At 65.2% G+C, this 56756-nt stretch carries 58 protein-coding genes (2 of these 58 cut by a window edge); 34 read left to right on the top strand and 24 right to left on the bottom strand.

What is annotated here, in order from left to right:
• From B2K11_RS11835 to B2K11_RS11825, 3 genes are all read left to right on the top strand, one after another.
• Positions 1-145, top strand: the 3' portion of a protein-coding gene (locus B2K11_RS11835; RefSeq protein WP_163618485.1) for a hypothetical protein. It extends 107 nt beyond the left edge of the window; only the last 145 of its 252 coding nucleotides appear in the window; the start codon falls outside the window, past its left edge; its stop codon occupies positions 143-145.
• 229 nt (positions 146-374) lie between these two features.
• Positions 375-665, top strand: a complete 291-nt coding sequence (locus B2K11_RS11830) for a hypothetical protein (protein ID WP_163618484.1) — start codon at positions 375-377, stop codon at positions 663-665.
• Positions 666-729: 64 nt separating this feature from the next.
• A complete protein-coding gene (locus B2K11_RS11825; protein ID WP_163618483.1) occupies positions 730-948 on the top strand; it encodes a hypothetical protein in 219 nt (72 codons plus the stop codon).
• Here the strand turns inward: B2K11_RS11825 and B2K11_RS11820 are convergent.
• The 6 genes from B2K11_RS11820 to B2K11_RS11795 all read right to left on the bottom strand — a co-directional run bounded on the left by B2K11_RS11820 (position 930) and on the right by B2K11_RS11795 (position 6563).
• Positions 930-1508: a recombinase family protein gene (locus tag B2K11_RS11820; protein ID WP_275575835.1), complete on the bottom strand. Its 579-nt coding sequence runs from the start codon at positions 1506-1508 to the stop codon at positions 930-932. The two genes, B2K11_RS11825 and B2K11_RS11820, sit on opposite strands and share 19 nt — an antisense overlap.
• Positions 1505-2515: a zeta toxin family protein gene (locus B2K11_RS11815; protein WP_163618481.1), complete on the bottom strand. Its 1011-nt coding sequence runs from the start codon at positions 2513-2515 to the stop codon at positions 1505-1507. Before B2K11_RS11815 ends, B2K11_RS11820 begins: the two co-directional genes overlap by 4 nt.
• Entirely contained in the window at positions 2512-2769 is a 258-nt protein-coding gene (locus tag B2K11_RS11810; protein ID WP_163618480.1) for a hypothetical protein, read from the bottom strand. The genes B2K11_RS11815 and B2K11_RS11810 overlap by 4 nt, the downstream gene beginning before the upstream one ends.
• A gap of 340 nt (positions 2770-3109) precedes the next feature.
• On the bottom strand, positions 3110-4558 hold the full coding sequence (locus tag B2K11_RS11805) for an APC family permease (RefSeq protein WP_204260097.1): 1449 nt from the start codon (positions 4556-4558) through the stop codon (positions 3110-3112).
• 175 nt (positions 4559-4733) lie between these two features.
• Positions 4734-5159, bottom strand: coding sequence for a Rid family hydrolase (locus tag B2K11_RS11800; protein ID WP_163618478.1), 426 nt, complete (start codon positions 5157-5159; stop codon positions 4734-4736).
• Positions 5160-5171: 12 nt separating this feature from the next.
• A complete protein-coding gene (locus B2K11_RS11795; protein ID WP_163618477.1) occupies positions 5172-6563 on the bottom strand; it encodes an FAD-dependent oxidoreductase in 1392 nt (463 codons plus the stop codon).
• A 247-nt stretch (positions 6564-6810) separates the two neighbouring features.
• On the opposite strand from B2K11_RS11795, the gene B2K11_RS11790 reads away from it, so the two are divergent.
• The 4 genes from B2K11_RS11790 to B2K11_RS11775 all read left to right on the top strand — a co-directional run bounded on the left by B2K11_RS11790 (position 6811) and on the right by B2K11_RS11775 (position 9339).
• Positions 6811-7599 carry an SDR family NAD(P)-dependent oxidoreductase gene (locus B2K11_RS11790; protein WP_163618476.1) on the top strand — a complete coding sequence of 263 codons (789 nt, stop codon included), beginning with the start codon at positions 6811-6813 and terminating at the stop codon, positions 7597-7599.
• A 49-nt stretch (positions 7600-7648) separates the two neighbouring features.
• A complete protein-coding gene (locus tag B2K11_RS11785; protein ID WP_163618475.1) occupies positions 7649-8533 on the top strand; it encodes a fumarylacetoacetate hydrolase family protein in 885 nt (294 codons plus the stop codon).
• Complete coding sequence (locus tag B2K11_RS11780) at positions 8530-8973, top strand: cupin domain-containing protein (RefSeq protein WP_163618474.1); 444 nt, start codon at positions 8530-8532, stop codon at positions 8971-8973. Before B2K11_RS11785 ends, B2K11_RS11780 begins: the two co-directional genes overlap by 4 nt.
• Positions 8974-9039: 66 nt before the next feature.
• A complete protein-coding gene (locus B2K11_RS11775) occupies positions 9040-9339 on the top strand; it encodes a Dabb family protein (RefSeq protein WP_163618473.1) in 300 nt (99 codons plus the stop codon).
• A 36-nt stretch (positions 9340-9375) separates the two neighbouring features.
• On the opposite strand, the gene B2K11_RS11770 is transcribed toward B2K11_RS11775, so the two are convergent.
• Positions 9376-10050 carry a TetR/AcrR family transcriptional regulator gene (locus B2K11_RS11770; protein ID WP_163618472.1) on the bottom strand — a complete coding sequence of 225 codons (675 nt, stop codon included), beginning with the start codon at positions 10048-10050 and terminating at the stop codon, positions 9376-9378.
• Between the two features lie 335 nt (positions 10051-10385).
• Positions 10386-10583: a hypothetical protein gene (locus B2K11_RS11765; RefSeq protein ID WP_163618471.1), complete on the bottom strand. Its 198-nt coding sequence runs from the start codon at positions 10581-10583 to the stop codon at positions 10386-10388.
• Positions 10584-10744: 161 nt separating this feature from the next.
• Here B2K11_RS11765 and panD point away from each other — a divergent pair, with 161 nt between their 5' ends.
• Positions 10745-11278 carry an aspartate 1-decarboxylase gene (panD, locus tag B2K11_RS11760; protein ID WP_239525975.1) on the top strand — a complete coding sequence of 178 codons (534 nt, stop codon included), beginning with the start codon at positions 10745-10747 and terminating at the stop codon, positions 11276-11278.
• 420 nt (positions 11279-11698) lie between these two features.
• On the opposite strand, the gene B2K11_RS11755 is transcribed toward panD, so the two are convergent.
• Positions 11699-12211 carry a hypothetical protein gene (locus B2K11_RS11755; RefSeq protein WP_163618470.1) on the bottom strand — a complete coding sequence of 171 codons (513 nt, stop codon included), beginning with the start codon at positions 12209-12211 and terminating at the stop codon, positions 11699-11701.
• A gap of 1062 nt (positions 12212-13273) precedes the next feature.
• Positions 13274-13876, bottom strand: coding sequence for a hypothetical protein (locus tag B2K11_RS11750; RefSeq protein ID WP_163618469.1), 603 nt, complete (start codon positions 13874-13876; stop codon positions 13274-13276).
• A 745-nt stretch (positions 13877-14621) separates the two neighbouring features.
• Between B2K11_RS11750 and B2K11_RS11745 the strand changes: the two genes are divergently transcribed.
• The 5 genes from B2K11_RS11745 to B2K11_RS11725 all read left to right on the top strand — a co-directional run bounded on the left by B2K11_RS11745 (position 14622) and on the right by B2K11_RS11725 (position 19338).
• Positions 14622-14819, top strand: coding sequence for a YegP family protein (locus tag B2K11_RS11745; protein ID WP_163618468.1), 198 nt, complete (start codon positions 14622-14624; stop codon positions 14817-14819).
• A 503-nt stretch (positions 14820-15322) separates the two neighbouring features.
• Positions 15323-16381 carry a CHAT domain-containing protein gene (locus B2K11_RS11740; RefSeq protein ID WP_163618467.1) on the top strand — a complete coding sequence of 353 codons (1059 nt, stop codon included), beginning with the start codon at positions 15323-15325 and terminating at the stop codon, positions 16379-16381.
• Positions 16382-16567: 186 nt separating this feature from the next.
• On the top strand, positions 16568-17593 hold the full coding sequence (locus tag B2K11_RS11735; protein ID WP_163618466.1) for a hypothetical protein: 1026 nt from the start codon (positions 16568-16570) through the stop codon (positions 17591-17593).
• Positions 17594-18313: 720 nt separating this feature from the next.
• Positions 18314-18619: a hypothetical protein gene (locus tag B2K11_RS11730; protein ID WP_163618465.1), complete on the top strand. Its 306-nt coding sequence runs from the start codon at positions 18314-18316 to the stop codon at positions 18617-18619.
• 155 nt (positions 18620-18774) lie between these two features.
• A complete protein-coding gene (locus B2K11_RS11725) occupies positions 18775-19338 on the top strand; it encodes a hypothetical protein (protein ID WP_163618464.1) in 564 nt (187 codons plus the stop codon).
• A gap of 141 nt (positions 19339-19479) precedes the next feature.
• Here B2K11_RS11725 and B2K11_RS11720 read toward each other — a convergent pair whose 3' ends face one another.
• Complete coding sequence (locus B2K11_RS11720; protein ID WP_163618463.1) at positions 19480-20088, bottom strand: DUF3887 domain-containing protein; 609 nt, start codon at positions 20086-20088, stop codon at positions 19480-19482.
• A 128-nt stretch (positions 20089-20216) separates the two neighbouring features.
• Between B2K11_RS11720 and B2K11_RS11715 the strand changes: the two genes are divergently transcribed.
• From B2K11_RS11715 to B2K11_RS11695, 5 genes are all read left to right on the top strand, one after another.
• Entirely contained in the window at positions 20217-20711 is a 495-nt protein-coding gene (locus B2K11_RS11715) for a hypothetical protein (protein ID WP_163618462.1), read from the top strand.
• A gap of 92 nt (positions 20712-20803) precedes the next feature.
• The gene (locus tag B2K11_RS11710) at positions 20804-21304 is read left to right on the top strand and encodes a DUF805 domain-containing protein (RefSeq protein WP_163618461.1); all 501 of its coding nucleotides are present in this window, start codon (positions 20804-20806) and stop codon (positions 21302-21304) included.
• Between the two features lie 59 nt (positions 21305-21363).
• Entirely contained in the window at positions 21364-21897 is a 534-nt protein-coding gene (locus tag B2K11_RS11705) for a hypothetical protein (protein WP_163618460.1), read from the top strand.
• 36 nt (positions 21898-21933) lie between these two features.
• Entirely contained in the window at positions 21934-22905 is a 972-nt protein-coding gene (locus B2K11_RS11700) for a hypothetical protein (RefSeq protein ID WP_163618459.1), read from the top strand.
• 439 nt (positions 22906-23344) lie between these two features.
• Positions 23345-26362: an AAA family ATPase gene (locus B2K11_RS11695; RefSeq protein ID WP_239525972.1), complete on the top strand. Its 3018-nt coding sequence runs from the start codon at positions 23345-23347 to the stop codon at positions 26360-26362.
• A gap of 107 nt (positions 26363-26469) precedes the next feature.
• On the opposite strand, the gene B2K11_RS11690 is transcribed toward B2K11_RS11695, so the two are convergent.
• The 13 genes from B2K11_RS11690 to B2K11_RS11635 form a co-directional block, all read right to left on the bottom strand.
• Positions 26470-26802: a hypothetical protein gene (locus tag B2K11_RS11690; protein ID WP_163618458.1), complete on the bottom strand. Its 333-nt coding sequence runs from the start codon at positions 26800-26802 to the stop codon at positions 26470-26472.
• Positions 26803-27159: 357 nt separating this feature from the next.
• Entirely contained in the window at positions 27160-27291 is a 132-nt protein-coding gene (locus B2K11_RS20765; RefSeq protein ID WP_275576765.1) for a hypothetical protein, read from the bottom strand.
• A 108-nt stretch (positions 27292-27399) separates the two neighbouring features.
• Entirely contained in the window at positions 27400-27852 is a 453-nt protein-coding gene (locus tag B2K11_RS11685; RefSeq protein WP_163618457.1) for a single-stranded DNA-binding protein, read from the bottom strand.
• Positions 27849-28361 carry a hypothetical protein gene (locus B2K11_RS11680; RefSeq protein ID WP_163618456.1) on the bottom strand — a complete coding sequence of 171 codons (513 nt, stop codon included), beginning with the start codon at positions 28359-28361 and terminating at the stop codon, positions 27849-27851. Before B2K11_RS11680 ends, B2K11_RS11685 begins: the two co-directional genes overlap by 4 nt.
• Positions 28358-28750 carry a hypothetical protein gene (locus B2K11_RS11675; RefSeq protein ID WP_163618455.1) on the bottom strand — a complete coding sequence of 131 codons (393 nt, stop codon included), beginning with the start codon at positions 28748-28750 and terminating at the stop codon, positions 28358-28360. The genes B2K11_RS11680 and B2K11_RS11675 overlap by 4 nt, the downstream gene beginning before the upstream one ends.
• A complete protein-coding gene (locus tag B2K11_RS11670; protein WP_239525970.1) occupies positions 28747-30546 on the bottom strand; it encodes a type IV secretory system conjugative DNA transfer family protein in 1800 nt (599 codons plus the stop codon). Before B2K11_RS11670 ends, B2K11_RS11675 begins: the two co-directional genes overlap by 4 nt.
• A 43-nt stretch (positions 30547-30589) precedes the next feature.
• Positions 30590-31861 carry an AAA family ATPase gene (locus tag B2K11_RS11665; protein ID WP_163618453.1) on the bottom strand — a complete coding sequence of 424 codons (1272 nt, stop codon included), beginning with the start codon at positions 31859-31861 and terminating at the stop codon, positions 30590-30592.
• Positions 31861-33462: a hypothetical protein gene (locus B2K11_RS11660; RefSeq protein ID WP_163618452.1), complete on the bottom strand. Its 1602-nt coding sequence runs from the start codon at positions 33460-33462 to the stop codon at positions 31861-31863. The genes B2K11_RS11665 and B2K11_RS11660 overlap by 1 nt, the downstream gene beginning before the upstream one ends.
• A complete protein-coding gene (locus B2K11_RS11655) occupies positions 33462-34952 on the bottom strand; it encodes an SCO6880 family protein (RefSeq protein ID WP_163618451.1) in 1491 nt (496 codons plus the stop codon). Before B2K11_RS11655 ends, B2K11_RS11660 begins: the two co-directional genes overlap by 1 nt.
• Complete coding sequence (locus B2K11_RS11650) at positions 34952-36415, bottom strand: hypothetical protein (RefSeq protein WP_163618450.1); 1464 nt, start codon at positions 36413-36415, stop codon at positions 34952-34954. Before B2K11_RS11650 ends, B2K11_RS11655 begins: the two co-directional genes overlap by 1 nt.
• Positions 36415-36714 carry a hypothetical protein gene (locus B2K11_RS11645; RefSeq protein ID WP_163618449.1) on the bottom strand — a complete coding sequence of 100 codons (300 nt, stop codon included), beginning with the start codon at positions 36712-36714 and terminating at the stop codon, positions 36415-36417. Before B2K11_RS11645 ends, B2K11_RS11650 begins: the two co-directional genes overlap by 1 nt.
• A gap of 27 nt (positions 36715-36741) precedes the next feature.
• Positions 36742-37353, bottom strand: coding sequence for a M23 family metallopeptidase (locus B2K11_RS11640; protein ID WP_163618448.1), 612 nt, complete (start codon positions 37351-37353; stop codon positions 36742-36744).
• 1 nt (position 37354) lies between these two features.
• The gene (locus B2K11_RS11635; RefSeq protein WP_163618447.1) at positions 37355-38092 is read right to left on the bottom strand and encodes a hypothetical protein; all 738 of its coding nucleotides are present in this window, start codon (positions 38090-38092) and stop codon (positions 37355-37357) included.
• A gap of 428 nt (positions 38093-38520) precedes the next feature.
• On the opposite strand from B2K11_RS11635, the gene B2K11_RS11630 reads away from it, so the two are divergent.
• From B2K11_RS11630 to B2K11_RS11555, 16 genes are all read left to right on the top strand, one after another.
• Positions 38521-38769 carry a MarR family transcriptional regulator gene (locus B2K11_RS11630; RefSeq protein ID WP_163618446.1) on the top strand — a complete coding sequence of 83 codons (249 nt, stop codon included), beginning with the start codon at positions 38521-38523 and terminating at the stop codon, positions 38767-38769.
• A gap of 266 nt (positions 38770-39035) precedes the next feature.
• A complete protein-coding gene (locus tag B2K11_RS11625) occupies positions 39036-39458 on the top strand; it encodes a hypothetical protein (RefSeq protein ID WP_163618445.1) in 423 nt (140 codons plus the stop codon).
• A gap of 94 nt (positions 39459-39552) precedes the next feature.
• The gene (locus tag B2K11_RS11620) at positions 39553-39987 is read left to right on the top strand and encodes a hypothetical protein (protein WP_239525968.1); all 435 of its coding nucleotides are present in this window, start codon (positions 39553-39555) and stop codon (positions 39985-39987) included.
• Positions 39988-40100: 113 nt separating this feature from the next.
• On the top strand, positions 40101-40997 hold the full coding sequence (locus B2K11_RS11615; RefSeq protein WP_239525967.1) for a hypothetical protein: 897 nt from the start codon (positions 40101-40103) through the stop codon (positions 40995-40997).
• A gap of 8 nt (positions 40998-41005) precedes the next feature.
• Positions 41006-42142 carry an alpha/beta fold hydrolase gene (locus tag B2K11_RS11610; protein ID WP_239525966.1) on the top strand — a complete coding sequence of 379 codons (1137 nt, stop codon included), beginning with the start codon at positions 41006-41008 and terminating at the stop codon, positions 42140-42142.
• A gap of 254 nt (positions 42143-42396) precedes the next feature.
• Positions 42397-43185: an SDR family oxidoreductase gene (locus B2K11_RS11605; protein ID WP_163618442.1), complete on the top strand. Its 789-nt coding sequence runs from the start codon at positions 42397-42399 to the stop codon at positions 43183-43185.
• Positions 43185-44345 carry an acetyl-CoA acetyltransferase gene (locus B2K11_RS11600; RefSeq protein ID WP_163618441.1) on the top strand — a complete coding sequence of 387 codons (1161 nt, stop codon included), beginning with the start codon at positions 43185-43187 and terminating at the stop codon, positions 44343-44345. Before B2K11_RS11605 ends, B2K11_RS11600 begins: the two co-directional genes overlap by 1 nt.
• 415 nt (positions 44346-44760) lie before the next feature.
• Entirely contained in the window at positions 44761-44952 is a 192-nt protein-coding gene (locus B2K11_RS20820; RefSeq protein ID WP_345770776.1) for a hypothetical protein, read from the top strand.
• Between the two features lie 96 nt (positions 44953-45048).
• Positions 45049-46698, top strand: coding sequence for a carboxylesterase family protein (locus B2K11_RS11590; RefSeq protein WP_345770774.1), 1650 nt, complete (start codon positions 45049-45051; stop codon positions 46696-46698).
• Positions 46699-46908: 210 nt separating this feature from the next.
• The gene (locus B2K11_RS11585) at positions 46909-48024 is read left to right on the top strand and encodes a PHB depolymerase family esterase (RefSeq protein ID WP_163618438.1); all 1116 of its coding nucleotides are present in this window, start codon (positions 46909-46911) and stop codon (positions 48022-48024) included.
• A 51-nt stretch (positions 48025-48075) separates the two neighbouring features.
• Complete coding sequence (locus B2K11_RS11580) at positions 48076-49059, top strand: alpha/beta hydrolase (protein ID WP_163618437.1); 984 nt, start codon at positions 48076-48078, stop codon at positions 49057-49059.
• Between the two features lie 200 nt (positions 49060-49259).
• Entirely contained in the window at positions 49260-51608 is a 2349-nt protein-coding gene (locus B2K11_RS11575; protein WP_239525987.1) for an alpha-L-rhamnosidase, read from the top strand.
• 28 nt (positions 51609-51636) lie between these two features.
• On the top strand, positions 51637-52887 hold the full coding sequence (locus B2K11_RS11570; protein WP_163618435.1) for a family 1 glycosylhydrolase: 1251 nt from the start codon (positions 51637-51639) through the stop codon (positions 52885-52887).
• Positions 52884-54125: a serine hydrolase domain-containing protein gene (locus tag B2K11_RS11565; RefSeq protein ID WP_163618434.1), complete on the top strand. Its 1242-nt coding sequence runs from the start codon at positions 52884-52886 to the stop codon at positions 54123-54125. The genes B2K11_RS11570 and B2K11_RS11565 overlap by 4 nt, the downstream gene beginning before the upstream one ends.
• Positions 54122-56389 carry a glycoside hydrolase family 3 C-terminal domain-containing protein gene (locus B2K11_RS11560; RefSeq protein ID WP_239525964.1) on the top strand — a complete coding sequence of 756 codons (2268 nt, stop codon included), beginning with the start codon at positions 54122-54124 and terminating at the stop codon, positions 56387-56389. Before B2K11_RS11565 ends, B2K11_RS11560 begins: the two co-directional genes overlap by 4 nt.
• Positions 56376-56756 carry the beginning of a pectin acetylesterase-family hydrolase gene (locus B2K11_RS11555; RefSeq protein WP_163618433.1) on the top strand. 756 nt of this gene lie beyond the right edge of the window, so 381 of the gene's 1137 nt are visible here — the first part of the coding sequence; the start codon lies at positions 56376-56378; its stop codon lies beyond the right edge, outside the window. The genes B2K11_RS11560 and B2K11_RS11555 overlap by 14 nt, the downstream gene beginning before the upstream one ends.

Below are 56756 nucleotides of genomic sequence, written 5' to 3'. Positions count from 1 at the left end.
AGACCTCGACTGGTGTCTGGAACCGCTTCGCAGTCTTCCATCAGACGAGGTCGCGGTGCTTCGTGAACGCATCCGGGATCTGATTACCGGCGCTGCCGATGATCGGCAGGCATTCATCCGGGACCTGCTGAGCCGCGCTTTCTAGCAGGCAAGGCTGAACTGATGTGCGGTGAGCCTTTCCTGGCCGGTCATCGTAGCTCCCTCCTGGGTGCTTCGTTCCGGGCTTTCGCGGCATATCCTCACCCCTCCGCTGTCGCTCCGGGGTTCCGGTATTCCACGACCCGGCACTGCGCCACCCTCCGGTCGCAAACGACGCCACTTGCCAGGAAGGCGTCAGAACAGTCAGACAGAACAGATGAACAGGAGGTCGAATCATGAACACCATCGCCGGATGGGATCAACTGGAAGAAGCGGTGGACCGGCTGGCGCATGTCTTCGCAGAGCTGCTCGACGGCCGTGAGGAGGAGGTAATCTGCAGCCTGCAGTTCGACGAGGCTGAGGCGCTCGCCGAGGTGCTTGACGCGGGACTGCATCCCGGAGTTGCCGCACGCCTCATGCACCGATGGGCGCTGACCGAGCCGGATTGGGACGACGAGCACGGCGAGGTCGTCCGCCGCTGGCTGATGAGTGACCTCGAGGCGAGGAGCCCTCTCCGCTCGGATTGAGAGCTGATGTCGGATGCCACGAGGACAGTCGATGCCAAGGGACACATCCGTCCAGGAGCCGATCATGAACGAGCCGAGCATCACGGCACTGACCTTTGCCGCCGCGGCGATCTGCAGCGCCTGCATCGTGCTGACGCTGCCTGTGATCGCCGGAGCAACGCTTCGCGGAGACCTCAGACGGATGCTGCGGACCTTGGGCGTCGCCATGATGTTCGCTGTTCTCGCACTAGCGGCGTTCGCCGTAGTCGGAGCGGACGCCGCCGGCTACTTGGGCAGGGCGTGACCAGCGGAACTGCCCAAGGCTCGCCGAACCGCCGCCTCGCTGACGCCGAGCGCTCGACCGATCTGCATGTATGAGCGCTTCTGCGCGCGGAGCTCTTGAGCCACGGCGATTCGCTGTTCCGTCATCACCCGTGGCCGTCCCGGCTTACGGCCGGCGAGGATCGCGGCATCCATACCCTGGCGCGTGCGAATACCGATGAGTCGGCTGCGCAGACCGTCGAGCGCATCGAGCGTGTCACCTATGCTGGCGCCCGTGCCGCCGGCGGTCGACAACGCGGGCTCCGTCATCGAACGCATGAGGATTTCGCGACGTCGCAACTGCGCGACGGTGGACACGAAGTGCTCCACGGAGTGCGACAGCATCACAGCGCTGGGGATCAGAAGCGTGTCACCCGCCTGAAGATTCTGCAGGCACGCGATGAGCTCGGGCCGCCGCGCTGCCGAGACGTCGAGCCGGTCGACGTAGACCCGGGACGCGCCGAGCATGCGGAGCGCCTTGACCTCCGCCTCCCCGTCCCCACGTGCGAGGAGATCTCGCACATACCCGACTGTTCGGCTCATCGCGAGATGCCGCGGTCGGGCTGAATGGGCGACACGGCCGGTGCGGCGAGATCCTCTCCGCGTGGCACTGCTGGGGCTGCTCTACGCAGCTCGGTCAGCCGCCGGGCAAGGTTCGCCTCGGCTGCCGGTCGGGCCTTCGAGTGAGCGGGCAATGCCAACTGGGAGAGCACCTCATTGAGTGCCACCCCATGCAACTCGATCAACAGCTCGGCGAGCGGTCTGGATGCTTGGCCGGCGGCCAATGCGTAGTCGGTCATGGACCGCAGCTCCGACATCCACCGCATGGCGAAGCCGCTGGACATCGAGGCGGACTGTTCCCGCAGGAGTGCGCGGGTCGCACCGGCGAATCCCTCGGGAGCGGTTCGCTCGGCATCGAAGCACGCCCGTCCGTCGCGCCCGATGACGGTCAGCTTGTCGACGGATGGCGTCGCCTCCAATTCGCCGATCAGTGCGCGAGTGCTGTTCCAATCAGCATCGTGGGCGCCCACGCTGGTGAAGCGCGACGCGCGGCCACCCTGAGCGTCAAGAAGGTAGCGGGATGCCGCAGCCAGAAGGCTCTCTGCCCTCGGCGTGGCCACAACGACGACCCGCGTCGCGAAACCTTGGTGAGCGAAGAGGTCAGCCGTCCGCAGAGCAACTTCCGGAGAGTGGAACGAGCCGTCGACGAGCAGTGACCGCCCGATGGTGCGAGCGTGCCGCAAGCAGCTTCGCGCCCAGCTCGCAGTCGATTGAGAGAGAAGTTGTGGCGCCTCCGCCGATCGCGAGCGGGCGAGGGCGAGGAAGTTTGGATGGAAAACCTGAAGGTCGTCTCCGTTCAACACCACCATGTCTGTCGGCGAGTCTGCGAGCATCTGCGCGGTTGCTCTGGATGTGCCGGCGCCGGGTTGTCCCGCGAGCAGCACGAGCGAGGGTCTCGCGGGTGATGGCGCGTTGGGGAAGACGATCGGAAGGATCTGTTCGTCGAAGATTCGCGCCGTCTCCTCTTCGGACGGGATGAGATCGCTCACGGCAACGAGCCTGAGAGAGTACCGATTCGCTCTTCGAGAGCTAGACGAGTGGCGTTGACGGCGTCGCGATCGAATCCATCCACCTCGAAGACCTGGCGGCGGATCGCAGCAGCCTCCGAATGAGCGCGACTCGCCAGAAATGCACCCTCCCTCGAGAGGCGCAAGAGCAACGCGATTGCGGTGTCGGCAGCATCGCGCATCGCCTCGTACGCGACGACGTCGTTCGCTCGCCATGCCGATCGTTGCTCAGTCATCTGGCCTCCGTCAGCAGTCTATTGGCCCGTCAGAAACGTCGAGCGGAGTATCGACGCAGACGTTGACTCAGATGAGGACCGTTCGGGAGGGGTCGTCATGAGCGCTGGGGGCAGCCGACGTATTCTCCCTGACGCTGAAGGGCCTGGAGTTGCCGCCAGACGCGCGGTGAGTGTCGGGCCGCGCCGTCGGCACGGACTTCGTGTGTCCTGCCGCCGTGCCGCGCAGATCCGCTGACGCACGCGCTACATGCGAGCGGGGGTGATCGGCGGACGAAGTGGGACTGCGCGAGCCTTCGCGCAGTCCCACTTCCTTGTGACTGTATCGCCGAAGCGGCAGCCTCTATTGGTTCACGGCATTTGATCGTGCCCGGCTCTTCTGCGCGTCAATCATGGCGTCGATGACCGGGATCTCCGCCCGTCCTAGTCCTCGATAGACGGCGGGCTTTCGGGCTCGCATGTACAACGCGACCGCCACCCCGCCGACGAATGCGACCACGTGCAGCAGCACCAGCCAGGTCAGCTCGCCCGGCGCGCCACCGACGACGAGGTCGAATCGGAGGATCGCGAAGATGAGGATGACACCCAGTGCGAGTGCGGTTAGAGCGGGGGCGATGTAGGAGACGAACACATTCTCGCCCGCGGCCTTCCGCTTCCGTGCGAACCAGCCGATGATCGCAACGCTCACCAGGACCATCAGGCAGATGATGCCGGTGGATCCCAGTCCGCTGAGGCGCGCGTAGATCGTTCCCGCGTCGGCGCCGAACACCGCAAGAAGAATAAGCACAATCACGACCAGCCCGGCGACGGCGTTGGATGCGCGGTACGGCGAGTGGTGCTTGGTGTGCACTGCCGACAGGGTGTGCGGGAGGGCGCGATCGGCGGCGAGGTTGAAGATGTACCGAGCCAGGATGTTGTGCAGGCACAACGCGGACGCGATGACCGAGGTGACGACCAGAACATAGGTGACCTGGGCGAAGAACGGCGCGGCGTACTGCATGATCGCGTTGGTAAACATGGTGGCCGGCTCGTTGATCGCGATCTCCTGTGCGCTGGATCCATACGCCGTGGTCAGCGCGAACGCGGAGACGCTGTACAGCAGCGCGATGAAGGCCACCGCCGAGTAGGTCGCACGGGGGACGGTCTTGTTGGGAGTGCGGACCTCGTCGCGGAACAGGGCGGTGGCCTCGAATCCGATGAAGGTGAGGATCGCGAACAGCAAGGTGACAGCCATGTCGCCTTGAGCGAACGTGGTGGGAAGGAATGCGGCGAAGGTGGGGCCTTCCGCGCCTCCCTGGGCGACCACGACGACGTCGAAGATCAGCACGAGGAGGACCTCGAACACCATCACGACGGTGAGGATTCGGGCGGACAGCTCGATGTGGAAGTAGCCGAGCACGCTGACGAATGCCCAGCCGGCGATCGTCCACAACCACCACGGTGTCTCGGGCCCGCCGAAGCCGGTGATCAGTTCGACGGTGGAGATGCCGAAGAAGCAGTACAGCCCCGCCATGATGATGAAGTAGGAGACGGTCGCGACGTATGCCGCCCCGAGACCGGCTTCTTTCCCGAGTCCGTTGGTCACGAATGTGTAGAACGCACCGGGCTTGGGAACGGAGCGCGTCATCGCCATGTACCCCACGCTGAACAGCAGCATCAAGACTCCGGCGGCGAGGAACGCGAACGCTGCGCCTTCGCCGTTGACGGCGATGGCGATCGGGATGAATCCGGTGACGGTCGCGATGGGTGCTGAGAAGGCAAGCACACTGAGGGCGAGTGCGGTGGCAGTCATCCGCCCGGTGAGCCTCTTGGGGGAGCCGGGTACGTCCGACGGAGAGTCGGTGGCGACGATGGGCGGAGGTGCGGTTGAGTCGGACATAAGGGGTGAGCTCCTTGGTGAGGTACTGCATTGTCGATGAGATGTCAGCGGTTGGCGAGTAGTCCGCTGCGGTGGTGATACCCGGGGGTTAGTTGGGCTGTGCCACGACGCGGGCGATCGCGCCGATCTCGATGAGGGCGCCTTCGCCGCCGAGGTCGGCGACGCCGACGCCGGTCCACGCGGGATGCGGGGCGGGGAAGTATCGGTTCTTGACGGGAAGGAACCATTCGTTGGTGGCTGCCATCCCGCCCTTGTGGAACGTCTGAAGCAGCACCACATCGGCGAGAGTGGCGCCCCCTTCCGCGAGGACATTGATGAGAGCGTCGAGCGCGAGTTCGGATTGGCGGGCGCCGTCGGCAGGGATCGTGCCGTCGGAGTCAACGCCCAGCTGTCCGGAGACGAAGATCAGGTCGCCGCTGCGCAGCCCGGGGGCGAGCCCGTAGGTAGCGGCGTCTTGCTCGCTTCCGGAGGGGATCAACCGGTGGAAGTCGTCGCGGGAGAAGGTGTCGGTCATGTCGGTTTCCCTTCAGACTGATGCGACAGCGGCGGGGACGAGGTCGCTGAGGATGCTCGAGGCTGCGGCTTCGCCGGCTTGGACGGCGCCCTCCATGTAGCCGGTCCACATTGCTGCGGCCTCGGTGCCGGCGAAACGGATCGGTCCGACCGGGTCGGTGAGAGCCGACCCGACGGTGCTGAGCAGCCCGGGGGGCATCACGGTGACAGGGGCGCCCAGTGTGTAAGGCAGGGTCGGCCAGTCGGTCTCGAAATACCCGACCGCCTCGCGCGCTTCGGCGCCGATCACGGCCTCGAGGGACGCGAGGATTCGGATACGTCGCTCATTGTCCGCGAGACTTGACCACTGGTCGTAGTCGCGCCCGCCGATGAAGGCCACGATGGTGGCCTGTTCGTCTCCAGGGCGAGTCACGTCCAGCGCGAGGTAGCCGAGATCGAGGTCGAAGATCTCGCCAGACAGGCCCGCGTCGCGCCAGAACGGCCGGGCGTAGCGAACCTGCACCTTCGTCTCCCGGCCCATCGGCGCGCGGCTCTGCAACTGCCGACGGGGGTGGGGCAGGACCGGCGAGAAGACGAGGGTGGCGGCCGCTGAGGGCGGCATGGCGATGATCGCGGCCGGCGCCGTCACTTGGCCGCGCGGTGAGATCGCTGTAACCTCCCCGTCGCTGTACACCACCGAATGCACCGGCCATTCTGTGAGTACCGTCACTCCGGGAAGCTCGGCTATGCGCTGTGAAATCTGCTGCGAGCCGCCCAACCACAGCGCGTCCTGCGCGGTGACTTGCAGCGCATGCATCCCCTCGCATTTGGCGACGTACTGCGCCCAGAACAGCATCGACATCTCGGTAGTGTCCGCGCCGACGATGATGTTCAGGTCGGTGGTCATGATGGCCCGCACGAGCGGGTCTTCCACATTTGCTTCGAGCCACGTCGCGACGGTGACGGCGTCAAGCTCCTTAGCGATCGGGCTGTTCCAGGGTGCGTCGGCGCCGACCTGTTCCGCGAGGTCGTCGAACTTGGCGTACGCGGCGGTGAGCTTGCGGTCAATACCGTCCGTGCTTCCGAACGTGGCGGGGTAGCCGCCGTCCGGCGCGCGAACCACGTCCCCGTTTACCCGGTATGACATCTGGCCTTCCGGGCGCGCCGCGACCGCCGTCAGCCCGAGCGCCTCGCCGAGGGCGCGGGACCGGTGATGAGTCGCACCGATGAACATCCCACCGAGATCCAGTGGGCCGCCGGGCACGGTGGCATCCGAGTGCGTGCGGCCGCCGACTCGGTCCTTCGCTTCAAGCACGGTCACGGTGAGGCCGGCTTGCGTCAGGGTGTACGCGGCCGTCATCCCGGAGAGGCCACCGCCGATGACGAGGACGTCGGATGTACGGTCTGGTTCCGGATTGTTGGTCATAGCTGTCTCATTTCTCTCGGACGGGAACACGCATCGAGTGAGACAGAGCTGCCATAACTCGAAGCCTTACAAACGTTAGTGAGCGCAAGTTTCGACGGTGTTGCCGGGAGGTTGCGTTTGCTAACGATCGTTAGTAAGGTAACGCATGAATCGTCGAAGCGCCAGAGTCTGCGCCCACCGATCTCACTACCCACTCAGCACGCTCAGCACACGTATGGCGCAGAGAAGCGCCGGAAGGACGGAGACCATGACCGGTCGACTGGACCAGAAAGTAATCGGGATCACCGGAGGTGGCAGCGGAATGGGCTTGGCCTTCGCTGAGGCCTTCGCCCGGGAAGGCGCCTGCATCCTCGTTGTAGATCTCAACGAAGACGCAGCGACCGCCGCCGTGCAGCGCATCCAGGACGGCGGTGGGCGGGCCGTATACGCGGTCGCAAACGTCGTTAATCGCGATGAGGTGAGCGCGGCGATCCAGACTGCAGTCGAAACGTTCGGTCGACTGGATGCCTGGTTCAACAACGCCGGCTACAACAAGGCGATGCAGTTCCTCGACGTCACCGAGGACAACTTCCGCGCGGTGATGGACGTCAACGCCCTGGGCGTTCTGATCGGCACCCAGGAGGCGGCCAAGCAGATGATCACGCAGGGCAGCGGCGGCAAGATCATCAACACGTCATCCATGGCCGGCCGAGAAGGATTTCCGACCTTCGCGCCGTACTGCGCTTCCAAAGCCTCGGTGATCTCCCTCACTCAGTCCGCAGCGAAAGCGCTGGCCCAGCACGACATCACGGTCACCGCGTTCGCTCCCGGGGTCGTTGTCACACCCCTTTGGGACAAGCTCGACGAGGACCTCTACAAGATCGGCGACATCGATCGACCCGGAACGGCCTTGGGTGAGTACGAGAAGGGCATCATCCGGGGCCGCAACGCCTACCCCGCGGACATCGTCGGGACAGCACTGTTCCTGGCCTCCAGCGACTCCGACTATATGACCGCCCAGTGCATCATGATCGACGGCGGCGCCACGCTCGTCTGATCAGCCCGAGACGGCACGCCCTCGGTCGGATACCAAGGAAAGGGAGACTGTGAAGCTCGGTACGGCACTCGTCGGAGGGACCACCAGAGCGTTTCGACAGGACGACTCCGGCACCTTCTTCTATGCGGCGGGCAATGTGGACGAACTGCTTCGCGATCCGCTTTGGCGTGAGCAGAGCAGTGAGCCCGGCGAAGCACCGGCGCCGGGCGAGCTTACTCAGCCGGTCATTAGGCCCGGGAAAGTGATCTGCGTCGGACTGAACTACCACGACCACGCCGCCGAGGTCGGCAAGCAACCCCCAGACGTGCCCACGCTGTTCAGCAAAGTCGCGACGGCTCTCATCGGCCCCCGAGACGAAATCGAATTGCCTCCGCTGAGTTCCGAGATCGACTGGGAAGCCGAACTGGCCGTCGTCATCGGGTCCCAGGTCAAGCGAGCGAGCGAGCAGCAAGCGCGTGAGGCCATCCTCGGCTACACCGTGCTCAACGACGTCAGCGTCCGCGATTGGCAACGTCGCACATCGGAATGGTTCCAGGGCAAGAACTTCGACCGGTCGACCCCGGTCGGGCCGGTGATCGTCACCGCCGATGAGCTGGATCCATCGGACGGGTTGCGGGTGCAGACCATCGTGAACGATCGGGTCGAGCAGGACGGGACGACTTCAAACCTCATCTTCGGAGCCGTCGACCTAGTCGTATACCTCAGTCAATTCCTCACACTCGAGCCAGGCGACATGATCGCCACCGGCACCCCCGGCGGCGTCGGATTCGTGCAGAAACCGCCGCGATTCCTCCGGTCCGGGGACGTCATGACGACCCGGATCGAAGGAATCGGCGACCTCGTCAACACCATACGCCTCGGTGAGCCGCACCCCGCGACAGCGTCTCCCGAGAGCCGCACTCAAGACACGCTCGCCGTGAAAGGAAAGCCATGACAGACACACCGCAAACCCAGTACAAGCGCCCCAGCGTGCAGAAGCGGGACGAACTCCCCTTCCTCGACCATGACCAGACCTCCAAAGCGCGCCGGTACGCCGGCGTCACGCCCCGCAACACCGAAGTGGAGAGCCTGTGGTTCGGGAAGGTCTTCACCGCGGTCGGCGAGGCATCAGATCCGCACCACCACGGTGAAGCGGAGACAGGCGGTTACGTCCTCCAGGGACGCGCCTTCCTTCGCTTCGGAGAACGATTCGAGGAAATCATCTACGCCGAGGAGGGTGATTTCATCTTCGTCCCCCCTCACATGCCGCACATCGAGGGCAATGCCAGCAGCACCCAGGAACTCATCTGGCTCACCGCTCGGCAGCCCGACAACATCGTCATCAACCTGCCCGACGAAGACGTCGCCGACATCGAGATCGACTACCGCGACTGACCCTTGAACGATGATCACGGGCGGCGACGGCAGTATCGTCGCCGCCCGTGGAAGGCGGAGCCACTCATGATCCAGCACGTCGTCACCTTCCGGCTCAACGGGTCTTCCCGCGAACAGCGCGACGGCCAAGCCGTGCTCGCAAAAGACGTCCTCGAGCAGCTGCGCGGTCGCGTGCCCGGGCTGACACACCTGCGGGTAGCCGCAGACTTCGGCACAACGCCGACGAACTGGCATCTTGTTCTTGTCACTCACCACGAGTCCACCGAAGCGCTCGACGAGTACATTCGTCACCCGCTGCACGTGGCCGTCAAGTCCCAGCTGGATCAGCACGTGTCTGAACGCGCCATCGTCGACTCATACTTCTAGCGACTAACTGCCAACCGTTCGAAGTTGGCGGTCTGGTCATCGGACGTCGATGGGTGCGCGAGATAGTGATTCGAGCATCGCGCCGACTACCTGCGAAGCCGTGTCTACGATTGCACCCAAAGACGCCTCATCGCCGTCCCATCCGCTCCACGACCGCACGCCATCGAGCACGGTTATGATCGCCGCCGCCAGACGTGACAGATCGCCCTCGTACCCGAGATCCCGGATAACCCCGACGTACAAGGCGTCGTACAAGCCGACAAGATGACGGGCCTCGGCACGCGTCTCTGCCGGCAAGATCCCACTGATGCGATCAGTCGCCAGCAGTAGATCGAACATGTCGTTCTCGAGCATCGTCAGCTGACTGCGCACATGATGATCAACCAGAACATCGAGGAACGTCTTCGGATCGTTCGTCGCCCTGAGCACCTCCACGACGCCCTCCGCCCACTGCGAGTAGTGCCACCGCAGCGCTGCACCAACAAGCTCGTCCCGACCCCCCGGGAAGTGGCTATACAAACTGGGCGCTTTCACATTCACCTGCTTACCGAGCGCCCGCATCGTCACCGAGCTGTAGCCCGTCGTAGTGGCCAAGCGAAGAAACGCGTCCAGGATCTGACGACGGCCGTCCGTCAACCCGGTCCAATCGAAAGCCGCGAGAGTCGCCTGGAGCTTCTCTAGAGCATCAACGCGGAACATTGCGTCAGACATGAGGATTCCAAACGGTCAGGAGTGACATCAAGCTTCATCCTAACGAGTGTTCGGAAGGCTCGTCATGGCCACGCCGCAAGCGGACGCCGAGCCAGGCTGTAGTAACGCGCAGAGTAGCGCGCACGAGGTCAGAAACGTTCGCAAACTAGCGTGGACGAACAGGGTTCTGGGCGGAGTCAAGCGGGAACCGACACCAGCCCAGTCCGCCACGCGGGCGGAACTCGCGTGGCCTGAATGGCGGACATTCTTCCCGCCGCCGACGAGCTGGATGCGGGCAGACCTATCGCGGAGGGTTACCTCCGCTCGCAAGCGTGGACGATTCGGCAGGCGAGCGACTACTGAGTGTGGGCGAACACCCTGGCAACGTAGAGACCCAGGCGAACCAGACCGTTCCATCCCGCGGCTACTAGCAGCAGGAACAGAAGCGGGCCAAACCACCAGTGAGTCGCGATGTTCACGATGATGGAGTTCCACAGGATCTCGAGCGCGGTCCACCTGCTTTCCCAGATAAGCCCTGACCAGTCGATCTCCATCGGCGCTTTCCTTCCTCCGACTGGAGGTTACGCGGTGACTGGGACATTTCAGGCTGGGCGCGCACTCGAGAAAGGCGGCACTCAGGCTCCGCCAGTGGTCGATCTGTATTCGGCAGTGCGCGCAGAGAGGGCGTCAGAGAGGGCGGGGGATCCCGCCGCGCGTGTGCTCCGACTTCGTCGCCTCCGCGGTGGTTGCTGTTCGTGACGGTATTTTTGCATCTCATCCCACAACGGGCGAGGCTGAAACGAGGCGTTGGCGAAGTGTTGGCGCGGGCGACGCGCCCACGAGACCGGGAGGTGCAGTCCGCATGCGACGCACGATGCTGAAGTCGAAGATTCATCGTGCGACTGTCACGGGCAGCGACCTGAACTATGTGGGATCGATCACGATCGACCCTTACCTGCTCGCGGCGGCGGACAACCGTGAGCACGAACAGGTTCACGTTGTCGACATCGACAACGGTGCCCGTTTTGAGACTTACACGATCGCAGGCGTCGCAGGTGACGGTGAGATCCAGGTCAACGGCGCGGCCGCACGCCTCGTCCACCGGGGCGACACCATCATCGTGATCTCGTACGCCGGTTACGACGAGGACGAACTCGACTCATACGAGCCGGTCGTCGTTCATGTCGACCGCAGCAACACGGCGATCAGCGTCGACGACGCGGTAGCGCACCTGCACGTGCAGAACTGACAAGCCGGATCCATCCACCCGCCCGCCAAACTCAAGATCCATCCGGACATGACTATCCACATCCGGCCGCAGGCCCGTTCAGGACCCCTCTGCGTGCGACGAAGGGAGGCGGAACGCCCATCGCGCATGAAGTATCTCGCGACCCGGTCTCGGCTCTGCCGTCCCCAAGGGTGACCACAGCACTATGAGCACGGTGAAGGGCCGTCGCCGTGCGCGGAGAGACGGGCTTCGGTGCGTGTAGAGGGGGAGTGTCAGCGCCTCCCGACACGCCGGACCGGTGCTCAGCGCGCATAGTGACCGTGACACTCTCGCAATGGGGCGGGCACCAGGAAGAGTCGTGTTTGTTCTCAAATGCGGCTCAGGTCGACAAACGAGCCGTATAACGAAGGCCAACGGTCAACGCTCGGCCCTTCTATCCGATCAGGAGTCGCCGAGCAGCCGACGTTCTAGGATCGAAAGCCGCTCGGCGGTGTCGAAGCGCTCGATATGCTCGGCGCACATTGGCTGGTCGTCGCGGACGCCGGCGTACGGCTGACCACAAGAGGCGCCCAGACCGATGGCCTGCTGGCAGTCCGGGTACTTGATCGACCGAAGTCGCGGCCCCCATAGTTCCTCAGGCGCTTCCTGCCAGTGCGACCACGGCAGTTTGGTCCGATTGACGTGGTCTGGGCAGTACCACCAGCCATACACGTGCGCGGCGACATCAGCCTTGGGCTGCCAGTGAAGCACGACCGAGATGTCTTCGGCGCGGTACCACGGATCCTCCTTGCCGGTCCCGCATGACGAGCACTGCGACTCGGTCTTCCCCGGGCTGATTTGGGCGAGCGGGTAGACCTCTTCGATGAGCAGGCCGCGAGCCTCCCAGTCGTCCTCGGCGGGACCTTCAGCGCCGCGGCGTTTGCTCCAGGTGCGCGCCTCATCGTCGGGGTGCATGGCGGTTGCCTCTCCGTAGTTCGATGTCCGGATTCATTCTGTTGGAGCGGATTGCTCGCAATGGAGGCGGACGTCCCGGGATCCTCGAGACCGCCCGGTATCTCCCCAGGCGCAGAAATGCTCGTCGCCGAACGTGGCTGCTCGGTCGCTCGCAGCGGTGAGGCCGACGAGGCTCATGAGCCGATCCTAAGACGTGCGATGAGCGTTGGGGGCGTACGCCTCCATTCCGGTACTCGCCGGCGGTCACCTCGGGTGGGCTGCTCCGACTAGCCTGCGGGACGCTCGCTCGGAAGTCGACGAAGCATCCCGTCCAGGCGGCTCCGCACCGGTTCGGAGCGGCGGCGTTCATGCATGCGAACCCATTCGTGATACCGGGCCAGCCCTCGGCGCCAGGTGCCCTTCTGTTCGCTGCGGGTGAGCCACTCGCTGACGTGGTCTATGTATGCAACTGCGGTCTCGCGTCCGTCCTCAGTGAGTTCACCCAGTGGTAAAGAGCCCCACCTCGGGTCGCGGTGTGCACGCGCCGCATTCCCGACATGCTCTGCGAGTGCGTCGACAACACTGTGGCCAATGTGGCGCGCACCCGGAGGGAACTGACCTTCGCGCCTGATGACTGCACCGCCCCAAGTGGTAGCGGCGGCCGCGATGCCTTCGCTACCGATCGAGTCCACCGGCAATGAGCGTCGCGCTACCTCCCGCACTTCCCCCAGCGCCTTGAGCAAGTCGCTGGCGGAGTTGCGATCGGTCGCTCGACTCTCGACGTTCCGAGTATTGCGCGCTGACAGACCGGCGGTGATTAACGAACCCATAAGAACACCGAACACCGTTCCGCAAGCGCCCACTAGTGCAATCACCAGTCCTATCTCCATGGCCCGACGCTAGACGGAGCGTCCGACATCGGGCGGGGGTGCGGCTCGGGGATCCCGTTGCGGGCGGGCACGAACGCAGACCCCAAGTGGGTTCGACCGAGTCGCGTCACACAGCGGCGCCGTCCTGTGTCGCCGATATTAGAACGCCGCTGGAGGCGCAAGAGCGACGCTGGAGTCCTCAGGTGCACCCGGTCTACTGCTCGAGGTTCGCCCGCATCTCCTGGTACGAGCCGCTATCGAGCACCTCGGCGGTTGCGTCGTCGATGAAATCGACGATCACGTCGATGTCATCGGGGGCTACCCCATTGAACTGCTGGTAGAGGGCACCCTGAACATAGAACCCGAGGGCAAGGAGGCTCTCAAGCGCGCCGTACCGATGGCCGTCGACGGAGACCTCGAACGACGTCATCGAATCGTTGAACTCAACGCCAGTCACCCAGTTGGTTTCATCCGCGATCAACTCATCCGCGGCATCTTGCGCGGACGAACGCATCTGCGCGAGCATCTCGTCGCGCTGCGGCTTGGTCATTGTGTAGACGACAGCGTCGCCGTCTACGACTGCGGCGATGCCCTTCTCGCGAGCACCGGCCACGATCTCCTCGTCCGTGAGGGAGCCGCTCTGGTCCAGCAGGGAGCGCGCAACACGCACGTCGACAGTCACCAGCTGCTCTTCGACCTCGATTGCCGCGGGAGAAGCGGATGAGCTATTAGTCGCCCCATTGCCACCGGCCGAGCAACCGCCGAGCGCAAGCGCTGCACCGACGATGAGTGACACGATCGCACCGCGAATCTTCATGGATTCCTCCCCAGGCTTCCCGTCGAACGAACTGACTGCATGATCATAGGGAACGCACCCGACACGGGATCCTTGAACCCGCGTGGGCGCTATTGGGGTGGTTACCGCGCATTCCGGCCACCCGAAACCTGAGTGAACGTGCAGCGACGGCAACGCTCCTGCTGCTCCAATCCCGATCGCGAACGCGCAAGGCGTCGCTCGCGCATCCGAGGTCAGCGATGTCACCCGAAGTGCTCAAGACGCGCGAGTGCCACCGCCGTGCGGGTGGAGCTCTCGACGCCCGCCAGGCAAACCATGAATTTGCGCCTTGGACAATAGGCGAACTGACACGCGACACGCCGACGACACGCCGTCCACAGAAAAAGCTTGAGACCGCTCTCGAACGCGGATGTGCCTGTGGACAGATGGCGCCCCCGCGCCGCATTATTGGCGTTCTTCTGCAGTTTTCCGCCAGGAGCGTTCTGTGGATGGAACGGTGGACAACCTGTGTAGAACTTGGGGAGAACTACGGATAATCACACCGATGTAACTACTAGCCCTTGTGGTGCTAACGAATGTCGGTGCCCATATGTAGTCTTAATGGCGTCGGCAGACCAGCCGCGGAAAAGGCCCCTAGGTCAGCGGCAAACTGACCTGGGGCCGGAAGCTTCCTCTGAGGCGGGGAACTTTCCTCCAAGGTACGCGCGTCGATCACGTCCACCAAATGTTGGGCGTGTCACACAAGAGCAATTGGAGGAAACCCACAATGGGCAAGTTCGAGATCAAAAGAGCCGCGAACGGTATCCACTACTACTGGACGCTGAAGGCCCCGAATAACGAAGTGATCGCCACGTCGGAGATGTACCTCTCGAAGGCGAGCGCCGAGAACGGCATCCGCTCGGTGAAGTTGTACGCGCCGACGGCCTCCGTGCACGACACCACCAGCCTGGCGCGCCGGTTCTGACATGGTTACACGTCGCGTCAACGGCCTGATCTACGTCCCCTGTCCCCGCTGCCACAGGAAGCTCGGGCCGTTCACCCGGCTCACCGCCGGCGCGGCGCGCTGCGCCCACTGCGGCGCAGTGTTCAACGTTCGCATCTAAGCGCTCCAGCGCTCGAAGGGCGTACCGCTTCGGCGGTGCGCCCTTCGAGGTTTTCGGTCGGCGGCGGTGCGAGGCCATCGTCACCGATGGCTCGATGAATCCGCGCAGCTCTGCGCGCGGTCTCTCGGCGTGCACTTCGAAAGAGCGATCGCTATCGCGCGACGGACGAAAGCGCAGCGGTCGCCATGCTTTTGGGAGGTCATCGACCGACGACCTCTCGATAACCCGATGCTTGAGTTAAGCAGCCACCCTGGAGCCAAGTGGGAGCGAGCATCCTCCGACATTTTCTCGACAAAGGGTGACGGACGACTGTCCCATCCACACGCTAAGAATGACGCGACACGTCAGCGCGAATGGAGCACGAATGAGCGCGAATCAGTACAGAGGTCAACTCGATCGCAAACGCAAGCAGCGGCTCGACGCCGAGAAGAAGGCCGGGGAGGCCCGGGCCAAGGAATCAAAGAAGCGAGCGGAGGCTGCCAAGGCGCGCCAGCTGGCCGCGAAAGCCTCCAACGCGACGACCGCTCGGAGCAGAATGAATGAGGCTAATCGGCGTGAGGACGAGGCGAAGGCCGCGGGCAATGAAGCTTCTCGATGGGCCGCGCGCTCGGCCGGATACGCCAAGGAGGAGGCTTCAATCTCGTCTCGCCTATCCCGGGCGGAGCAATCGGAAGCGGCTGCCGCGGAGAAGGCCAGGCAGCGAGAACAGCAGGCACTGGCACGCAGATCGGCGGCAGATCAGAACGCACTGAGCGCCCGGCTATTGCAGAACGAAGCCAGCATCCAGGAATTGGGTCGCCGGCTCCCCGAACCCAAGCCCGAGAAGCTTCGGATTCTGATGCTAGGCGCATCCGCCGATGGGGGATTGCGTGTTGGTCGCGAGCAGAAGCGCATCCGCACGGCGATCGAATCAGCTCTACATCGCGACCATGTCGAGCTCGACGTTCGTCCGGCGGCAACCACGGAGGACCTCCTCGACGGACTTGCGAAGTTTCGACCGCACGTCATCCACTTTTCCGGACACAGCAACGAAGACCTCATCGAGTTCGAAGACGAAGCGGACGAACTGCATGAGGGCGTCATCGTCACCGCGCAGGCGTTTGCGAACGCTATCCAAGCAACCGACGATCCGCCGCTACTGATAGTGCTGAACTCGTGCCACTCTGCCGGACAGCTACAGCGCCTCGTCGACGAGGTAGCACCATTCGCGATCGGGATGGCCGACGAGATCGACGACACTGATGCCATCACGTACGCGACGCGCTTCTACGCCAACATCGCGAACGGGCAGTCGATTGATGCGGCCCACCGTGCTGGCCGTGCCGCGCTTGAACTCGGCGGGCTGGACGGTGCTGACCTGCCGACCCTGAGCTCGGCGGATGACGTCGATCCCGCCGCTGCCATCCTCGTAAAGCCCGCGTGACTGGCGGCGCACGCCCGGCTGCGCTTCTGTCACCGCTCGTCGACCGCCGGCAGTGGAGCCGGGGCTCCTACTGCCAGCGCAACTGGACACGCTCGCCGGGCGTTGATTTGTCGGCGGTGACGGCAGCCAGAAACCTGATCCGGCTGCCTAGCGGGCGGAATGTTGCTAGCGTGCGAGGATCGACGCGTGTCCGCGAATGAAGACGATGCAGGGCCGGTCACGACCTTCTTCACCGCCTACGCATTCGAGGACGTGAATCCGGTCTTGCTCGGAATGAATTCCGACACATGGGTCCCGACTGAGCAGGTGAACCTCGCACGGGGGGTGCTCGGCAGGTATGCTCTCGACCCCGAACAGGTGGTCCTTGTGGTGACTGGCGACATAGTCGAGTCTGCTCGCGCACGATTTTCGGGAGAGGTCGATCGTGAGGCCTTCGACGACGAGCGCGGTGCCGGGGTGCTGGGCGGAAAGACGATGCGGGTGGGCGCGCAGACCCATGTCCTGATCCCTTACTGGTTCTACACGGATGACGATGCGGTGCGAGATCTGATGGAAGCAGATCAAGCAGATGACTGGATCGCCGGCTCCGGAAGTCGAAGAAGACTGGCCATACGTACTGTGGTTCACGAAGCCCAGCACGTCATCATGAAGCAGGCCGGCGAGGATGAGGGCGACTTCTCGGATGCACCGCGCGCTCGGGCGAGCTTTCTCGTACTTGCCCACGATGTGATCGACGAGTATCGGGCGGAGCTTGGCGTTGCTGGGGAACTGCGCGAGCCGTTCGAGTTCAGTGTCGCGCCGGAGACTCTGCCCGCCTGGCGTGCGGGCCTCAGAGCGGTCGTCGCTGACTACGACCGCCACAGGAACGTAGAACGCCTGATGTACGGCGTTCTGCAACAGAGTCAGCACGCTTGGAAGGCTCTAGCAAACGTGGCGGCTGCCCGCCGGATCTCGAAGTTGACTGCGCGACCCGATGACGGCGTCGCCGATTGGATGGCTCTGGCCGACCGGTACTGGGAGCGATTCGAGCAGGAGCTCGCCAAAGTCCCGTCCCCCGCAACTCGGACGTCACCCACGGAGATGCGAGAGAACGCTGAGCAACTCGCAGATGTCCTCGACTTATGGCTACGCGGGCTCGGCTTCACCTGGCGTGATACCCACGGCGGTTCGGATGCTGAGTTCCTCATCACATCTCGCCACGTCCTTGACTGAGCCGGAATGCATTCAATGCACCCGACGGCTATCGCGCAGAGTGCGGCCGAGGACTGTTTGAGCGTTCTTAGCCAACCCGCCCCGCAAGCAGGTCGGCCGGAGTGCGGATGCCGGTCGACAATCGCGCGACGCGCTATGGCGCTGAGACAGTGATCGGCAATTCGAGCTCGGAGTACCCAGCGCTGATCCGCAGCACCGCACCGCCCGGGCTGGCATCAGCGGGGATCTCAACCTTCCCACTAAAAGCACCGTCCTCGATGGGGATGCTCCCAAGCGACGACACTTCGTTCGCCTGGCTCCACTCGATCGACACGCTGGGCCAAGGGTCTTCTGTGGAGTGATTCGTGTCGTTGCACGGCTGCCAGTACTGCCCGGCGATCGTCACGGGGTCAGCCGGGCGTACCGGTCTCGGGTGACGCGGTCGCCTCTGGCGCGACACACGATGCTGCGGAGTGCGCCGAGCATCCCGTCACGCAAAGCATCGCCACGCCAAGCGCCGCAACCCTCACCAACCACCGAGACGCAATCAAGGACAACACGCTCACTTGATATCGCACCAGCACGCAAGACGAACGGGTTCGAGATGAACCCGTTACCTCGCATACTCGCGGATCCTCTTCGGCGGCGCGTGTGCGGGTCCTTGCGCGAGCGGGCACAGACCCTCACTCGACGTGAGTACCGACAGTTCCGTTGTTGCCGAGAATGCGGTTGAGTGCTCAGGTGACTGAGATCCAAATGTCCGCGTCTCCAAACACTCGCCCCGGCGAACCGCATCGCTCATGGCTGGCGCCCACACGAGTCGTCGAGCATGACGCCCTCGCCGTCGTGTCGTTCTCGGGAGCGCGTGACGCTCTCGGTCGGCTCATCGCGAACGAGCCGCTTTCCCTAGAGGATCAGCTCGCGCTGGGGCGGCTGAACTCCTTCTGTTTTGCGCTGTGGTACGAGCCTGTGGTGACGATGCTGAAGGACCCCGCCATTGACACCGAAGTGGCTGCGTTCTTCGAGCCCTTACTCGCCAAGATGTAGTCGCTCGGTGGGGGTCCTTGAGCGTCGGTGACGAGCTCGCTCGGCATCTTCGGGAGCTAGCGTCAGAATGGGCTGACGTGAGCATCCATCCACAGGTGTCGGCACTGCCACGCGCGGTCCGCGACGATTGATGTGTGCCGCCTTCAGCTTTCAACATGCTCGGCCCCATCGCCGGACTCGGTTCGTTTCAGCGCACGAGGGTTCGCAGAACTGCGATGGCGGTAGTAGCGATGGCTCTGGTTTGTGTCGTGCTGATCGTGGTCTCGATCTTGACGGTCGGTATGGAGGCCACGTTCGGAGCGGAGACACCCGCCCGGTTGCCGATTCTTGCGCTGATCGCGGCTGTGATTCTGACGCCGATCGTGTGGTCGGCGGCGTTTCGCTCCCGCCGGTACGGGCTGACTCTCACGAAGGACGAGCTGATCGTCGTGTCGTGGTGGCGCACCCGGAGGTTTGAGCGTGGTGAACTGTCGGCGGCAGAACCTTTACCTGCGGTCATGCGGCTGAGCGACGGCTTCTTCTCGGGAAGCGGTGCCGACGCAGCACCGTTTGCAGTCTGGCTGTGGCCGAAGAGTCCTGAGCGTCATGAATTTCCTCTTGGGATAACCACGGGCACATCGGAAATGACGGCGGTCGCGGCCCGGAGAATCAACGCTTGGCTGGGCGTCGACGTCGACTTTGACGAGGCTCGGGCCGACCTGCTGTTCGACGGGGACTGACGTTCGAGAGCGGGTCCCTCAGCGGGCGCTTTCGTTGAGAGATTGGGCTGGGCTTCGTTGTTGTCGGTGATGATGACGAGGTTCCGCAATCTCGGAAGCGTCAGGGTGATGATGACGGCCGGTTGCCGGCCGCAGAACTGCTCATGCAAGTTCCGGGTTCAGAATGTGGAGACCTGCGATCGTGCGGTCGTCGCGGAACGCGATGCGCGCGACGTAGTCGCCGGCTTCGAACCTCAGGGGCGTGTTGGTGACGGTGATGTCCGCCGTCCGAGTCGCTTCGGTGTCGCCGCGGCCTTCGTAGCTACCGGCGAGCCCAACGATTTGCGCCCACGCTGCGGCCAGCGCGTCTTCGGAAAGACCAGTTTGCATTGCGGTGTCGAAGCGGCTGGTTACGGCGTCCCAACGCCCGCCGGTGAGGTCGTCGATTACCGAGGCGGCGATGGGTGCGGCCTCGGCGAGCGGGGTGGTGTTCATCGGTTCTCCTGTTCGTGGATCGGTGGGTCTGCCGTAGCGCTGAAATGCCGCTTGTCGGGTGACACCTAGCGCGTCGCCGATGGCCTGCCAGCTCGTTCCCTCGCTCCGCGCCTGCTGCACGGCGGCGACTACAACCCGCTCTGCGCTCTCCCTAATCCCGACAGCGCCTAGGACGAGCCCGACGCGGTTATCGGGATCGCCGAGTACCGGAGCCACAAGCAGCGCGTCAGTACGCGCCGCCAAATCGGCCAGAGCACTTGTCAAGCTGGATTGCATGTGTAAAGGGTAAGTTTACAAGAGCTCGGAAGTCAATCTGCCATTGGCTGGGGCCGCCAGGCGGTCCGCAAGCGCACGTGTTGGGTCGTGTCGCTAGCCTGTGACGCGTGTTGATACTTCTCGACGAGGTGGTGCGCACGGATTACGGCCAGTTCACGCTTCGCCAGGGTGCTGACGGCTTCGATGGGGATGCCGACCGGCTCTTCGCCGGCCAGACAAACGGTTGGGTGGGCGCTGCTGTTCCTGGGGTGGTCCATGCGGTGCTTGCCCGACGATCGGGCGGCTCAGCCGTCAGCATCGAATTGCACCAGGATGAGCCTGACCTGGACGAGGCGGAAGACGTCGTCGAAGTCTCACTGGAAGTGAGCGAAGGCGCACTGTCCTGGGAGACGTGGGCAGGCGAGTCGAGCGGCACACTCGACGTTCCTTCGGGCACATATCGAGTTCGCGTCAGCGCGAGTGGCAGGGATGCCGGTCAGGCCCGCGAGTTCGCCGACGGCATCGTCGACTGGTACACGGTCCAGCTCTGGCATGCGCCCCCAGCCGACGACAGGATCGTCCGGGTCGGAAGTCAGGATGCCGCGTACTGGCACGCCGAACGGGGCGGCCGCCGCGGAGCTTGACGGCCGCCCGGCGCTCGCACGGCAAGGAGTCGGCCAGCGGGCGCTCTGACGCACAACGCGGCCGCGACAATGCTCCCGCTAGGATCGCGGCGATGGCCTACGCAGATGTGATCCTTCCGACCAGCGTGCCGCTCCGCCGCGCCTCACTTCTGATCGCGATGGAGCGATTCGTCCGCAACGCGTTTCGGCTGCGAGGCCGCGCCAGCCGTAGCGAGTACTGGTGGTGGGTCCTCGTCAACGTGGTCGTACTGGGCATCGCGCAGATCGGCGTCCCCGTCCTGGTAACCGGCGAGACTCCGGAACCGACTATCGCCCTCGGACCGTTCGGCTCACTCTTCTACGCGCACTTCGAGATCTTCCACTGGGCCCAGGGCGCTGTGCCCAGCAACCCCATCGCGTCCTTCGCGCTCCTATTCGCCGGGCTGTGGATGCTTGCCACCGTCATCCCCGGCGTGACGGTAGCGGTGCGACGACTTCACGATTCGAACGTGTCGGGCTGGTGGGCACTGCTGGCGTTCGTACCGGCCGGAAGCATCGTGGTCCTGCTCCTCGCGATGCGCCGTCCCCGGGCCGATGGCGCACGCTTCGACTAGAACTCTCCTGTGCGCGAAACTCGGTCGCCGAACGAACGGAACGCAGACTCCGTGATGACATGAGTACCGTCGTCTACGTGGCAGACAACGGGGAGTCGCTCACCGCGGACCAGACCATCCTTAGCAGCGAGGGGTTACGTGCACTCGGGATGGTGGCCTACTGGGCCGCGCTAGTGGAGCAAGTCCTGGCGGAAGCGGTCCGCGATTGCTCGGGGCTTAGTTACGCCAAGACGGACGTGCTCGTGGAGGGCAAGACGGGGGGAGCGCTCATAAGCATCCTCCGCAAACTCGTCGCAGCCGACGCCCCGACCACCGACCCAGAGGACCATAACGCGATCCCTGACCCTGCTCAGAGTGCGCTCACTGAGGATCGACTCCGTGTACTGAACCTCGTGAACTTGGCGATCACAGCGCGCAATCAGATCCTCCACAGCGCCATGGGCGGATCGCTGGAGGACGGCCACGTCGTCCTCTACTCCAAGAAGTGGAAAAGCGTCCATGTCCCCGAAAGCGACATTCGCAAGGTAGCCGATCAGCTTTGTGCGGCATTCCACGAGATCACGTCCGTGGACATGCGCGCGCTGCGTCGCTAGACGGTCCTCCTGCGAGCAGGGCCTATCCTGTCACCGATGCCCAGTCTGGAGATTTCCGCAGTTCCGCTTCCGGTGGCCTCTCGGAAGCTCAATCCGCAAGCGGGTCTACGAGTGTTTCATCTCGTCGGAGCCCGCTGCCTTGTCGGATGGGTGGAAGGACAACAGTCCTATCGGGCGGGCGTCCTCGATGTCGCAGATGGATCCCTGCAGGCAACTGCACCCCTTGTCGGCGATCTGACTGGGCACTTGGCCGACGAACAATTGCTCTGGTTGCTGACCAACCATGGGCTTCAGGAAGTGGATCGTGAGTCCTTCTCTGTTCGCCGCACCCTCCGAGCTGGACTGCCCAAGTACGCGACTCGGCTGCTCCGGATAGATCATGACCACGCTCTCGTCGTCGTGAAATACGGTCGGTCTCATGCCCTCGTGAATTTGCGCACAATGAGCATCGCCCGAAGGATCCGCATCCCTGAACCGGACATCGCGCTCCCCACCGACGACGGCGCGATGCTTCTGAGCTTTCGCTATGGCGTACGCAGGCGCTTGACAGCTGACCTTCGGGCGATCGCCGGTGGTGACGTAATCCCTCGGGGAACAGGGCCGAGTCTGGACCGGGACCGCGCCGTGTTCGTGACCGCAGTCCCGAAACCGTCGGCTGCCGTCGTCCCAGATGTCGGTCTTGATCCACATCGCTATGTCGACCTTGAAGCGACCGGCACCGTAGGTTGGCTTGGTCCGTGCGGACCGGCGGTGCTCGCCGCGGGTTCCGCTGAGATTGGCTGGATTCACGGGCAGACCGCCAACGGCGACATCGTCGCCAGCGACGGCAACAGGGCGGGGGGAATAGGTCGCCTCGTCATCCTCCGGCCGGACGGCCAGACACAGCGGGCTTTTCACGAGTTTCCCTTGAGCGCGGGCATGGTCGCGGTGTTATCGGACTCGGCTGCGGTCGCCTCGCCGCGATACTTCGGCGATGCGCGAAGCAACTTCGAGCTTCTTCGTTGGTGAGGACGGGCAACGTCAGACACGAGTGTGGTAGCCCGATGGTCGGTCCCCGACTGCGTAGTGGTCGTCGGGGTGTTCCCGCCGGCTGATGCTGTGGGAATGGAAAGAGCCTCTCGGCCGCCAGATGCCCGTTTAGCCTGCCCCGATCACTCGCGCGCCCAGGTACCTCACACGAAGCGACCAACGCCAGTCACGAGCCTTATCTCGTAGGGGACAACAGCAATGCACGCAGGCACTTTCTGTGTAAGCACTCGCAACTAAGACATGTCAGGCGTACCCTGGTGCCGTGCGGGGTGGCTTGGAGCGTTGGAAGCGTGGTGTCGAGTCGCAGGGGGTTCGGCAGGCGATGGCGTATGCGTTCAAGGGGACGTGCGATTCGCACCTGCGGAGTGTGACGGGCGTCGAGGCGCTCGCCGCGTACAGCGGAGGCGACGCTGCGCATGTGACCCGGTTCACCGTGATCGCCGGAGAGATCAGCGTCGACGCACTCGACGCCGAGGAGTTGCGGCGGTGGGTCGACGGCCACGACCCGCATACCGACGAACTCCGGGGTCGTGAGCTGATGTCGCCGACGGCGGATCTGATCCTGGATGGGACCATCAACGCGCCGAAGTCGTATAGGATCGCGGCGCTCACCAGTGGGGAGCTTGCGGCTGAGTTCGAGGCGTTGCAGGACCGGCTGCGGGATCGGGTCATCATGACGTGGCAGTGGGAGCTGAATGCCCGTCGCGGCGCCGGCGGCAGCATCCGGGAGCCGCTGCACCGGGTCGAGGTTGTCGAACTGCAGCACCGCCGCTCGCGGGCGTTGGACCCCCACATTCACCGGCATCTGTGGCTGGGCGTGAAGGTGCAGGGTGTGGACGGGAAGTGGTCGAACGTCGACTCGCGGGTCGCGATGAAGCTGCATACCCTCATCAACGCCGAGGGGGAGCTGGCGGCCCGTACCGATCCGGAATGGATCGGGGCGCTCGCCCGCCACGGCTACAGCCTTGACGGTGATGGCGAGATCTCCGAGCTTGCGGGCGTGGTGCGGCCGTTGTCGCGGCGGTCGACGCAGATCGAGGCGAACCGTGCCGCGCTGCTCGTCGAGTGGCGGGCCGCGCATCCGGGGCAGGAGCCGGGTCATGATGTGGTGCAGCTGATCGACCGGTTGGCGTGGGCGCAGCACCGGCCGAACCAGCCTGGTGTGGTCGACGAGGCGCAGTGGGAGCAGCTGATCCGCGACGAACTGCTTGCGCTCGACCCCACCCTTCTTGCGGGACGCCCCGCCGCGCTCGTACGCGCCGTCGCAGTGGAGGAGCTGGACCGGGAGTTGTTGGCGGCCCGGGCGGTGGTGGATGCGGATGCCCGGTCGACGGGTTGTGGGGGCAGGTTCAGTTCGTATGACCTCCGCGCTGGCGCGACCCGGGCGGTCGCGGCATCCGGGGTCGTCGCCCGCCGGGCCGACCTGCAGGAGGTCATCGACGACATCGCCGCACGTGCCGCTGCTCTGACGGTCGACCTCCTCGACGGTGAGACGCGTCCGGCGCACGTCAAGTCGTTCATGGCTGCCTCGACCGCCGCGCTGAAGGTTGAGCTGGCCCGCCGGTTCGACAGACTCACTCGCCCGGGCAAGCCTGTCGAGCGAACCGAAATCGCACGGTTGAGCGCCCAGGTGCTGGCGGAGGATCTGGCGTTGGATGACGGTCAGACGGATGCGGCGGCGACGATCGCGGGGACGGACCGGCTGGTGTCGGTGACCGGCCCGGCTGGAGCGGGGAAGACCACGATGCTCCGCGTCGCACGTCTGGCCCTGACACGACAGGGGCGACGCCTGGTGGTGGTGGCGCCGACGAAGAAGGCGGCGTCAGTCGCGGGACGGGAGATCGGGGCGACCGCCTCCAGCCTGCATGCCCTGCTCGCCGACCACGGGTTCCGGTGGGGCAAAGACTCGGTCGGCGCGGAAGTGTGGACGCGCCTGGACCGCGGGGAGACCGACCCGCGCACGGGACGCGTCTTCGACGGACCACGCCGGTTTCCGCTGAACGTGGCGGATCGGGTGGTGGTCGATGAGGCGGGGATGGTCGACCTGCATACCGCGAACGCGCTCGCCACGCTCGCGGAGGAGACCGGTGCGGGGATCGCGATGGTCGGCGACCACCTGCAGGCGATGCCCGTCGGCCATGCCGGGGCGATGGCATGCCTGACCCGCCGTGCCACCGCCGTCGTGGAGCTCAGCGCGGTGCACCGGTTCCGCGACCCCGACTATGCCGCGCTCACGTTGCGGATGCGGGAACCGGCATCTAAGGAAGATGCCCTCGCTGTGGCCGCGGAGTTCGACGACCGGGGGTTGATTCATCGGGTGGCCGATGCGGGCCAGGCCCGCGAGGTGATGGTCGAGGCGTACTTCCGGTGGGCGAGCGCCCGCAAACGGGTCGCGTTGGTGACGAGCACCAATGAGGAAGCTGACGTGATCAACGAGGCCATCCAGCAGCGTCGCCTCGAACTCGGCCAGCTCGATCAGCGCCGGATCGCGATCGGACAGGATGAGCAGCGGCTGTTGGAAGGCGACGTGGTCCAGACGCGACTGAATGACCGGCGGACCGGTGTCGAGAACCGGGCGCTCTGGACGATCCGCCGCATCCTCCCCGACACCCTCGAGGTGGCGAGCATCAACGACAGCAGTGACCTGCGCAGGGTCAGCCGCGACTACGCCGCCACCCACGTGCACCTGGCCTACGCGTCGACCGTGCATGGCATCCAAGGGGAGACCACCCACGCCTCCATCGTCGGTCCCGGTGTGGACGCGTCAGGCTTGTATGTCGGGATGACCCGAGGGCGGGTTCACAACGAGACCATCGCGATCGCCCACACCGCGGCGGCGGCCCGCGACCAGGTCGCCGACAGCATGCTGCGAGGCATCCCCGAGATCAGCATCGACGACTCCATCCGCGCCGCCCGCGTCGAGCTCGGACGCGCCGCCCGCGACCCCGATCCCGAAGAGCCGGCGGTACCAGCATGGAATGACCGAGTGCGTCGCCCCCACGGCAGGAGCCCCACCATCGACCGGGCGATCGCGACTTATCGGCAGGATGCGGCCACCCTGCACGACTCCCTCGAGCGCATGGCGGACTGGATGACCAGGGCCAGCCGGTCGCTGCAGGGCGCTGCGGCGCACCTGGCCACGCGCGACGCTCTCCAGCATGGCCGGGACGATCCGGAACGGTCGAGCGAGGATGCGGCGGATCGCCGGGCCGTCCTGGAAGAAAGCGTTGCGGGCCGGACTCTGCAGTACCGTCGGGCCGCGGAGGAGTACTCCGCGATCGTGCGGGCGCTGGACGACGCGGTCGCCGAGCGCGCCCTGCGAGCAGCACTGCCGGCTCTCGACCGCGCATGGGAAGACCAGGCCCGCGCCGCAGAGGACCGGGAAGTTGCGCCCTCATTCGCCGTCGCTCCGTCCAGTCATTCGCTCGGGTTGTAGCGGCGCACGGAGGTGCAGTAGGAGGCGCCCGCGCGCGAGTGGCGTTGAGGAGCCGGACGTCGTTCGGATCTGCCCGATAGTGACTCCTGCGGCGGGCTCAAGCAGACTCAGTGCTCGTGAGACGGGTATCCGGGCTCGATCGGTGTGACCGCGTTGGCCCATACCCAGCACCGTAGTTGCCGGTCGCCGATGGTGAATTCGATGCCGCAGGCGAGGTCGTTCCAGACCGCGACGACGCCGTCGACGAGCATCGCGTGGGGGCCGAATCGCACCCACGCCTTGCAGGGCTTGGGCTGCGGATCACGGGTCACGGGAAGCGAGCCCGCCTGCAGCTCGCGATCAGTGAGGGATTGCAGCGGGAACTCAGCGGCGATGCGCTGCAGGATGCGCGCGTCCATCTGCCGGTCGTAGTACGCGGCGTACCGCTTGTTGGTTCCCATGACCCGGACATCCCCTCATCCGGTAACGACACCACCCTACCCTCGCTAGAAGATATGTTCTATTCTCTGATGCCATGGTGGGAGTGACGGTAGAACACGAAGTGACGCTCTGGATGACCGACGACATCCCCATCCGGATGTTCTCCGCCGGGCGGCGATGGCGGGTCACGGACACGCCGACACGGTTGCGGGACTCGATCTGGGCGGCAGCCCACGGTGAGCGCCGCGGGTTGTATGGCTGGCGGTTCCAGGCGACCGACGATTCCGGCGAGGCGGTGGTCTTCGACGTCTATAAGACCGAGTCCGGTCTGGCATGTGCACCGCTGCTACGCCTGACGGTGTGCAACGAGCGCCGTGTCAGGTGGAGGGGATGCTGCCGATCACCACGATGCGGCACGAGTGACAGGCGTACCCGGGGCCGGCGTCGCGCAACACGGCACCGCACTCGGGGCATCGCGGCGTCTGCGCGTCATCGAGAACGTCGATCACCCTTCGAGCGTAAGCGTCTGCACCCGGTCGGTCACCACGGACGGGCGGTGGGCAGAAGAGCGGGGCGAGAGTACGCTGACTCTCGCCCCGCTTGCTTGTTGGTTCAGGTCAGCGGACAACCCCGGTGCCGGCGTACGAGGCCGGTGCCGCTACCGGCCCCGTGGCGGACTTGTCCGCGTCGGGGCCGTTAGCTTTTGGGGCGCGCTCCACCGCGACCGTCGCGAACTTCAGTGACGCGCCGACGTTGTCCGCGACGATGTCGCGGGTTTCGCGGGTCTGACCGGTCTCCTTGTCGGTGTAGGTGCCGAATCGGAGGTCGCCGGCGACGATCACCGAGTCGCCTTTGCGGAGCGAGTCGGCGACGTTCCGGGACTGCTGGTTGAACACGACGACGCGGTGGAACACCGTGCCGACGTCTTCCCACCGGTTGGTGGTCTCGTTGAGGCGGCGGTCGTTGACGGCGATGGTGAACCGGGCGTACTCGTTGCCCGACTCGCCGGCGCCGTGTTCGGGGTCGCCAGTGAGGTTGCCCTCGATGGTGACCGGGATCCTGGTGGTCATCTTTCTTCCTTCCTGTCCGGAGACGCCACGGTGACGCCTCGGTGAGCATGGGTCTCGCTGACCCACGCGTCCCATTCCTGCTCGTCGGTCGCGCTCGACCACGAGCGAGCTCTCGTGCCGCTATGGCCGCTCGCGCACCCGGCTCCGGCGCGGCTGAGGCGGGGCGTCGCGAGGGCCAGTCGTTCGTGCCAGCCGATAGCGCCAAACCCCGCGTCGCTGGAGTCGAATGCTGCGAGGTGAGCGACGTGCAGCGCCGACAACTCTTCTACTAGCGCGCCGTGTTTCCACCAGCAGTTCGGGACCACGCTGACGGGGATGTCGTAGCGAACGGTGAACCACTCCACCCAGTCGCGCAGATCCGCCCACTCGCGCGGGGCATCCTGATCCGGCATCTGCCGCCAGTCGACCGCGTGGAGTCCGATCGGCTGCGAAGTATCGGAACGCGCATGGAAGCCCGCGAGCTCGGCGGCGACGAGGCGCTCGATCTCTTCGGGGTCGTACTCGTTCACGACGACTCCTCCGACGCGGTGAGCTTGATCCGAAGTCGTTCGAGCGCGAACGCCGACGCGTCCCTGCGGGACCGGTAACGCGCCAGCACGACGTCGCGGTCGATGAGGCGGTGCAACAGGTCATGACAGTAGCGGTGCAGCGGCACGAGGTCGTCATGCCGTTCGACCGCGCGCCACGCGCCGTCGACGAAGCTAACTCCGGCGTAGTCGAGATGGTGAAGCTCGAGCTGCTGCTTGCGTGCGAGCCGCCCGCACGCGGCGCACGACAGCGGACCACCGAGCCGCTCCTGCTTGCGGAACCACCGGTCCCGGCGAGCAAACCATGCCGGCGAGCGGAGGAACTCCGATCTGTAGGAGTTCCGGAGTGCGGACTTTCGGCGGTTCGTCACTCGTCCTTCACCGCCTCGGCATCCACCACGTCGGCGGCGGGCTGCACGGGATCGGTGCCGACTCGGGACGCATCGTCGAAGACCTCTCGCTGCTCGGTCTCGGTGTCGCGCTTGCCCGTCTGGATTGCGCGAGCATCACGACGCTCATCCCATCCGGCCAGATCGAGCAGCACGCCGCGGCGGTTGCGATAGGCGAGCAGGCCCACCGTCTGCGGCATCCTTCGAATCTCGTCCACCGACATGAGCGGCAGTCGCTCGTGCTGCTCGCTCGTGGAGTGGCCCGTCTCGCGTGTCGACCACGACCGCTGTGTCCGGCGTGTCTGCCGGGTGCCGAGGAGCGTCTCGACGTCGCGGAGGTGATCGACGTGCGAGGCGCCGCCGAGCAGCACTTTGGCGGTCGCAGCGGCCCAGATGGTGTCGGCCTCGGCGCGGGACCATGATGTCTCGGCCTGCGAGAGCGCCTGCAGCACGACGAACGTGCAGATGCCGCGGCCGCCGCCGTCGGCCATCACCTGCGGGAGGTTGCCCCACCGGAACATGTTGGCGATCTCGTCCAGGATGAGTCCGAGCGGGTGGCCGAGCCGGGAGCCGGGGGAGGCGAGCGCGCGGGTGCGCGCGACCTCGACGACATCGTCGAGCAGTGCGCCGAGGAATCCGCCCATCGCCGATGCGCCGGACGCCGAGCCGATGAGGTACAGCGTGTTGGCGGCATCCAGAAACTCGCGCGGATCGAACACGCGATCGCCGGGGCGAGGCATGAGCGCCTCGCGAATCTTTGGCACCGCGAGCGGGGCGACCGCACCCTGCACCCCAAACCAGATCGACGAGACGAGCTTGTCGTCGCCGGCGAGCGTCGCCTCGAGGTTGTCGCCCCAGCCTGGCGCACCGTCGGCGCGGAGAATGTCGACCGCCTTTCGAGCGACGACGGGGCTGGTTCCCCAGTTGTAAAGGTCGGCGATGGTGCGGTCACCGACGGCAGCAGCGTGCAGCAGACGACCGAGCACGGCACCGGATGCCTGTGCCCATTCGCCGTTCGTCGTCGACGCTCCGAGAGCGGTGCCCGTGATGATCGCGGTGCCGCGCTGCATCGCAACGAGCGGATCCTCGCAGCCGGCGATCGGCGAGACGCGGAGCGGATGCCGCACGCCGGAGAGCCCCTGTGGGTCGAAGACGTGAACGTTGCCTCGACGCTCGCGCATGCGCATGGTTGCCGTGAGGTTGTCGTTCGTCGTTGACGTGGTAACGAGCGGGCCCGACCAATCGAGGATCGCTGAGATCAGCACGCGGTAACCCTTGCCCGAGCGAGGCGGTCCTTCGAGAGCCACCGAGTCCTCAATCGAAACGAAGACGTCCATGCCGCGAGAGCGGCCGACGCGCCAGCCGACATCGGTCGCGCGCGGGTGCGCGATGTCGGGCCGCAACTGACGTGCACGGCTAAGCACGGCCTTGGCGGAGATGTGCTTGCGGATCTCGGATGCCTCGGCGAAGCCCGTGCGAGATCGGAGGTCGGCGATGAAGGCGGCGTCGGATTGCCGGTACCGCCGGTAGGTGATCAGTCCGAGCAACGCGAGGCCGAGGACCAGCCCGACAGCGACGAGGTCGATGATGCGGATCGGGAGGATCGGCAATTCGCAGGTGGCGGATGGCGTGAAGGTGGCGGGGTCGCCGCTCAGTGCAAGCCACAGTCCGGAGAAGATATTGCGGGCCTCCGGCCGTGACCCGCACACCATCTGGGTGACGATCTCCGCAAGGAAGGTGAACACGAGGCTGAGCACGACCGAGATGGCAATGATCACGGCAACCGCCTTGCCGAGCATCCCTTGGTTCATCAGTGGCCCACTACAGTCCTCGGGCGGCCGCGGCCGCGACTCGTAGCCACGCGTCCCTGGTCGCTGGACGGAGGTCGTCGAGTCGCAGCGGTCCCGACTTGAGCGCGGGGTCGAAGGGAATCCGCTCGACGATTCGCACCTGGTCGGCGAAGCCGTTGGCGATCGCGGTACCCGCTGCGGCACCGCGCGACTCAGCCTGCGTGACCACGACCACAGCGTTGTCGGCGAGGTAGCGAGAGCGGTCGTCGCGGTGCCGCAGGGCATCCAGGAGGAGCGCGGCTGACTCGGCCGACTCGGCTGCGGAGATCGTAGGAATGACGAGCTGGTACGACGAGTCGATCATCCGGAGCCAGCGGTCGGCGGACTCGTCGTTGCCGGAGTCGAAGATCACGACGCGGTAGTAGCGGGCGGCGACCTGCATCAGCAGATCGAACTCGGCGCGGGCGATGCGCTGGTCGGTGGCGAGCAGTTCGGGGTTGGAGCGGAGCACGTCATACCGGTCGATGGTCTGGTGGTGTACGAAGCGTGTGATGTCGGAGACGGATGCGGTCGGCGCGAGTAGCCCGGTGGCGGCGGGCAGGAGGTCGCGGATGGTGGTGTCGTACCGACCCTGTTCAGTGCGCCAGCCGAGCGTTCCGCGGGTGTCGTTGTTGTCCCAGGCGAGCACGTTGCCACCGCCGTAGCGGGCGAAGACGGCGGAGATCATCGCGGTCGTCATGGTCTTGCCGACGCCGCCCTTGCCGTTGACGACGGCGATGGTGCGACATCCTGCCCATTGCTGCGACACGACCCGCTCGTTCTCCGCGCGGTCCACCGCAGCTCGCGAAGGACCGATGGGGATGCCGAGCAGTGCCAGAATGCCTCGCCACCCGCCCTGCGACTGCAGGGTCGGATTCCGGCTGGTGATGAAGGAGGCTCGAGGGCGAGGCTCCGGGGCTGAACTGCTTTGCGAGGAGGACTGCCCCGGAGCCTGTTCGCTCACCTCCTTTCCCTGTTGCGATGGGGCGGTGACGTCTTCTGAACCTGTGGGTGTCGTGGGGGCGGCGACGATCGCGCCGTCGGCAGCGACGAGAAGGTGGTGGTCTCCGCGGTCGCCGGTGGTGATCAGTTCGACGGGGGTTCCGGAGCGTCGAGCTTCGGCAGCGGCGCGCAGGACGATCATCTGGCGGATGTCTTCTTCGTCGGCGGCCGCGATGGGCTCGGCGCGACCGTCCGGGGTCGTGAACGTGGCGATCGTGCCCGTGATCGTTGCGTACGTGCGGGGCCGAGTGTCGAGGCTCATCACGGGGCCTCCTTCCAGGTGGCATTGAGCCAGCCGTCGAGGCTGGCGTCGGCGGGGGACGGCTCCGGCCAGTACCGGTCGAGGTCGTCGGAGTCGATGAATCGGAGAGCTCCCTCGTCGCGATCGGGGGCTTGCATCGCCTCGTCGGTCTTGAAGAGCTCGTACTCCCAGTCGGTCGACGTGGCGAAGCAGTCGACGACGTACGCGTGTTGGCCGACGTACGCGAGGAACACTCCCATCCGCAACCGTCGTGCGTCGTCGACGTGAGTGGCAGGGATGTTCAACCGGTCTCGTAGGCTCGCGGTCTCTTGGTGGTTGACCCGGAAGATGAACTTGTTTTCGATGTCGCCGACGATCGAGTAGGCGAGATTTCGCTCTTTCGAGTCGGCATCGCCGACGGCATCGAGGTCGCCCATCTTGTGCAGGATGACGATGTTGCTGATCCCGTAGTGGCGGGAGAGCTTCAGCCACTGCTGGAACATCTGCAGCGCGGCGAGACTCGTCATGTCGCGCCAGCCCTCTTCGCGGATCAGGTAGCGGGTGCGGCCAGCAGATCGGTCCGACACGACCGCCTGGATCCACGCGGTCGTGCACACCTGGGTGAGCTGCGCGACCAGCTCGCTACGCGCGAAGAGCTCGGACGTGTCGACGACGACGATCGGGGCATCCGCGTCGAACGAAACCGTTGACTCGTCCTCGAACAGCCCCGAGAGGTCGCCGTCGACGAAACGACGCAGCACGAAGCGCGGCTGGACGGCACCATCGGAGAGTCGGAAGTCGGTGCCGGCATCGTCGACGATCGTTCCGAGCTGGTCGTAGACGCCCCGGAGCGTCGGCCGGTCGCCTGTCGCGACGATGCACCGTTCGAGGGCTTCGTGGATCGCAGCGTGCTCCACGGCGGTGAGCCGTGTGCTTCCGAGTGCCATCTCGACAAGTGAGATGAGGGTCGTGATGCGTCGTTGCCGCACCATCTTCTCGTCCTGCTCGTCGTCGGCATCCGCTCGGCGTGGCCCGCGGTCGAGCGGGTTGAGGCGTGCGGTGCTCCCTCCGCCGATCCGGATGACCACACCACCGGGGACCGCCTCCGCCACGGCGACCCACTCGCCCTTCGGATCGGAGGGCACCACCGCGCGGTGTCCGAATGCGATCGAGCGGGTCACCAAGGTCTTCACTGTGCCGCTCTTGCCCGCCCGGTACGCACCGAGCACGAGGAGGTTCGTTGAGAACGTTCCGCGACCCTCGCCGATGGCGTACGTTTCCCACGGTGAGAAGTGCCACAGCGCGTCGGCATTGAGGTCGACGCCCAGGACCGGTCCCTTGTGGCCGAGCCCGGCATCCGCGACGAAGGGATAGATGCCGGCGATCTGGCGGGACGTCGCCTGGTGCGCCGCGATCGACGGTCGCGCCAGATTCCAGTAGCCGCCATCCGTCAGCCCTGGACCGAATGCCCCGGGGACCGCCGCCTCGGGCATGGCGCGGTCGCGTCGCTTCGGCTTCCGAGGCTCCATGTCGCGAGTGGTGCGGCTGACCTCCCGCTGGAGGTTGCGCCGCTCGCGCTTGGAGAGATGGCCCGACTCGAAAACGGCTGCCTGGCGCGCCATCACTTCATCCCCAAGCCGATGGGCAGCGCGTTGACCATCAGCGCCTCCGCCTGTTGGCAGTACAGGATCTGCGGCTCCATTCCCGCTCGCGCGAGCGCGTTCCGCATGCCGGCGATCGCCTGATCGAGCTTCGCCTCGTCCGGCGCGGTGACGGTCAAGTACGCGCCATAGCGGAACTCGCCGTGACCGGCGACGATCTCCTCCTCCTGTCTTTCCAGCGCGTCCCAGTCCGCAGCATCGGCCGCGGACCCGTCGGCGCCGCGCTTGGCTCGAAGTTTCTCGTTCCCTCGCCAGATTTTCTTGTCGTCCTCGATCCGCTTCATCGCCTTCTTCACTGACACCGGCGTCAGCACGATGGAAAGGATGTGAGTGATTGCCTCACCGGTGGACGGCATCCGAGCGAACACGATCGGCTCGACGAAGCCGATCGCGGCATCCGACCGCGGCCACTCGTGAATCCACATCGTGGTGTGCACGCCCGAGTCGCTGTAGACCACCCCGTTCTGGCCGCGCGGCTCCTCGAGGTACATCGGCCCGATCGCAACGGAGTCGACACCCATCTTGTCGTCGGGGCGGTTCTGCACGTTCGCGGCGAACTCCGGATCGAACGCAACTCGTGTCAACGCGGCGACATCGCGCGGCGAGAGCCAGCGGCGGACCGTGATGCGCGAGGCACGCAGCGCGTCGGCGAGGTTGCGCGCTTCGAGCGCGGCCAGCGACTTCACTGCGCCCTCGCCGCCGCCCAGCGCCTTCAACTGAGGGCCGAGAGCGATGAGATCGAGGGTGAACGTGAGGTAGTTGCGGTGCGACACCGCGAACGGCTCGGCGCGATTCAGCACCTGCTCGTAGTTGCGGTTGACCGGCGATGCCGCGTCCAGTCCGCGCTTGATCATCACCGTCTCGTAGTGGTCGCGCGCCGCGCGGATGGTGGTCGGGATCGTTCGCTCCTGCAATACCGCGCGCTTGACCCCCGGGCGCTGTGTGAACGACGCCAGGACAGGCGACCACTGTTGGGCGAGGTCGAAACGCTCCGGGATGTCCTTCATGAGAAACCCCTCGACCTCGACCTCGGCGGTCACCGACACGGACCGATCGTGTGGGTTGTAGACGCATGCGACACCCTCGACGTCCCAAATCTGCACGGACGCCCGGATGCCGGGGAGGTTGAGTGTGCCTGCAACATGGGGACGCTCGGGTCGGTAGATGTGCTTGGTGGCTCCGAGAGTGTGGCGGAGCTGCTTCATGAGCCAGAGCCCCGCCTGCCTGGGCGCCGAGTCGCCATGCACGGTCACGAACGCGAACGCCCCGATCGGGACATAGATCGGCGCGCCGTAGACCAGTCCGGGAGGCCCGAATCTGTTGACGCAGATCAGCACGACGATCGCTGCGACGGCGACGCACGCGAGCTGCCAGCTGTCCATGCCCATCACGACGCCCTGACGGGAGCGGCGCGGCAGCCGCACTGGTCGGGAGAGATCCTGAATTGTCATCACGCTGTCCTCTCAGTGCGCGGAGGTGGGGGAGTGCTGGTGGTCGTACGGCCGCGCTGCGGCGACGTAGCTGAGCTGGGCGTCGGACTCGACGGTTGCGAGGGGGTCGACGCTCGTGACGGACCGGCGGAACCCGAGGGGCCGGATGGCCTCGAGGGACCGCGCGGTGGACCACCGGAGGAGCGACCGTCGCTGGCTGACGTGCCGCCGGTTGCGCCGGCGGATGTCACCCCGGCGGGGGTCGCGTGGAATCGGCTCGGGATGCGAGCGGCAGAGCGCGCTGCGTTCGACGCAGCCCGCCCCGCCCCGGACCCAATGCGGGAGCCGACCGAGTCGGCCGCAACGGCACCGACGAAGCTGAACAGGCCAAAGACCGCGAACGGTGCGAAAGCCACCAGCACGAGTCCGATCAGAAGCGGCCACGACTGCGGATCCCAGATCGTCGTCACGTTAGCGAGGCCGTTGACGATCAGTGTCATGAACCCGATGGTCAACGGGCCGGTCAGTAGCAGCACCGCGACGGCCGAGACGTAGCGGACGACCCACTGCGGTCCGACGGAGCGCACCGGGTACAGCATCCATGCGATCGGTCCGACCGCGATCAGGGCGGCGAGCACGATGTTCCGGAAAGCGAAGACGAGCATCAGCAGCAGCATCCCGATCATGAGGAGTCCGTGGATCACGAACGCGAAGAAGTAGTTGGCCTGGCCGCCCGCCCACATGACCGACTGGAGGGTGGAGAAGAGACCTTCGGGGCCGTCGCGATTCATGACGTACCAGGTGAGGTCATCGATCGCGTTCAGAAGGTGGCCGATTGCCCATAACGTGATCGCCGTGGCAGGGAAGGCGATGAAGCTGCGAACGATCGCTCCGATGAGTTCGGAGCGGTCGCCCGAGACGATGGCGGCGGCGATGGCCCACACCATCGCGCCGAACAGCACGGCGAGAATCGCCCATTGCCAGAAGGACCACTCGGTGATCGCGGCTGTCCAGAGGACGGAGGAGGTGTCGAATCGCATGTTCTGGGCGACGGCGAACATCGCGCCCGTGGCGGATAGTGCCATGCCACGGCCGGCGTTCTCGAACGTGAGGCAGACCACGTCGCCGAGGGAGCATCCGTATTCGACGAGGAGCGGTTTGCCTCCGCTCGCCTTGATCGCCACGACGTGATCCTCATAAGTTGTGCAGACAGTCGCCTTGGACCCTGCCAGAAACACGTTGATGAAGCACTGCTGCGGTTTGATGTCGGCAGTGTTCTGCGGCGTGCAGGTGATCTGCGTCCCGGCTCGAAGACATTCGACGGGATACGCGGGTGACGACCACGGTTCTCCAGTCACGGATGCCGCGCCCGCCGTTGCTCGCGGGCCTTGCGCCGGCATCGCCGCCTCGGCTGGCACGAGCGCGCTCATCGCGAGACCGACGCCCGCGAGGCATCCGATCAGCACGGCACGCGCGGTACGCATCAGAATCCGAAGTCGAAGTTGATGAACCACTGGAACAGGCCGCTCGCGGCGCCGAGCACCGCGGCGGCGATGAAGATCCAGAGGATGTTCTCGCCAGCCCAAGTACGCACCCGGTCAGACGCGAGGCCACGGAAGGCGAGAGCCGCGCCGGCGATGATCAGCATGATCAGGACGACGATCATGGCGCCGGCGAGGATGTACGACGCGACGACCTGGAACCCCTGGAAGAACGGCGCCGAGAAGTCCGGCTCGATGTCTGGGATATCGACATCCGCCGGATACGACTGTGAGTAGTACATTGTGTGCTCCCTTGGTTGGCGGTGGCGTCACTTGAGCGGGAGGCCGAGCGCGGCCATGAATGGTTGCGGATCGATGGCAGTTCCGTCGCGCTGTACCTCGTAGTGCAGGTGACAGCCGAAGGAACGGCCGGTGTTCCCCTCGGCGCCGAGCGGCGTACCCGCCGTGACGTTCTCGCCGACCCTGACGCGGATGGAGTCCCACTGCATGTGGCCGTATAGGGTGACCAGCTCGCCACCGTGGTCGATGCGCACGGTGTTGCCCCACCCGTGGAAGGAGCCCGCGGTGATGACACGTCCGGCGCCGGCCGCGTAGATCGTCGCGCCGCAGCCCTGCGCCATGTCGTAGCCCTGGTGATTCTTGGAGCAGTAGTTGCAGCCGTTCACCGGGTTGTAGCCGTAGCCGCGCCCTTTGGAGTAGCCACCCGCGAGCGGGTATCCCCACTCTCCGTTCGCGGCGGGAACGGGCTGCGCCTTCTCGACAGTGCTCACGGACTGACCAGCGACCGCGAAGGGGATCGTGATGAGCGGGGTCAAGAAGAACGCGGTGACGAGAGTGAAGAAGAGGACTGCCCCGATCACGATCCTGCGGCCGGTCCTCGTGTTCGCGAGGGCTGTGGCGGCGGCGACCGGGGCACCCATGTCAGGGCTCCAATGACCCCGAGATGTAGCGAACAACCTTGCAGTCTCCCGGCTGCTGGACGGTGTTCGGGGTGGGAATCGATCCTTCGCCGCAGAGCACCTGAACGCTCACGCGCACGGTTTCGTCGTACGACGATTCGGTGCCTGTGGCGTCGGAGCGAGTGAAGGTCAGCAAGACGTCGGCGGTTCCAATGCGCATATCGCCGGAGGCGTCATCGGGCACCTCGCTGTACGTGATCTCGCCACGCACATCGGCGGCTACCCGGCCGGCCTCGTTCGCGAGCGAGTCCCACTCCTCTTCGGGCAGCACGACTGCCTGCCGCAGTTCCAGCTGTGACGCGCGCATATCGTCTTCGCGATCCTCCTGCGACGTGTACCGCGTGTCTGGGGTGAACCACGTGTCGAGGTAGGTGAGCCAGTCGGAGCGGGTGCTGTTCTGCGTATCGAAAGTGGATGCCGCAGCCAGCGCCGCGCGGACGTATACGTCGGCATCGGTGGTGATCGGCTCTGGGATCCAGCCGTTGTCTATGACAGAAGAATCGACGAACGCCTGGCCAGGTTCGTCCGTTGGCCTACTCGTCGGTGTCGAACCGGCGGAGGGCAGCGGTGACGGAGTCGTCTCCGGGGGCTGAGCGAGGAGGGAGGTCAGCGCGATCACGATGATCGCCACGACAAGGATGGCGCCTCCGGCCAGCGCCCACACGAGGCCCCACCTGTTGCTCTTGCGTGCGTCCGTCATCGCTCATCCTCCTCGATGGGGAGGACGACGACCGTGACTGACTCAGCGCCCGACGGCATCATTCGTTCGCCGCCGGTCCGTCTAAACGTTGCGTACTCGGATATTGACGGGTGAATCGTGCTTTGCTCAGGGCCTCTCGTGGTCACCATGGCAGTGCTCCGTCGCCATGTAGCGCTGACATCGGTGTCGTTCGTGCTTGTGCGCTGGCAGGCGCCGAGCAGTTCAGGGCGACGCCTGCCGCGCTGCGTGCTCCCGGGGCCCTTGACATGAGGGAAGCGTATAACACTACACTCGCAATGTGAAGTACTTTTCGATTCGCTCGCGTAGACGCGGCTCGAACGGTGCGCCACACTGGGCAGGTGCCCCGATACGCCCGCCCCGCGAACAGTGACTACGCGGAGGATCCCATCAACGCTCTCGGGAACATCATGCAGGCGACCATCATCGGCCACTTGCGGAAGCACCCGGGCCAGACGCGGGCGGAGATCGCCGATGCTCTCGAGATCCCGAAGATGACGGTCGCGAACGGTCTCGAGAAGCTGCTTGACGCCGGGCTGATCATCGCGGATCCGCCGCGGGACGTCGCGATTCGCGGGCAGCGAGTGAGGTACATCGTCGACGATGCTCAAGTCACTGAAATGGTGATGCGGCTGAATCAGGTGTTGGGGGAGTTCTAGCAAGTTGGCTTCACTGAGCCGTATGCGGTTGATTGCGGCAGGTCCTGGCATCGATGGCCCTTCTGGGGAGGACGGCGCGGGTGGCGCCGCTCCATCAACTTTGAGCATGCTCAACCGCGTTGCGTCTCAGCTTCGCACCACGTGTCAGGATCGGCAACCGTTGAATTGAGCATGCCCAATGCGTAGATTGGGCATGCTCAACACCAGCGATGAGCACTCATCGGCAATGCCTTGCCTCACCCGAGGGCGAAGGGCGGTCAGCAGACATGACAGAAGACGAGAGCAAAGTGGCGGCGGAGGACTTGGCGAAACGCCTGCGGCTGCTGCTCGATGTGGCGATCGCGGAGACCGGCGAGGAGCCGACCTTCTCGCAGATCGCCGCCTTCGTGCAGAGCAGAGGCGTCAACCTGTCGCGATCTCGGTGGACCTACATCGTGAACGGTCACCGGTATGTCCAGGATCGCCCGCTTATCGAATGCATCGCGGAGTTTTTCGGCGTGGAGGTTGGGTTCCTCGTGGGTGAGGACGGCGCTCCGATGCCCGCGAAAGTCAGCGCGCAGCTTGACCTGGTGCGATCGATGCGGGCCGCGAAGGTGAAGTCGTATGCGGCCCGAACGTTAGGCGATATTTCTCCGGCGGCGCTCAGGGCAATCAGCCGGTTCCTGGACGAAGAAATGACGCACACATAGAGGAGCTCGTCGGCAACCGTGGAAGCCGACGAGCGGCTCCTCGCCGAAGGGATGTGATGACGCTATGAACATCAGACAGACCGTTTCGACGGCCATGACTGACCTTGCCCTCGGCGAGGCCTTCTCGTTCGACGATCTCGTCAATGCGTTGCAGCGTCGCAGACAACGCCCCCTTCGCATTGTGGAACTCGCGGAGCTGAACGACCAAGACGGTATCTGCGCGCTGTGGCTGATGACCGACCATGAGGACCTTGTCCTGCACGCGCGCAGCGACTCCGCGCTTCACCGGCAGCAGTTCGTGTTGCATGAGCTGGCCCACATGATGCTCGATCACGGTGACGACCAAGGGATGCCCACTCCGGACTTTCTGCTGCCCGACATCGCTCCAGATACCCGTCGGCGGCTCCTTGGCAGGCAGGATCTGGTCGCGGAGGACGAGATCGTCGCCGAGACCTTGGCGGATCACCTCGCCGCCGCGATCCGAGGCTGCGTATTTCACGAGTCGAGGTTCCTGGAGATCTTCGGGTGATCCCTGTCCTCGTATCCGTCTTGATGTGGCTGCTCGTCGCGAGCCTGCTCATATTGCGGTGGGGGCGAGCTGACCGCAGCATCACGTACTCCGCGGTGACAATCGCCGTATCGATGACTCTCAACATCGATCCGGTGTACGTCGCGGTCGATGATGCTTTCGCGGGTGCCAACATCGCGACCCTCGTCGCGGACCTGGCGCTGATGGTGGGGATCTTCTTCCTCGGTCGCGGCGTTGCGAGAGCGAGCGAGTACCAACCACGCGCCGTCAGGATTGCCCTGGGGAGAACTGTGCTCGCGGTCGCTCTCGCCGGCGTTGTCTTCGCATTCAGCCTGATCGACCGGGGAGGCACGACGACGTCCTTCATGCTGGACCTCGGCGCGCAACCGGCCGCAGCCGCGTACTCGATCATCCAGTTCGGGTATGACGGCGTTGTTGTCGCCGTGATGGCTGTGGTGGCCGCGAGGCAGATTGCGCAGAGCAGGGGAATGCAGCGGTTGCCGTCGACCTTGCTGCTGGTCGGAAGCCTGTCGGGAGTCGCTTTGGCTGCGACCGTCCTCGTCATGGACGTGGCGCATGTCGCTGGCAATGTCGGCTTGATGTCCACCGTCTCGACCATCTACGGGCCGCTATTTCTTTCGACTTTCCTGTTCCTCTGCTTGGGCCTGGCGGGCCAGCCGGGCGTTCGCTGGGCGCTGGCGCGGTCGCGCGAACGGCGAACCCACGAGCTCGTGCGCCAACTCACCCCGACATGGCGAAGAGCGGCTCAGATACGGCCAGGAATCAGCCAGGGCGACCTGGCAGGGCTTCCTCTCGAGGACTCGGAGGCGCAGCTGCATCGGCAGGTGGTGGAAATCCGGGATGCCGCGATCGATCCTCGCGTTTGCTTCAAGCTGAATAAGCAGGAGCGCGTGATGGTCGACGACGCAGAGGCCCACCTTCTCGGGCAGGATCCAACCGAGGGGCGTAAGCCTGTTCCACTTGCCGGTGAGTCGAGGGAGGCACGTTGAGGCGCATCGTGGCCCTGGCTGTCGGCATCGGTGCCATCACTGCGGCTTTAGCCACCACAGGCCTCCTCATCGCACGGCGTTTGACCGCGCCGCCCGGAGAGCGCGTCTACGATCTCACGATTCGCGGCATCGTTCGAGATGGCGAAGCGCTCGCCGTCGTCCTTGACCGCAACGCCAAGACAGAAGCGCGGGGTATCTACAATCTCTGGCTCGAAGGCGGCGGCTGGGTGAAGCTCGGTGCGGTCGTCGGCGAAGGGTCGGCCACAGTGACGCGCACGGTCGCTCGGACGACGGCACACGCTGAGTTGAGCGTCGGCCAACGCGCCTCGTGGAGCGGCATCTACTACCGGGATCCTCAAGACGCCTGCCTCGACGCGGTCGACATCGACATCGCGACGCCGGCTGGGCCGGCGCCGACGTGGATAATTCGTCCGGCGACGAGCGGCAACGATGTTTGGGCAATCCATATCCATGGTCTAGGCAGTTCCCGCGCCGGCACGCTCCGGGGTGTCGAGGTTGCCTCCGAACTTGATCTCACGTCACTAGTCGTGACGTATCGCAACGATGGCGAAGGCCCGACGGTCGGTACTGGTCGTTCGACGCTTGGCGCGTTAGAGAAAGATGACGTACGCGAAGTCATGCACTACGCGATTGATCGGGGCGCGCGCCGTATGGTGCTGTTCGGCTGGTCGATGGGGGCTGCAATAGCACTGCAGCTCGCGGCGGAGGATGAGTTTCAGGGTTTGATCGATGCTGTCGTGCTCGACTCGCCTGTCCTCGATTGGTCGGCGGCCATCAACGCGAACTGCGCGCGTGTGGGCTTGCCATCTTGGTTCGGGTTTCTGGCCGGTCCGTGGCTGCGGAACAGAGTGCTGTCCGAATTGGCCGGGCTCGAGGCACCCATCCCGCTTGATCGATTCGATTGGGTCGAACGTTCCGCGGACCTTTCCGTCCCGACTTTGATTCTCCAGGGAACAGGTGACTCGTCCGCGCCCTTCGCCGTCTCGAGCCGAGTTGCAGAGCTCAGACCGGACCTAGTGCGTTACGAGTTGTTCCGGGCAGATCACACGATGACTTGGAACTCCGACCCAGAGCGGTGGCAGTGCACCGTCCGCGAGTGGCTGGCGTGCCGCACACGCAACTGAGAGCTCCCCTGCTCCTCGTTATGGCTGAAGAACCTCCGGGCACTCCCTGAAATACTGCCGCAGCTTAGATTCCCCTGCTAGGGAGCGCCTAGCTCCTATCTCCCGTGCTGGATAGCGCAATAAAATATGTGTACGCTTCAGTATTCGTACGCCGCGTATGGCGCGGTGGGCCGATGTATGAGTTGAGCACCATCGAGTTCTCGATTCTGTTCGCCCGTCGCAGGTACGTTTCGAGCCGAGGAGGTCTCGCGCACATGAGCTATACAGAAGCCGCAGCTCACCCAGGATTGCCATCGCCGTTGCGCGGACAGGTGGCGATCGTGACCGGTGCCGCGCGGGGTATCGGACGCGCGATCGCCGAGCGCCTGGTCGCCGATGGTATTCGCGTCACCGCGTTCGACATTGCCACCGACGTCGAACACACCGCAGCCGAGATCGGCGCGAGCAGCGCATCCGTCGTTGATGTCAGTGACGTCGGGGCGCTGCAGGCGGCGATCCATCGGACGGCCACAGTGGCCGGGCGGCTGGACATCCTGGTGAACTGCGCCGGCACGTGCGGCCGTGAGTCATTCGAAGGGCTGAGTCTCGACGTCTGGCAACGGGATCTCGCCACCAACCTCACGGCGTCGGCCTTCGCGAGTCAGGCCGCGGTGTTCCCGCATATGCGGGAACAAGGCTACGGGCGCCTCGTGAACATCAGCTCGGTTTCGGGGCTGGCTGGCGGTATCGGGCCGGTGTTCGCCGATGGCGCGGGTGGGCGTTCGGGCGCAGCCTATGCCGCCTCCAAGGGCGGCGCGATCAACCTCACCAAGTGGATCGCTCGACAGGTGGGGGCATGGGGCATCACTTGCAACACCGTCGCCCCCGGGCCGATCGCTTCGCCTATGGCGGCGAGCGGCGACTACGACGTTGCAGCCATCCCGGTCCCGCGGATGGGAGAGCCGCACGAGGTGGCCGCCGCCGTCGCCTACCTTGTCGATCCGTCCTCCGCCTACGTCAACGGCACTTGCCTCCGCGTCGACGGCGGCATGGTGATGTCGTGATGCCCTTCATCACGGGGTGGGCTCACGGCCAGTTCGGAAAACTCCCGGGCGAGACCCTTGAGAGCCTGATCGTCGGCGTCGGTGCTGCCGCCATCGAGGACGCGGGGCTTGATCCGGCCGATATCGACGAGATCTATCTCGGCACCTTCAACGCCGGGCTCGTGCCCCTTGCATTCGCATCCTCCCTCGCGCTGCAGATCTCACCCGCGCTGCGCCATGTTCCGGCCACGCGAGTGGAGAACGCGTGTGCCTCCGGGTCCGCGGCGGTCCTGCAGGGCGTGAAGGCGCTTCAGGCTGGCTCCGCCCGCAATGTTCTGGTCATCGGCGCCGAGAAGATGACGCACGCGCCCTCCGACGCCGTCGGCCGAGCGCTGCTCGGCGCGGATTACGAATCGGCGGGTTCGGAGTCCGTCACGGGGTTCGCCGGACTGTTCGCTCGCACGGCGGCGATCTACGAAGAGCGGTACGGGCCGGTCGGCGGCCCGCTCGCGATGATCGCCGCGAAAAGCCATCGCAACGGTGCGCTTAACCCGTTCGCTCACCTGCGCAAGCCGCTGACTGAAGAGTTCTGCCGAACCGTGTCGGATCGCAACCCGGTCGTCGCTGCTCCACTTCGACGCACGGACTGCTCGCCCGTTTCTGACGGCGCGGCTGCGCTCGTGCTCTCCGCTCAGTCCTCGCGGAACGCTCGTCATGCCCCCGTCCGCATGATGGGGATGGCACAAGCGAACGACTATCTGCCGTGGAGTGAACGCGATCCACTCGCCTTCGCGGGGAGCGTTCAGGCGTGGACACGGGCGTTGAGCGCGGCGGGCGTCTCCCGTGACGATCTGGATCTTGTCGAGGTGCACGATTGCTTCACGATCGCAGAGTTGATCATGTACGAGGTCATCGGCCTCACGCGACGCGGTGAGGGCAGGCGTGCGATCGAGGAAGGCATCGTCGATCGGGACGGCGCACTCCCTGTGAACGTCTCGGGAGGGCTGAAGTCGAAGGGCCACCCGGTCGGGGCCACGGGCGTCTCGCAGCACGTGATGGCGTCGATGCAACTGACTGGGACCGCCGGTGACATGCAGCTGCCGAACGCACGGCGTGCGGCCGTGCATAACATGGGCGGTCTCGCGGTCGCGAACTACGTCAGCGTGCTCGAGGCGATCTGACGCGGCAGCTGTGTCCGACACCGGCTTGACCGAACTGCCATCTGAATTACACACGAGTGGGTGGAATAACCGACGATGTCACCGTATCGTGAAATACGAGTGAACTGAAATGTTCGCAGGGGTCAAGGAGGATCACATGCGTGCTGTTGATGGTGACATGCCCACCGAGGCGCCGTTCGACCGCGCCGATGACGGCCACCTGAGCGAAACGGATCAGATCGATCGCATCATTCATACGGAGATGAATCGATGGATGCTGTTTCGTTAGTCCGACGGTGAGAACTTCTTCTTCGCCTCGCGCGACGACGACGTGATCCTCGCGGCGGGGGACCGCATCGCCCCTTCCGACGTCGAAAGCACCGTCGTGCAGTAGCCCGACGCCGTCGAAGTTGCGGTCGGTGGTCGGCCCGATGAACTGCGCGGCGATGTCGTCGCGGCGTTCGTCGCGCCTGTCGCGGAAGCCTCGCGAGGCGACGCGCTGCGCGACGCGATCATGCACCTCGTCCGCGAACTGCACCCGGACTGGAGGTCGACGGATGACCCCGGAGTGGCGGTGGTGCGACCGACATCCATCGCGAGCCGGTATGCGGGCGAGAGTGAGATATGAAAATAGTGGCAGACTGAGATTTGTGTCGAGGGTGTCAGCCTCGCGAGCATCCAGCGCCCTAAGTCGCCAGTTCTACCCACGCCGTCCTCGGCATCAATGAAGATGAGGTCCCACATGAAATCGACGCGAGCGCGGAGCATATCTCTACATCCACATGGCCGTGGACAAGCCCTGCGAACGAGGGCCATCGTCGCGGCGGCGATCACGGCAGCCGTCGTGATAGCCGGGTCCGTCCCTGTATCGGCGCATGCAGCCGAGCTGGGGTCCGGCTCAGGAACCGACGGTGGTCGAGCGGTCGTGAAAGTGGAGCAAGGCGTCTTGCGGGGCAGTTCGGATGGCGGTGTGGAGGCGTACCTCGGGATACCGTATGCCGCCCCGCCGGTGGGAGAGCGGCGATTCGCCGCTCCCGAAGCGCCTGAGCGGTGGCCGGGCGTTCGATCAGCGACCTCGCACGCCCCAGCGTGTCTGCAGGCCGGGCTCGCCACGGTGACCGGCGTGGAGACCAGTGAGGACTGCCTCTACCTCGATGTCTATCGCCCCGACCATAAAACATCGCCGACTGGTGGCGGTCGCGAAGACATGGGCGTTCTTGTCTGGCTCCACGGCGGCGCGTTCGCTGCCGGTAGCGGAGCGTTGTTCGACGCCCGCGAACTCGCGGAGCGAACGAACACGGTAGTCGTCACGATGAACTACCGGCTGGGCGCATTGGGGTACCTGGCCACAGAGTCCCAAGGACCAGACGCCGGCAATGCCGGATTGCGCGACCAGATCGCCGCACTGGAGTGGGTTCGTGAAAACATCCGCTCATTCGGAGGGGACCCCGCAAAGGTTGCTGTTGCGGGACAATCCGCCGGTGCGATGTCGATCTGTGGACTCCTCGTATCTCCGCGGGCGGAGGGCTACTTCTCGCGGGCGGTGCTCCAGAGCGGTCCGTGCACCCAAGCACTCTTCAACGCGCGTGCTCAGTCCATCGCGGTGGGCGAGGCGTTCGCGACCGGGCTGGGCTGTCCGACCGGACCCCATCAGCTCGAGTGCTTGCGCGGGCTCGATGCGGATTCGATCATGAGCACCGGCGGATTCTTCACGCCAACCTACGGCGTGCCGACCGTGCCCGAGCAGCCTCAAGTGGCGATCGCAGCCGGTCGCTGGCATCGCGTCCCAGTCCTCGTTGGGTCGACGAAGTGGGACTACATCGGAGCCGTCGGTGCGCTGGGGCCAGACCCGGCGGCAGCAACCGCTGAGCAATATGCCCAGACGGTGATGGCATTCTTCGGGCCTGGCGCCGAAGCGGTGCTCCAGCGGTATCCCGCGGGCGCCTACGAGAAGCCGGCATACGCGTTTGCCGCGGTCATGACGGATGCTTCGTTCGGATGCGGGTCCTTTGAATTCGCGAAAACCGTGGCAGCACAATCTGTGGCGACGTGGCAGTTTGAGTTCGACGATCCGACATCGCCGACGCTCGCTGGACAGCGCATCCCGGGCATCGATATGGCCAGCAGTCATAGCGCCGAGCTTGCGTATCTCTTTGACTACGCCGATGTGGAGAGGCCGCTGACCGCCCACGAGAAGACCCTGGCTCATCGAATGATGGACTATTGGGGCGATTTCGCGGCCTCCGGGATTCTCCCCTGGGCAGCTTTCTCCGGTGATACCGGCACAGCCATCAGCCTTTCTTCGTCGGGTGACCGTGTGACCGGTGACTTCGCGGCCGTACACCACTGCGAATTCTGGGGCGAGGCGCGATGACACGAACCCGTCCCACCGTCCCAGTGCGCGAGCGCCCATACCGGCTTGCATCGGTGCCCCCGGCGGCGCCTATTGCGCTCGACCGTGCCGCTCCTTGATCGAAGTTCGCCAAAATATAACCACAGTCATATTTCTGATAATCTGACTGTTCAGTGCGCTGAACGGCGTACGAGGATCACCGGCCAAAGGTCCCGGAAGAGAGACGTGTCAATGAAGATGCCGAAAGTCCTTCGCATTCGTTCTCGATTGGTATCACCGCGTCAGGTTCGTCCGACGCGGATAGGTTCCGCCGCACTCGCAGTTGCGGCCCTGCTCATGGCCGCTCCAGCGGCCGCCGCGGCGGCAACCGGCGAATCGAACGAAGGGGGCGGGACGCTTTCGCACCACGAATTCGGCGTGGTGAACGGGACGCTGTACGAGTACCACGTCTACACCCCGGTCGGCTGGAGGGGATCCGACAGGCTTCCGCTCTATATAGTGCTCAACGGCTGTGGAGTCTCGGCGGCCGAGATGATGGAAGACACAGGCCTCAATACGATCGCCGACCGAGAGCGGTTCATCGTGGCCTACGCGGACAACGAAGGTGCCAAGCCGAATTGTTGGCCTGCGGTCGCCGAGGATGCGGTGCTCACCGCATCGACCGGCAACCCGAATCTCACGCGCGGAGCGGGCGGTGCTGCCGACATCGTCGCGGGAATGACGACGCAGATCCTCGAGCAATATCACGGGAACAAGCACCGGGTGTACTTGGCCGGTGGTTCGTCTGGGGCTTTCCAGGCGAGTGCGACGGCGGCCGCTTACCCCGAACTCTATGCCGCGGTGGGGCTGGTTGCGGGAGCCGGGCCCGGCATGGCAGTAACGTGCATGAACTATTCCACAGCCGTGGTGGCGGACTACGCGGCGCTGGCGGTGACCGCGATGGGCACCCCGGCCCGGGTCGTCCCTTTCATCACGTTCGGCGGCACGCTTGATCCTCTCGGCGAGCAGCCCGGCGATGTGGGCGGATGTTCCGGCCTGGGCTACCAGCAGTGGCTTGCGATGGCGAATCTGGTGAAGCCCGGCAGCTTCTACACCGACCCCGCGGCGACTGAGCACGGCCAGGTGGTGGACGGATATGCATGGACGAAGGAAGTGGCGAAGAACCGCCAGTCTGGCTGCGAGATCGGCCAACGATGGATCATCGAGGGAATGGGGCACACGTGGCCGGGACCTCAGGGCGATCAGCGCGGACCGGACGCGGCTCAGCTGTCGTGGGATTTCTTCGAGCAATTCACGCGCAATGGAGCGAGTCTGTCGTGTCGCGCCAGCGGCGCGGGGGCTGAGTAGCAGCTCCGCGGTGGGAAATTTGTTCAGACGCGTAACAAGGAAGTTGTCGAAATGGTGAGTCCAACCTTGAAGGCCGATCTGGTCGTCACGGCCATTCAGAGGGCGGCGATGAAGAAGATGGGGCGCACGCGTCCGCTGAACTCCTTCGAGCCGGCGCTCCCGACATCCACGCGGGTGCTCGGTGACGGAGTCGTCTATGTGAACGACCTCAAGTACGGGGAGGACTACCCGAACAGCTTCCTCGACGTTTGGTATCCGAACGAGGATCGTTCGAGGAAGTTGCCGGTCTTGGTGAACTTCCATGGAGGTGGCTTCTTCATCGGCGACAAGGTCTCGGGGGATCCGCTCGCCGGCGCGTCTCGTGAGTCTGAGAAGGCGGTCAATGCCGCATTCCTCTCCGATGGTTTCGTGGTCGTCTGTCCGACGTACGCCTTCGCCCCGAAGTATCGCTTCCCAGTTCAGGTGGTTCAGGCGAATCAGGTGCTCGGGTACCTCGCGTCACGCGCCGACGAGCTCTCCCTCGACATGGACCGCGTCGTGATCATGGGCGGCAGTGCCGGTGCCGGGCTCACCGAGATCCTCGGGCTCATCCATACCGATCGCGCCTACGCTGAGCTATTGGGAATCGTGCCGGCGCTGGATGCCGAACAGGTCCGCGGACTCCTGATCGATGAGGCGGCATTGACCACTCGAGGCGTGACCGACCGGAACATGCGTATGCTGTTCCAGCTCTGGCTGGGCGAGAAGGTCCCCGACGGCAGCCGCGCGGGCAACCTCATCAACGTGCCGCAGCACATCCGAGGTGCGTACCCGCCGGCCTTCATCAACACGAGCAATCTCCAGCACTGGTTCATCGATTCCGCCCTCGATCTGCACGCAGCGCTCGATCGTCAGGGCCTGCCCAACGAGCTCTTCTATCGCGATCAGACCGTCGACCAGCTCGAGCACGGGTACCTGAACAGGCACGCCGAGAATGCGACGGCTGCCGAGTGCCTGGCGCGCATGCGCGCCTTCGCGCTGAAGGTTATCGAGTAGCACTCCCCGCGGCGCGGGGCTGTCGGACAAGCCGTGACCAAAATCTCAGCGCACACAACAATTCCTGTTAGGATGGAGTGCGCTCTCGGGCCAAGGAGGTCTCACATCGCTCCTCTTCGGCCGACCAGCGTGCGGGCCCCTGTCGTAGCGGACGCGGGCTCCGGGGTCATGTCGAATGGAGTCATCTCGTGAACGCCGCAATGTCCTCCCTTCCAGCCACGTGGCTGGGCGAGTGGATCTCGCCAGCCGAGCCCGACGAGGTCGGCGATGTTCGCCCCGCCTACGCGCTGGAACGAAGCTTCACGCTAGATGCTGACCCTCTAAGCGGCCGACTGTTTGCGACGGCGCTGGGAATCTATGAGGTCTTCCTAAACGGGACTCGCGTCGGTGATCACGAGCTCGCCCCCGGGTCGACCAACTATGACCGCACGGTGTACGCGCAGGCCTACGACGTCGGGTCGCTTCTTCGCCGCGGCTCGAACGAGATTCGCATCGTGCTCTCGGACGGCTGGTTTCGAGGCCGGAACGGGTCTGAGCAGACACAGAACTGCTGGGGAGACACCACGGCCGCCCTGGTTCAACTCGAGGCGACTGTGTCTAGTGGGGTGACCCTGACCGTCGTCAGCGACGGCGCATGGACCAGCCGAGAGTCCGAGATCGTCAGTGCGGATCTGATGCGCGGGCAGACGACCGACTTCTCCCGAGTCTCTGCCGACACCGCCCCGGTCCGCGTTGGCGTGGTCGAGGGCCCGGACCCCACGATGTCACCCGCTCCGCCGGTCCGTCGGGTCGAGGAATTGCCGGTGCTGACGACTGTCGCGTCGTCCGCCGGCGTCTCGATCATGGACTTCGGACAGAACATCACCGGCTGGGCGAGGCTCACCGACCTCGGCGAGCCCGGCACCGAGACGGTGCTCGAGTTCGCCGAGCACCTCGACCCGGGCCAGACTTTCACGACGACCCACCTCGACACTCACACGCCCCGGGGCGAGCACATCCGGTTTCAGCAGATGGATCGCGTCGTGGCCGGCCGCGGCTCGGAGGTCTTCGAGCCGCGGCATACTGTGCACGGCTTCCGGTACGTGCGAGTCACGCACCCGGGTCGCCTGCTTGATCCTGAAAGCGTCACCGCGATCGCGGTGCATTCCGATCTCACCCGCACGGGATGGTTCGAGTGCAGCGACGACCGAATCAACCGGCTTCATGAGGCAGGTCGCTGGACCTTCCGCGACAACGCCGTTGACGTGCCCACCGACTGCCCGACACGCGAGCGCTCCGGGTGGACCGGCGACTTCCAGATCTTCGCGCCCACCGCCGCGATGCTGTTCGACATCGACGGCTTCGGCCGCAAATGGCTGCAGGCGGTGCGCGATGATCAGTACGACGACGGATGCCTTGCCATGTTCTCGCCGGATGCGTTGCGGATGCGGCGCTCCGACAACCCCGACCGGATCGGCGGCGGCTCGGCCGGATGGGGCGATGCCGCTGTGGCGGTGCCTTGGACCCTCTACCGTCACTATGGCGATGTCGACGTCCTGGAGGACAGCTGGGAGTCGGCGGTCGCGTGGATCGATTACGCGCTGGGCTGCGCCAAGCGTTTCCGGCATCCGTCCCGCGTAGCGCGCTCGGAGACACCGGCCGCACACGAGGCGTACATCTGGGACGGTCCGTTCCATTTCGGCGAATGGCTCGAGCCGCGAGATCCGAAGGCCCCAAATCGTGACCCGGCCGAGGTCCTCCGTGCTCTTTTTGCTGCAGACCAGGGCGAGGTGGGCACGGCGTATCTCTACCGATCGCTCAGCCAACTCGTTCAGACGGCGCGGGTGCTGGGTCGGCCGGATGACGAGACCCGCTTCGCCGCGCTCGCCGAGCGTGTGCTCGATGCGTGGCGGACGGAATTCCTTCGCGCAGGCGGCAGGACCGCTTCAGACACGCAGGCCGCCTACGTCCGAGCAATCGTGTTCGGGCTCATCCCAGACGAACTCGTGGTCGCGGCATCTGCCCGCCTCGTCGAACTGATCTCGGAACGAGACGATCGCCTCGGTACAGGATTCCTCACAACCGGCATGCTGCTGCCGGCGCTCGCGGATACGGGGCACGCCGACCTTGCGTATCGCCTTCTCACCCAGACCGGTGTGCCGTCATGGCTGGAGATGCTCGAGCGGGGCGGCACGACGTTCTGGGAGAACTGGGAGAACGTGGACGAAGACGGCACGGCCCGCAACGGTTCGCTCAATCACTACAGCAAGGGCGCGGTGGTCGGGTTCTTCTATAGCCACATCGTGGGCCTCCGACAGGATGCCGAGTCCACCGGCTGGCGACGGTTCACCGTTGCCCCGACATTCGGGGGTGAACTGACCCATGCATCGGCCAGGCTTCTCACCTCAGCGGGAGACGTTTCGGTCAATTGGCGACGCGACGGTGACGAGGTGGAGTTGACCGTGGCTGTGCCTGCGGGCTCGGAGGCGCGCGGGATCCTCCCCGGCCTGCCGGAGGCGATTCTCCCGGGTGGGACCACGACGACGCTGCGCTCGACGCTCCGCGACTGACAGACGACAAAGAGAAGACGAGAAACCTGTGACGAATCTCCAACCGGCCTTTCCCGACGGCTTCCTGTGGGGAGCGGCCACCTCCGCCCACCAGACCGAGGGCAACAACACGAACTCCAATTGGTGGCACCTCGAGACGGCGCCGAATTCGCCGTTCCAGGAGCGCAGCGGCGCGGCCGTCGACAGCTATCACCGCTATCCCGAAGACATGCGGCTTCTCGCCGAAGCCGGACTCGACGCCTACCGCTTCAGCATTGAATGGGCGCGGATCGAGCCCGCACCGGGGGAGTTCGATCAACAGGAGCTCGCGCACTACCGGGCCATGATCGACACCGCGTTCGGCCTCGGGCTGACTCCCGTCGTCACGCTTCATCACTTCACCACGCCGATGTGGTTCGCACAGCGCGGTGGCTGGGGCAGCTCGGATGCCGCCGCCAGGTTTGCAGCGTATGTCACGGAGGTCAGCGGTATCACGGCCGATGTGCCGTGGATCTGCACGATCAACGAGCCGAACATGATCGCCCTGCTGACCGGATTGCCCGAACGGGCCTCGAATGCGGAGAGGGAGCGCAGTTCGCTCGACTCCCGGCCGATCGCCGACTTCGCCCTCCCCACGCCGTCCGATGCCGTGACACGTGTGTTGTCGGACGCGCACCGACGAGCCGTCGACATTCTCCACGCGACGACCGACGCGAAGATCGGGTGGACGGTGTCGGCGCAGGGCTTCGAGGCCGAGCCGGGCGCCGAGCGCGCCCTCGCCGAGGTGAAGTGGGCGTGGGAGGATCGCTACCTCGAGGTGTCTCGGGACGACGATTTCGTCGGGGTGCAGTCGTACACCACCCGGAAGATCGGCCGCGACGGACCACAGGCGTACTCGCCTGCAGAGCAGCAGACGATGACCGGGTGGCCCTTCCGACCGGACGCGGTCGGGCTCTCGATCCGCAACGCGTGGGACATCACCGGAGGCACGGCCATCCTTGTCACAGAGAACGGGATCGCGACGGCGGACGACCGAGACCGCATCGAGTACACCACAGGTGCTCTGGCCTCCATCGAGGCTGCCGTTCGAGATGGCATCGACGTACGCGGCTACCTCCACTGGAGCGCTCTGGATAACTTCGAGTGGGGGGAGTGGGGGCCGACGTTCGGACTGATCGCCGTCAATCGCGAGACTTTCGAGCGCTCGCCGCGACCCAGCCTGGCGTGGCTCGGCGATCAGGCTCGCGCCAGCCGAACGCCCACCGTTCGGCAGCTACTCGAATCGGCCGAGACGAAGTGATCGTCTCGGGAAGCGTCGCGAGCGGATTCGAACCCGTCCGGCAAGCCTTCGCCGACAGCGAGATCCTGCGAGGCGGGGCGTCGGTCGCGGCGTATGTCGAAGGCGAGAAGGTCGTCGACCTGTGGGGTGGGGAGGCGCGACCCGGCGTGCCTTGGGAGGAGAACACGCTTTCGACAGCGATGTCGGCCACGAAGGGACTTGCTGCGCTCTGCGCGCAGATCCTGTGGGATCGGGGAGAGCTCGATCTCGACGCTCCTGTGACGCGTTACTGGCCCGAATACGGTCAGGCGGGCAAGAGTTCAACTTTGGTTCGCCACATCCTCACCCACACGTCCGGGTTGCTGGCCTTCGAGGATCCCGGCGACCTACTGGATTGGTCGGGCAACGGCTGGGACGACTACGACGAGATCGCTCGTCGTATCGCCGCGTCACCGCCGGCTTGGGAACCCGGCACGCGCATCGGCTATCACGCTTTCAGCATCGGCTGGCTGCTCCAGGAACTCGTCCGCCGCATCACGGGGGACACGATCGGCACGTTCTTCGCGCGAGAGGTGGCGCGCCCGCTGAAGCTTGACACCTACATCGGAACTCCTGAGGCGGTCCAGCCCAGGATGGCGGATTTCGTCATCGAGCCCGGCCCCGAGCCGCGGGGTGCCGCTCGCGTAGCGATGGGGATGCTGCTCAGGGAGCAGATGGACCCGCGCAGTCCGATCGCTCAGTCGAGTGTGCAGATGCATGGCGGCTCGTTCACATCGAATCTGGACTTCTTCAACCTGCCGCGCACGCGCACGGCGGAGCTTCCGGCTGCAGGTGCCACGACGAACGGAAGAGACCTCGCCCGTGTCTATGCAATGCTCGCCCGAGGCGGCGAACTAGACGGACATCGCATCGTCAGCCGGGAGTCGATCGACCTCTTCCGCACTCCGGCGGCGCGTGGTCGCACCATGATCTGGCCGCGTAGCGGGATATTCCGGGTGATTCCCGCCCCCAAGATGCGCTATGCCCTCGGTTACGAGGGCGACTTCGGTGAATCGCCCAAGCCGTGGCGCTTCGGCCCGACGAAGGAGTCGTTCGGGCACCTGGGCGCGGGCGGCCAGATCGGCTTCGCCGACCCGGTTCACCACATATCCGTGGGATTCACCCGCACGGACCTCCAGGATTGGTCGGTGTCGACGGCGCTGATCGGCGCGCTGTACGCGTGCGTTCCCACGAACTCGACCGCCGAGGAAGAACGGTGATCAACAGCCACGGCGAGCTCTCGCTCGAGCAGAAGGCAGCGCTCGTGTCCGGAGACGGGCCATGGAGCACCGCCAGCCTGCCCGAGCTTGGTGTCCAACCGGTGCGTCTATCGGACGGCCCGCACGGTCTGCGCGTGATGATGGACGGTGGCGGCGACAACCTCGGACTCGCGGAGAGCGCGAGGGCGACCTGCTTCCCACCCGCTGTCGCGGTCGGCTCGAGTTGGGATCCAGTCGTCGCGGAGCGCATCGGTGCCGCGATCGCGCGAGAAGCCCGGGCGGCGGGCGTCGACATCGTGCTAGGCCCCGGCGTGAACATCAAGCGGTCACCGCTGTGCGGACGCAACTTCGAGTACCTGTCCGAGGACCCGCTCGTCTCTGGCGTGCTCGGAGCGGCTTTCGTCAGGTCGCTGCAGGCTGGCGGTGTCGGCGCGTCGGTCAAGCATTTCGCCGCCAACAACCAGGAGACAGACCGCATGCGGGTCAGCTCCGACGTCGACGAGCGAACGCTGAGAGAGATCTACTTTCCCGCGTTCGAGCGGGTGGTGCGCGAGGCCCAGCCAGCAACGGTGATGTGCTCCTACAACCGCGTCAACGGCATCTTCAGCTCAGAAAATCGCTGGTTGCTGACCGACGTGCTCAGGAACGAGTGGGGCTTCGGAGGTGCGGTGGTCTCCGACTGGGGCGCCGTGCATGACCCCGTTGTCGCCGTGCACGCCGGTGTCGATCTCGAAATGCCGGGCAGCGAGGGTCGAAACCCACCGATCATCGCCGCTGCAGTCCGAGCGGGAGTGCTGGATGAGGATGAGCTGGATTCCGCTGTCCAACGCGTTATCGGACTATCGAGCTGGCGCGGGACTGCGGATGGCGACGTAGACCTCGACGTCCACCACCAGCTGGCCAGGCAGGTGGCTGCCCAGTGCGCCGTGCTGCTCAAGAACGACGGCGCTCTTCCGTTGAGTGGTTCGTCCAAGCTCGCCGTGATCGGCGAGTTCGCCCGAACCCCTCGATATCAGGGCGGCGGAAGTTCTCGCGTCAACTCCACCCGCACTGCGTCCTTTCTCGATTCGGTCGTCGAGTACGCGAACGCCCATGTCGACTTCCAGCCCGGCTTCACCCTGGATGGCAGTGGCGACCCGAGCGCTCTGCGTGCCGCGGCCGCACACGCGGCGGCTGGGGCCGACATCGCTCTCGTGTTCGCCGGCTTGCGGGAGTCCGACGAATCCGAGGGTTACGACCGCACCACACTCGAGCTTCCTGCCGACCAGGTCGAACTGATCAAGGAAGTCGCAGCTGCGGCATCCCGCACCGTCGTCGTGCTCTCGCACGGTGGAGTCGTCTCGATGGAGGACTGGCACGACGATGTCGACGCCATCCTCGATGCCTTCCTGCTCGGGCAGGCAAGCGGCGCAGCGATTGCAGACCTCCTCTATGGAGCGGTCAACCCGTCCGGCCGGCTCGCCGAGACGATCCCACGACGTCTGATCGACAGCCCGAGCGCACCGAATTTTCCGGGCGAGGAGGGGCACGTCCTCTATGGCGAGCGTGTGCTCGTCGGCTATCGCGGCTACAGCAAGATGGGGCGCCCCGTCAGATACCCTTTCGGTCACGGTCTGAGCTACACCACGTTCCGGATAAGCGAGTTCAGCGTGCATGTGACAGGGCAGGACTCTGCCGCCGCTTCCGTGCGGGTCACCAACACGGGCGACCGCGCCGGCGCGCACGTTGTGCAGATCTATGTCGATGCCACCGCCCATGATCGAGTGCTGCGACCGCAGCGGGAATTGCGTGCCTTCACCAAGGTGTTTCTCGAGCCAGGACAGACGATGCGCGTGGAGCTGCCGCTCGATCGTCGGGCCTTCGCCTACTGGGACGTACCGCAGAAGAACTGGGTGGTCGCCCCCGGAGACTACGTCGTGCAGCTTGGATGGGATGCCGAATCTATCCACGCCGAGCAGTCCATCGCTCTTGAGGGCGACCTCGTCATACGCGAACTCACCGGATGGTCGACACTTGCGGAGTGGCTGGAACACCCCCTCGTCGGACCGACTCTCAGGGAAGACGTGGCAGACCCCCGTTTCCTGTACATCACAGAGCCCAGAGTCGTCCGCGTGACCGGAACCATGCCGATGGGCAGGATCATCGACTTCCTCCGCGACGACCTTCCGGAGGGCACGTTCGAAGCGCTGATGGCGAAGTCGGTCGCCGCTCCGCGCCCTGACATCGTCCCCAATAGCCGGTGGAGTAGCAATGGCAAAGATTGAGCTGGATCCGTGGGAGCGTGAGCCGCTATGGCTGAAGGCGCTCACGCCGATTCTCAAGGCACGACGGTTCCCGGAGCTGCCCGCAGACCCGGAGCGAGGCACGTGGTACCGCTTCTATCCTGACGGCGGAGTGGGTGCCAACGGAGAGCCGGCGTTCGCGGACATCCGGCTGGGAACCGAGGACAAGCTCCTGGTCTTCTTCTGCGGCGGCGGGGTCTCCCTGGATGAGTACACGGCGGCGCGTCCGGCGTCGATGTACATGCGCGGGAAGGAGGGGTTCTTCCTGACCCGTCTCGACCTGTTCGGTGACTTCGTGGTGCGCAACGGGATCCTGGATGACCTCCCCGACAACCCCTTCCGCAATTGG

Origin of the sequence: Microbacterium sp. B35-30 (assembly GCF_010634855.1) — a bacterium.
Taxonomy (GTDB): Bacteria; Actinomycetota; Actinomycetes; order Actinomycetales; family Microbacteriaceae; genus Microbacterium.
This window is presented reverse-complemented; position numbering and strand designations above follow the sequence as displayed.

Bases quoted from the DNA above. Each gene is read 5' to 3' on its own strand.
- B2K11_RS11830 (WP_163618484.1), top strand. From the start codon at position 375: ATGAACACCATCGCCGGATGGGATCAACTGGAAGAAGCGGTGGACCGG.
- B2K11_RS11825 (WP_163618483.1), top strand. From the start codon at position 730: ATGAACGAGCCGAGCATCACGGCACTGACCTTTGCCGCCGCGGCGATC.
- B2K11_RS11820 (WP_275575835.1), bottom strand. From the start codon at position 1,508: ATGAGCCGAACAGTCGGGTATGTGCGAGATCTCCTCGCACGTGGGGAC.
- B2K11_RS11810 (WP_163618480.1), bottom strand. From the start codon at position 2,769: ATGACTGAGCAACGATCGGCATGGCGAGCGAACGACGTCGTCGCGTAC.
- B2K11_RS11805 (WP_204260097.1), bottom strand. From the start codon at position 4,558: ATGACTGCCACCGCACTCGCCCTCAGTGTGCTTGCCTTCTCAGCACCC.
- B2K11_RS11800 (WP_163618478.1), bottom strand. From the start codon at position 5,159: ATGACCGACACCTTCTCCCGCGACGACTTCCACCGGTTGATCCCCTCC.
- B2K11_RS11795 (WP_163618477.1), bottom strand. From the start codon at position 6,563: ATGACCAACAATCCGGAACCAGACCGTACATCCGACGTCCTCGTCATC.
- B2K11_RS11790 (WP_163618476.1), top strand. From the start codon at position 6,811: ATGACCGGTCGACTGGACCAGAAAGTAATCGGGATCACCGGAGGTGGC.
- B2K11_RS11780 (WP_163618474.1), top strand. From the start codon at position 8,530: ATGACAGACACACCGCAAACCCAGTACAAGCGCCCCAGCGTGCAGAAG.
- B2K11_RS11775 (WP_163618473.1), top strand. From the start codon at position 9,040: ATGATCCAGCACGTCGTCACCTTCCGGCTCAACGGGTCTTCCCGCGAA.
- B2K11_RS11770 (WP_163618472.1), bottom strand. From the start codon at position 10,050: ATGTCTGACGCAATGTTCCGCGTTGATGCTCTAGAGAAGCTCCAGGCG.
- B2K11_RS11765 (WP_163618471.1), bottom strand. From the start codon at position 10,583: ATGGAGATCGACTGGTCAGGGCTTATCTGGGAAAGCAGGTGGACCGCG.
- B2K11_RS11755 (WP_163618470.1), bottom strand. From the start codon at position 12,211: ATGCACCCCGACGATGAGGCGCGCACCTGGAGCAAACGCCGCGGCGCT.
- B2K11_RS11750 (WP_163618469.1), bottom strand. From the start codon at position 13,876: ATGAAGATTCGCGGTGCGATCGTGTCACTCATCGTCGGTGCAGCGCTT.
- B2K11_RS11745 (WP_163618468.1), top strand. From the start codon at position 14,622: ATGGGCAAGTTCGAGATCAAAAGAGCCGCGAACGGTATCCACTACTAC.
- B2K11_RS11740 (WP_163618467.1), top strand. From the start codon at position 15,323: ATGAGCGCGAATCAGTACAGAGGTCAACTCGATCGCAAACGCAAGCAG.
- B2K11_RS11725 (WP_163618464.1), top strand. From the start codon at position 18,775: ATGCTCGGCCCCATCGCCGGACTCGGTTCGTTTCAGCGCACGAGGGTT.
- B2K11_RS11720 (WP_163618463.1), bottom strand. From the start codon at position 20,088: ATGCAATCCAGCTTGACAAGTGCTCTGGCCGATTTGGCGGCGCGTACT.
- B2K11_RS11710 (WP_163618461.1), top strand. From the start codon at position 20,804: ATGGCCTACGCAGATGTGATCCTTCCGACCAGCGTGCCGCTCCGCCGC.
- B2K11_RS11705 (WP_163618460.1), top strand. From the start codon at position 21,364: ATGAGTACCGTCGTCTACGTGGCAGACAACGGGGAGTCGCTCACCGCG.
- B2K11_RS11700 (WP_163618459.1), top strand. From the start codon at position 21,934: ATGCCCAGTCTGGAGATTTCCGCAGTTCCGCTTCCGGTGGCCTCTCGG.
- B2K11_RS11690 (WP_163618458.1), bottom strand. From the start codon at position 26,802: ATGGGAACCAACAAGCGGTACGCCGCGTACTACGACCGGCAGATGGAC.
- B2K11_RS11685 (WP_163618457.1), bottom strand. From the start codon at position 27,852: ATGACCACCAGGATCCCGGTCACCATCGAGGGCAACCTCACTGGCGAC.
- B2K11_RS11665 (WP_163618453.1), bottom strand. From the start codon at position 31,861: ATGAGCCTCGACACTCGGCCCCGCACGTACGCAACGATCACGGGCACG.
- B2K11_RS11660 (WP_163618452.1), bottom strand. From the start codon at position 33,462: ATGGCGCGCCAGGCAGCCGTTTTCGAGTCGGGCCATCTCTCCAAGCGC.
- B2K11_RS11655 (WP_163618451.1), bottom strand. From the start codon at position 34,952: ATGACAATTCAGGATCTCTCCCGACCAGTGCGGCTGCCGCGCCGCTCC.
- B2K11_RS11650 (WP_163618450.1), bottom strand. From the start codon at position 36,415: ATGCGTACCGCGCGTGCCGTGCTGATCGGATGCCTCGCGGGCGTCGGT.
- B2K11_RS11645 (WP_163618449.1), bottom strand. From the start codon at position 36,714: ATGTACTACTCACAGTCGTATCCGGCGGATGTCGATATCCCAGACATC.
- B2K11_RS11640 (WP_163618448.1), bottom strand. From the start codon at position 37,353: ATGGGTGCCCCGGTCGCCGCCGCCACAGCCCTCGCGAACACGAGGACC.
- B2K11_RS11635 (WP_163618447.1), bottom strand. From the start codon at position 38,092: ATGACGGACGCACGCAAGAGCAACAGGTGGGGCCTCGTGTGGGCGCTG.
- B2K11_RS11630 (WP_163618446.1), top strand. From the start codon at position 38,521: ATGCAGGCGACCATCATCGGCCACTTGCGGAAGCACCCGGGCCAGACG.
- B2K11_RS11625 (WP_163618445.1), top strand. From the start codon at position 39,036: ATGACAGAAGACGAGAGCAAAGTGGCGGCGGAGGACTTGGCGAAACGC.
- B2K11_RS11620 (WP_239525968.1), top strand. From the start codon at position 39,553: ATGACTGACCTTGCCCTCGGCGAGGCCTTCTCGTTCGACGATCTCGTC.
- B2K11_RS11615 (WP_239525967.1), top strand. From the start codon at position 40,101: ATGACTCTCAACATCGATCCGGTGTACGTCGCGGTCGATGATGCTTTC.
- B2K11_RS11605 (WP_163618442.1), top strand. From the start codon at position 42,397: ATGAGCTATACAGAAGCCGCAGCTCACCCAGGATTGCCATCGCCGTTG.
- B2K11_RS11600 (WP_163618441.1), top strand. From the start codon at position 43,185: ATGCCCTTCATCACGGGGTGGGCTCACGGCCAGTTCGGAAAACTCCCG.
- B2K11_RS11590 (WP_345770774.1), top strand. From the start codon at position 45,049: ATGAAGATGAGGTCCCACATGAAATCGACGCGAGCGCGGAGCATATCT.
- B2K11_RS11585 (WP_163618438.1), top strand. From the start codon at position 46,909: ATGAAGATGCCGAAAGTCCTTCGCATTCGTTCTCGATTGGTATCACCG.
- B2K11_RS11580 (WP_163618437.1), top strand. From the start codon at position 48,076: ATGGTGAGTCCAACCTTGAAGGCCGATCTGGTCGTCACGGCCATTCAG.
- B2K11_RS11575 (WP_239525987.1), top strand. From the start codon at position 49,260: ATGTCCTCCCTTCCAGCCACGTGGCTGGGCGAGTGGATCTCGCCAGCC.